Consider the following 57,671-nt stretch of genomic DNA (forward strand, 5'->3'; position numbering starts at 1 on the left):
AATGGCTGAAGCAATAAAAATGCCCAAAATGAGTGACACCATGACTGAAGGTGTTTTAGCAAAGTGGCATAAAAAAGTTGGAGATAAAGTAAAACCAGGAGATGTAATAGCGGAAATAGAAACCGATAAAGCAACTATGGATTTTGAATCTTTCCAAGAAGGTGTTTTGTTATACATTGGTGTAGAAGAAGGTAAAGCAGTGCCAGTTGATGCGCTTATAGCGGTAGTAGGAAATGAAGGGGAAGATTATAAAGCCATAGTAGAAGGTACACAAACCGCAGCAGCTCCAGAAGAAGCCAAAGTAGAAGAAAAAGTAGTAGAAGCCGCTCAACCTGAAGTGAAGGTTGCAGCAGTTGATACTTCAAGTATTCCTGCAATGGTGATTAGAATGCCAGCCCTGAGTGATACCATGACGGAAGGTGTGATCAACAAATGGAATTTTAAAGTTGGCGACAAGATAAAATCAGACGATAGCTTAGCTGATGTAGAAACTGATAAAGCTACCATGGAAGTGGTAGGTTATGAAGAAGGAACGCTACTTTATTTAAGTGTTAACGAAGGCGAAGCGGTTCCTGTAAACGGAATTATAGCCATAGTGGGTAAAGAAGGAACAGATATTACTCCTTTGCTTAACGCAGATAAAGGTGCACCAGCGGCAGCAGCTAAAGCAGAAGAAAAAGCAGTGAGTGTTGCTTCATCAGACGCAGTGGCTACTCCGGTTAAAGAAACAGCAGGTTCTACCGCTGATGATAGCAGAGTAAAGGCATCTCCATTAGCAAGAAAATTAGCGGAAGATAAAGGCATCAATTTAAATGATGTTAAAGGAAGTGCAGAAGGTGGCAGAATCATCAAGAAAGATATTGAAGATTTTAAACCAGCAGCAAAAGAAGCTTCAGCGCCAGCAGCAGCAGCAGCTCCGGTAGAAAAAGCTGCCGCACCAGCAATCCCTCAATTTACAGGCGAAGAGAAATACACAGAGAAACCAGTTTCTCAAATGCGTAAAGTAATTGCTAAAAGATTAGCAGAATCTTTATTTACAGCTCCTCACTTTTACCTTACCATGTCTATAGATATGGATCAGGCTATGCAAGCAAGGGTTAAAATAAATGAATACGCACCAACTAAAGTGTCTTTTAACGATTTAGTATTAAAAGCATGCGCTGTTGCTTTAAAACAACATCCTGTTATTAATTCTTCTTGGTTGGGAGATAAAATAAGATACAATGAGCATGTTAATATTGGAGTTGCAGTAGCCGTAGAAGATGGTTTATTGGTTCCGGTTATTCGTTTTGCTGATGGAAAATCTTTAACTCACATATCTGCAGAAGTAAAAGACTTTGCTGGTAAAGCGAAAGCTAAAAAATTAGTGCCAGCAGATTGGGAAGGTTCTACCTTTACTATTTCTAATTTAGGAATGTTTGGTATTGATGAATTTACTGCAATTATTAACCCACCTGATGCTTGTATTTTAGCAGTTGGCGGTATATCTCAAGTGCCAGTAGTTAAAAACGGACAAGTTGTACCAGGTAACGTAATGAAGGTAACTTTAAGTTGTGACCATAGAGTAGTAGATGGTGCTTCAGGAGCAGCATTTTTACAAACGCTGAAAGCATTGTTAGAAGAGCCAGTTAGATTATTAGCATAATTAAAGCATTACATTTTGTTAAAACCTCACTTTTTAAGTGAGGTTTTTTTGTTTAATGTCATACCTGTATTATATTCTTAAATTGCTTAATAACTACATTTTATAATTGATACTTTTGCATCGAAATTTATTAATGATTATGGAATAATATTTGTTAAGCAAGCTTGCTTAGTAAACTTAAAATCATTATTAGGGATATATCACATTTTGGAAGTAAAAAAATCGCGGTTCTCGCAAAAGTTTAATAATATGTTCCTGGAGCTTTACCGGGTGCATCAATTCATTAAAAAGTTTTTTATAGAAGCTATTGCTCCACCTTATGAGGGAAGAGAGATTTTAAGACAGTGCTATCAGGTAGGGTATAAATCTTTAGCATTAATTTCTCTTACAGGTTTTATCACCGGAATTGTATTTGCAAAACAATCCAGACCTTCATTGGCCGAATTTGGAGCGACTTCTTGGTTGCCCTCTTTAGTGGGCATTGCTTTATTAAGAACCTTAGCGCCTTTACTTACCGCATTAATTTCTGCCGGAAAAGTGGGTTCTAGCATTGGTGCCGAGTTAGGATCTATGAAAGTGAGCGAGCAAATAGATGCCATGGAAGTTTCTGCCACCAACCCTTTTAAATATTTAGTTGTGAGCCGCGTTTTGGCTACCACCATATCTATTCCCATTTTAACTTTTTACACCGCCTTTGTAGGTTTATTAGGTGGATTTTTAAACATCACTTCATCAGAAAGCACAAGTTTTAGCACTTATATTCAAACTTCATTAGAATCTATTACATTTTTAGATATTACTTCATCCACCATAAAAGCCATTGTTTTTGGTTTTACCATTGGTATGGTGGGTTGCTACCAAGGTTATAACTCATCAAAAGGAACAGAAGGAGTAGGAAAAGCCGCAAATTCTGCCGTTGTAATAGGCATGTTTTTAGTATTTATTGAAGAAGTAATTGCAACTCAAATCACATTCTTATTTAGAACATGACAGCAACTGAAAATCATCCTAACAAAGAAACCGTAATTTCTATAAGAGATGTTAAAAAATCTTTTGGAGACTATGATGTTTTGCGTGGCGCAGATTTGGATTTGTACCGAGGCGAAAATTTAGTGGTTTTAGGAAGATCAGGAACTGGAAAATCAGTATTGATAAAAATTATTGCAGGTTTATTAACTCAAGATAGCGGCTCAGTAAAAGTGTTGGGGCAAGCAGTTGATGAGATTAGCGGTAAAGAACTCATTAAACTTCGTTTAAGGGTTGGTTTTTCTTTTCAAAATAGTGCTTTGTATGATAGCATGACGGTGAGAAAAAATTTAGAGTTTCCGCTAGTAAGAAATCAAAAAAACCTCACCAAAGCCGAAATAAACAAGGCAACCGAATCTGTTTTAGATGCAGTTGGGCTTTTACAAACCATCAATCAAATGCCTTCTGAACTTTCTGGAGGTCAAAGAAAAAGAATAGGAATTGCCAGGACGCTTATTTTACAACCCGAAATTATGTTGTATGATGAGCCTACTGCAGGCTTAGACCCTATTACTTGTATCGAGATTAATAATTTGATTAATGAAGTAAAGGAGAGATACAAAACAAGTTCTATCATTATCACTCATGATTTAACTTGTGCAAAGCATGTGGGAGATAGAGTGGCAATGCTTTTAGATGGCTCATTTGAACGGGTTGGAACTTTTGAAGAAGTTTTTGATACCGATGACGAACGAGTGAAACCATTTTACGATTATAATTTTATAGATTAAGACATGAGTCAACCATCAGATAATAAACGGGCAATAACCGTAGGGATTTTTTTATTTTTAGGCTTAGTGATTTTCCTAGTTGGGGTTTTTACTTTAGGAGGCCAAAAAAAGACATTTGTTAAAAGCTTTAGCTTAAACGTTGTTTTTGACGATATTCAAGGCTTAAAAGCCGGCAACAATGTTTGGTTCTCTGGAGTTAAAATTGGTACTATAAAAAAGGTGCAATTTTACGGAACTTCACAAGTTCAGGTATTTTTAAGCATTGAAGAAGAAGCGCATAAATACATCCATAAAGATGCTAAAGCCAGTATCAGTTCTGATGGTTTAATAGGAAATAAAATTGTAGTAATTGATGGTGGCTCTCCCAAATTTCCTTTTGTAGAAGACGGAGATAAATTATTGGTGAATACTACCCTATCTACAGATGATATTATGAAAACCTTACAGGTAAATAATAAAAACCTGGTAGACATCACCACAGATTTTAGAATTCTATCTCGCAATTTGGTTGATGGAAAAGGAGCCGCAGGCGCTTTACTTTCAGACCAAGAAGTGGCAAATAATTTTAAAACTATTGTAGCCAACCTTCAAAGCACCACTTCATCGGCAAATAAAATGGTTGATGAGCTCAATGCTTTTACCAGCAAACTAAATAACAAAGGTGGTTTAGCCGATCAGGTTTTAACAGATACCGTTGTTTTTGCAAGATTACAAGCGTCTGTAAAGGCTTTAGAAAAAACCGCAGCTTCTGCCGCAACCTTAACAGAAAACCTAAACCAGGCGTCTAATAAACTCACCAAGAGCGATAATGCAGCAGGCTTACTTTTAAATGATGCGCAAACTGCCCAACAAGTGAAAGCCATTATGCAAAACCTACAAACCAGCAGTAAAAAGTTAGATGAAAATTTAGAAGCTCTACAACATAATTTCTTGTTAAGAGGATTCTTTAAAAAGAAAGAAAAAGAAGCCGAAGAAGCAAAAACAATAAATTAAGGGCGTTCCCCTGATAGCTATCGGGGCGGGCTCCAATCTACGCCACAGGCATTAATCACATTAGCTGGTATCCACTGCCCGCTACGTTCAAGCTGGCGTTTCTATCCTTAACACAAAAGGCGGTGCTTTCTGAATTCTTTTGTGGGTTAAATAAACTCCGTTATATTTAATAATCCATTAAATACTACCTAAAATTGAATTATATATATGGAAAATATGCGCTATGGGTAGCGAGCCAACCCTTCGGTAAAACTAAAAGAGCCACTTTTTAGCTAACGGACCGTTATGAATGATGTTTCATATCTTAAATATCAGATTTTTCCTGACAATTATACTATAAAGTATAATTTTTCAAAGCAAAAAGCAAAACATTAAATTATCTTTCGTATTATTATAGTCAGGTTTATCCTGACAATATTACTATGAAAAGTAAATACATATCAACGCAATCAAACAAACTTCTATCCTATTTCAATGGACAAAACAAGACTTGCTTTGACTATAGCGAAGCATTCCACGCAATGCCTAATTCAAAGGAAAGCACACTTCGGGAACTTTTAAGCGACATGACAAAGCGTGGACTTTTGATGAGATTGAAAGACGGAGTTTATTACGTCATACCATACGAAGCAAATGCTGAAAACTTTATGCCCGACTGGCATTTAATAGCTGGAAACTTGGTAAATGATGCCAAATATTATATTGGCTACTATTCTGCTTTGCAGATTCATAATCTCATCACACAACCTTCATTGAAGGAACAAATTGTTGTTTCAAAACAAATTCGACCATCGGAAATAAAAATCAAAAATGTTCCTTTTCAATTCATTTATCATAATGACAAGCATTTTTTCGGGGCAAAAAAAATATGGATTGATAGTTTCAATAAAGTGCTTTGTTCTGATTTAGAAAAAACATTTATCGACTGCCTATTCAAACCTGACTATGCTGGTGGTATAGTGGAAATAGCAAGGGCAATTTATGCTTCAAAAGAAAAAATAAACTTCGATATACTGTTTGATTATGCAAAAAAATTTGATTCTCAAGCTGTAATAAAACGTTTAGGGTTTTTGTTGGAAATACTCGACATCAATTCAGAAATCATTGACGATTTACAAAAAATAAAAACAGCTTCTTACGTAGTCCTTGACACCGAATTGCCAAAGGTTGGCAAACGCAACAGTCGTTGGAGCATTCAGCAAAACTTAGAAACCGAAACCATTAAATCGGCTATTTACACATGATTAAGCCCGGAGAAATACAGCAAAAAGCAAGAATTGTTGGCGTTCGTGACCAGCAGATTGAAAAAGATTATATTCTTTCATGGATATTAAAAGGTATTGCACAACATGAACAACTTTCAAAAGTTATCGTGTTTAAAGGAGGAACTGTTTTAAAGAAAATCTATTTTGAAGATTACCGATTTTCGGAAGACTTAGATTTTACCTTAATCAATATTGAAATTTCTAATGAACAAATTTTTGAATTGTTCAGAGAAACCTTTGAATACATTAAGGAAGAAGCCAATATTCCACTTGAAATCATTGATAATAACGAACACGAAGATGGTGGCATTAACTTTTACATAAGCTATATCGGACCTCTTGGCGGACAAGGAAATAACAAACGAGTAAAGATTGACATTTCGAGAAGCGAACAACTGGTTTTTGAGCCAGTAATGAAAGATGTTTTCATTTGCTATTCCGATATGGAAGAACACCAAATTTTGTGTTACCCATTGGAAGAAGTATTAGTGGAAAAAATGCGGTCAGTGATGCAAAGAATGCAAGCCCGTGATTTTTACGACATCTGGTATCTTTTGGAACAACACGGAATGGACGTAGATTTTTATTTGAACGAATTCGAAACAAAGTGTAAAAGCAAAGAATTAACTCATACAGATTTTCCGAAAAAATTAACTGAAAGATTACCACAATACAAAGGTCGTTGGCAAAGTTCAATGAGTGAACAAATAAAAGACTTGCCCGACTTTGACCAAGTAGAACGAGAAGTGCAAAGACATTTAAAGAAACTTAACCTGAAATGAGTATAAGTATTTCCTTACCGTATTACGAGATGAACCTGACTGAACCGTAATAGACATGATTGGCCATACTTCGAAGGGGTCTTAATCCTTCAAAAGTAGGGGCTGATTCTACTGCATTTATCGCTCGCAGAAACCTGGTCAATTTCAAACGGATTCAGGTGGTCTATTTCACAGGAATTTCCACATGCCAACATACGACCAAAGTTTTTAATAGAGCTTACAAAGCCGAACCAAAATAAAAATTGTTTTTAAAAATTTCCACGCTTCAAAAAAAAGCAACGCACAGCCGACACTCTATGACACAGAAACTCAACAACGACAATGGTTAGTAACGCAAGGTTCCTTTGTGAGAGACCCTGCTTGGACGATACAAAGCATCCTGTTCACACAACTTCTTAGTATTATTTGAACCTTAAATTTAAACTGATAATGTTAGAATTTAAGCCATTACTACGGTTATAATGCCCGTATCTTAATTCTAACATGCTTAATCTGCTCACCCCAAAAACTCCGGCTGGTGGCGCAAACCTTATGCCTGCTCCAAAATAATCACTATGGAACTTTGATAAATCGTAATCACTAGAATAAAATTCCTGAGAAAATGAATGTTGCTGATAACCTGCAAAATAATCTGATGCTGTTTGTTGGTAATACCTATAAAACGGACTTATAGAGGCAAAAGGCGTAATTTTTACCGACGTTTCTAACTCTGCTGTTTGTGAGTTGATGCCCCAATTATCAGTATAATACCTAAAGAAGGACCTAAACACTAAATTATCTCCTAAAAAATAATTTAACCTTGCCCCAATGGGCAGTTTTACCCGGTTGCTTGGTAAAAACTCGGCTCTCGAAAATCCATTACTAAAGTAAACTCTTTGGTAACGGGTAGCTAATAAACCTTGCTGATAGCTGGGTTCAACCATTATTAAACCCTGAAAAGCTTTATTAAAAACCTGCGATAAGCTAAAAGCAGCGCTAAATGAATTTCTTGGTGCTCGGTCGTTTTGTAAATACCCTCCCGAACCAAAATTATCTGGCCTTAACTCAATAGGTAAAATCACTTTCCAGGTGTCAAAAAATGCCTGAAGTTTTATAGAAAAATCGGTGTTTTTGTCTTTAGAAGATTTAGAGAAATTAATACCTCCACCAAAAGAAGTGTAATCATACTCTGCAGATGAAGAAACATTAAAGCCAATGCTACTTCCTTTTTGCTCATTAGCAATATTCCAACTTAAGGATGGATAAACCCTAACATCAGAATAGGAAGGAGAAGAAACGGTATTTGGATCTATATTATCAGACGAAGCAGAGGTGTAAGTATCAATGCCTATTTCAAAATCATAGGTGTGTTTTAATCCTGTTTTTCCGTAACGAGATAATTTAAGATCAAAAGTATTAGACAAATCGGTTAATTTTTCGGTACCAATACCACCTGTAACGGCAGAGTTGTTTCCGTCTTGGTTGTAATAACTGTTTACCAAATCGGCTTGTTCAAATTTTAGTTTCCTTTTCTCGTAAGGAACACTATCTTTTTTAACCGCTTGTGCAAAACTGGCAATAATACCTAAGTACAAAGCAACTATGGTGAGTGAAATGTATTTCATAATCTTAATTAATTACAGCCGCAACCACCACCACTTTTTCCTCCGTTTGCACCAGAAGACCCTTCACGATAAAGCTGAAAGTTTTGTTCAAATTTTTCGGCTTTTCTGGCGGCTAATTCCATTTCAGAATCGTTCAATTTAACTTTTTCATAGGCTTTTACAGAGCTGCAAGCCACCAATAAGTTAGAAGCAGCAATAAAAACGAGCAAGAGTTTTAGTGTTTTCATGTTTAGTTGATATTAATATTTTTTGAAGTATATAATTTATGATCATCATCAATAATGATACAGGCCACATTTTTAAGTTGATTAATAAGGTTTAAGCCAACTGCCACCCCCATTACCATTACCGGGGTGGCTAGGGCATCAGCCAATTCTGCCTGTGGGCAAATAATACTTACGCTTTTTATTCCTCCAACAGGAAAACCCGTATGTGGGTCTATTGTGTGCGAGTATTTTTTTCCGTTAATGATAGCGTATTTCTCATAACTACCAGATGTTGCAATAGCCATATTACTAATATTGAGGTAAGAAAATGCTTTAAGCTGATGTTCTGGATCTGCAATTCCTACTGTCCAGGGTTTGCCGTTTGGTTGATTTCCCCAAGTCACTAAATCTCCTGATGCATTCACAATGCCGTTTTTTACTCCGGCATCTTGTAAAATTTTTCGGGCTCTATCAGCAGCGTAACCTTTTCCAATACCACCAAAGCCAATGCGCATTCCTTTTTCTTTTAAAAAAACAGTTTGTGCTGAAGCATCTAGGATCACATTTTTATAGTTGATTAATGCTACTGCTTTTTTTGCGTCTTCTGGGTTTGGTAAACTATCCATGTGGGTATCAAAATTCCAGAAACGTTTATCTAAAGAACCGTAAGTGATATCAAAAGCACCCTGACTAATTTCTGAAATTCTTGTTGCTCTTTGAATGAGCTGAAAAACTTCTAAATCTACCTTTACAGGGATAATACCAGCATTTTCATTAATTTGATTAGTTTGGCTATTTGGTTTAAAAGTAGTGAGCAATTGTTCAATTCTACTAATCTCGGCAACAGCCTCATTAATTTTTTGTTGCGCAAAATCATCCTCTTCAGCAACAATGCTAATCTCAAACTGATTTCCCATCAGCTTCATAGACCGCTTAAAAATTTGCTGTTTTAAGGTTAATTCACTTTTTAGCATCTTCTACTTCTTTAACAAAAGCTTCTGAAGTTTCGTTTGGAAAGCCTTTCCATTCTTTAATTACTTTTCCGTTTTCATCTAACAAAACAGTTAAAGGGAAATCGCCATCGGGATTGTAAAGAATAGCTAAATCGTTATTCTTTTTTAATTGTTCGGCTGGTAATTGGTTCTTTTTTAATCGTGGAAAATCTGCCCTCACCAAAACCAAATTACCTTCGGCATATTTTATAAAAGCTTCTTTTTCAAAAATTTCTTTATGTGTTCTAATGCATGGGCCACACCAATCTGATCCAGAAAAATTAATCAAAATATACTTATGGCTTTCCATCGCTTTTGTTTTAGCGGTAGAAAAGTCGTTTTCCCAACTATTGCCAGTCAATAAAAATGACAGAAAAAATATGCTTAATAACTTCATCATCTGTTTGATATTAAATTTATGAATAAATACGAAGATTTGTACCTGTTAGTTGTGTTTTATATTGAGCTAATGGTTTGCTGGTTTCAATACCACTAGAAACGCCAGTTTCAGAAAAAATTGCTCCGTGATTTGGGCAATAAAATTGTTTGTTATTTGCTCTATAAATCACGTTGTAAGTTTGATGCGTACAAGTTTGTGAAACTGCAATGTATGTGCCGGTTGTAGTTCTTGCAATAATTATTCCACCTGAATAAAGATAGCCTCCGTTTGTGTTTAATGCCGAATTTGTGGAAGCGTTTAAATCTAAAGTGAAATCTACATTAGTTGGAGCCGATGTAGAAGGGCTACCTGTTGAACCTTTAGAGCAACCAATACAGTTAAATACTGCTACTGATGCTGCTCCCATACCTATTGCTGTTAAAAAATCTTTTCTGTCCATACTGCTTTTGTTAATATCCGTTTAAAATGCTTCTTACCCTTAAATGTTTTGTTTTTATTTGATTTTTGCAGTCAAAATTTTTGATCAAAAATCACTTATCTTATCGCTACTGCTATTTTATAATTTTTGAATATTCAGGTATAATACAACACTAAAAAAAAATACCCTACCTCAGGATGTATTTTTTTTTATTTAGTTTTAACCATTCCCAATAGTATTCTTTTAAATGCAGCAAGAATCAACAAACATTTGTAATCCTAAAGTTTTTGAAACCATTTTTAGGACTTATGCTAAAGAGGTGAAGCGCTTTGTTTTTTTTAAAACAAGAGATATGGATGCAGCCGAGGATATTGTTCAAGATGTTTTTGTTAAACTTTGGGGGAATTGTAGTGAGGTGGCTTTTAATTCTGTGAAAGGCTTTTTATTTACCATTGCTAATAATTTGTTTCTTAATACCGTAGTTCATAAAAAAGTAGTTGAAAAACACCAACAAGAATTTTCTAAAGAAGGCACTAGCGAATCGCCTGAATTTATCTTTTTAGAACAGGAGTTTTTAGTAAAACTAGAAACTGCTATTGGTGATTTGCCCGCAAAACAACGAGAAGTATTTTTATTAAGCCGATTAGAGCGTAAAAAGTACAAGGAAATTTCTGAGTTATTAGGGATATCTGTAAAGGCGGTTGAAAAAAGAATGCACCTGGCCTTATTGGTGCTGAGAGAAAAAATTGGAAACGTTTAAAACAATTAGACCATAAAAAATTAATATTAAAGTAGGGTATTAAGGGGTTTGATTGTATAATTGGTGAGACAAAAAAAATGGAAAATAGAATTGATGATATAGATGAGGAAGTTTACCTGGCAAAATGGATGGCCGGAGAAATTTCTGATGCGGAGTTAAAGCAACTTATATCTGAAAATGATTTCGCATCTTTCCAGAAAATAAAAGCTGGAATAACCATTTTTGAACAATTAGAAGCTCCTTTAGATCTTACTTTTCAAAAAATTAAGGAGAAAATCAAATCTAATGCTCAAACAAAACCCAAGGCTAAGATTTTAAACCTTTATTCTAAAATTGCATTGGCTGTTGCCGCTGCAATCATAATATTTTTAAGTATTAACATTTTTTTTGGTGATCATTACATCATTCATCAAACTGGTTTTGGCGCACAAGAGGTAGTTATACTCTTAGATGGATCTGAGGTGATATTAAACGCTAAATCTGAATTGAAATACAATAAAAAAACTTGGAATACCAACAGAGAAGTTTCTCTAAAAGGAGAAGCTTTTTTCAAAGTAAAAAAAGGAAGTAAATTTACAGTGGTCACCAATCATGGAAAAGTTGTTGTATTAGGAACGCAATTTAACGTAAATTCAAGAAGTGATTTTTTTGAAGTAATTTGTTACTCAGGTAAGGTAAAGGTTGTTTCTAAATCAAAAGAGTTGATGTTGCTTCCTAATCAATCTATGAGAAATATTTCTGGTGAAATTACAGAAGCAAAAGCTGTTATTTTAGATGCCGTTCCAACATGGATAGTTGGCGAAAGCAGTTTCAAAAGCGTACCTCTTAAGCAAGTAATTTTAGCATTAGAAAATCAGTTTAATATTCAAATTGATTCTAAAAACGTTGATGATGCTGTAATATTTACAGGCAGTTTTGATCATAAAGATTTAACTATTGCACTTGCTTCGGTTTTTAAAACCGTTCAGCTTAAATATTCTATATCAAACAATAAAGTAACCTTGTCTAAATAGCTTAATGAGATTAATAATTTATTTTATTTTCTTATTGATTCCAACTCTTGCTTTTTCGCAAAAAAAGACGCCTATTTACTTTAATTCAACCCCTGTTTCAGAAGCGTTTTCTATCCTCGAAAAAAAGTATGAAGTCAAAATTTCTTATGCCGATAGCATTCTGAAAAACAAAGTAATCACTTATCCAGAACAAAGCAGCACCCTGGCAGAGGTATTAGACCATATTTCAGAAAAGTTAAATATAGATTTTCAATTGATAAGTGATCGCTACATTGTTGCTACCCAAGGTAATTTATACCAAAATACTTCTAGGCAGTTAGCCGAAGTTGTAATTACAGGTTATTTAACAACAGGTATTGCAAAAAACAAGGATGCAAGTTTTACTTTAAAACCAAAGCAATTAGAAATTTTGCCCGGTTTAACAGAGGCTGATGTTTTAGAAAGTATTCAAGAATTGCCCGGCGTAATTAGTCCAACAGAAACAGCTACCGGTTTAATTGTGCGTGGAGGAAATTCAGATGAAAATCAGGTAATTTGGGATGGCATAAACATTTATCATAATGGGCATTTGTTTGGAATGATCTCAGCTTTTAATCCAAATATCACCCAAAATGTAACTTTTATTAATAAAGGAACCAACCCTCGATATGGTGATAGGGTTTCTAGTGTAATAGATATTGCTACGGATAATGCCTTAGTAGAAAAAACAAAAATGGGTTTTGGGCTAAATGGCGTAAGCGGAGATGCTTATTTGAATACCCCATTAGTAAAAGATAAGTTAAGCTTAATGTTGTCTTATCGAAAATCTTATGAAGGGCTATTTGAAACCAGCACTTTTGAAAAAATTGAACAAAAGATATATCAGAGCACAAAAATTTATGATACCGGAAATTCTGAAGAGTCTATTTATTTCAGAGATTATAATATCAAATTAAATTACGTTGTAAATAAGAATAATTTTCTTTCGGCAAGTTTTATCCATATTGATAATGATTTAGAACACAATAATACTTTAAGCGATGAGGAGTCTTTTCGTGATGTTTTAGACACAGAAAATAATGGCTATAGTTTTAACTGGGAGAAAAAATGGAGTAATAACGTAAAACAATACAGTAAAATTAGTCGCTCTAATTACCTTTTAAACTATAATTTTATTAAAACTGAAGATGAAACCCAGCTATCAGATTTTAAAAAAGAAAACCTAATTAAAGACACCGATTTTTTAACAGAGTTGGCCATACAGTCTAAATCAAACAATAAAATAAGCTTAGGTTACCAGTTAACAAATAAAAATGTAAGTTATTCTTTTACAGAAACAACCAGTTTGCAATATGTTTTAGATAGCAAGAAAGCCACCGTGAATACCCATGCGCTTTATGGCAATTATTCTGTGAGGAGTTTAAAATCTATTGATCTTGATTTGGGCTTAAGAGCTAATTATTACAGTGAATTAGGAAAAATAAAAGTAGAACCCAGGTTTTTAGCGCTAAAAAACATTACTGATTATTTAAAATTGCAAGTAACCGGGGAGATAAAAAATCAAATTATCAGCCAAATTGAAGAGACCGTATTAAGTGATTTACCTATAGAAAATAAGCTTTGGAGATTGGCAGACGGAAGCAACACATCGCCCATAATAAATAGCAAACAGGTATCTATGGGCTTGCTTTTTCATAAAAATGGCTGGAGCTTTGATCTTGATACTTATTATAAGAACGTTAACGGAATTTCAACCCTTTCTTTAGGTTTTTTAAATAGTAATTTGAATAGGTTTCATTACGGTGAGCAAAAAATTATAGGGTCAGATGTATATTTAAAGAAAGATTTTAACACCATAAAAACATGGATTAGCTATTCTTTTAACAATATTGACGAACAGTTTAACGGCATAAACAACAACGTTGCTTTTACATCAGGCAATGAAATTAAACAGGCATTATCTATTTCAACTGCTTACAAAACTCAAAAATTTCAGATAGCGTTGGGTTGGAAATGGCACATTGGTAAACCTTATTCTATTTCAACTATAGACGCATTAAATGGTAACGTAATTTTTAACGGAATAAACACAGGTAATTTACCTAATTATCATCGTTTAGATTTATCGGCAGTGTATAATTTTTCTATTTCAAGTGTATCTAATATCAACGGAAAAATTGGTTTTTCTATCAGAAACTTGTACAATCACAAAAATCATTTGAGCAAAGAATATTTAGGTAATAATATCCCTAATGATCCTATTATAGTGATTGATAAATACTCATTAAGTTTAATCCCAAATTTTCTTCTTAGAATATATTGGTAAGCTTTACCGGAGTTAAAAAAGGTTTAAATTTTTTTAATAACTATCGTGAATATAAGTCAATATTCTTTCTACCTCTCCTCTAATTTCTGATGTTGGGCGGATGTAGTTATTATTCATGTAAGAGAACAAATATTTTTTACCCGATTTACCTACCAAATACCCGCTTAAACTATAATTATTAGATAAACTGCCTGTTTTTGCGAATACAAAAGATGATGTACTGGATTTAAACATGTTTCTTAAAGTTCCGGATTTGCCACCATTGGGTAATAGGTTAAACAATCTTTTTTCATTACCCACTTTATCATAAATATTTTGAAGAAGAACCACCATATCTCGTGGTGTAAAAAGATTTAATCTTGATAATCCTGAGCCATCTACCCACTGAATTTTATCGGGCAAACCGCTCAAATATTTTTCAGCAGCTATTTTAATCAGCTCTTTGGTATTCATGTTTAAGTGATTTGCTGCCGCACAATTCAGTAAAATTTCTTCGGCAATAAAATTATCACTTGGCTGTAGCATGTGTTTGTACAAACTATCAGCCTTTAAACTATATAAAACTTTTGCTTGGGCGGGTATTGGTCGCCACGCCAAATTAACAACAGGTTTAATCACCATTCCTGTAGCCAGTAAAGTATCGGTTAGTAAATTTTCTACCACATTTTTATTCAAATGCAGCGGAATAGTTTGCTCAAAATTAGCCGATAAAATGGTTGGAACAGTAAGGTTGTTATTGTCTAAATTTCTCTTAATATTTTTAGCTTTCGCTGATGCATTTACTTCGCTCAAATACATAGAAGGCAAATCTGGCGAGTAAACTAATTTACCATTCTTAAAAGTCGCCTTTAAGCTATTGCCGTAAATAGGAAACTCGGTAATTTCTGTTTGGTAATAATCATTATAATCATCCCAACTCCAACCGGCTCCAAATTTTTCTCCCTGATACCTTCCATTTACCAGATAAATGCTTTTTCCTGAGTTTTTTAAAAAATCAAATGCTTTTTGATCCTTAAAATCGGGATGTAAAAAAGAGGCATCGGCCATAGGCCAAACAATTAAAGAATCTTTATTAATCACGTATTCAAATGCCGGGATAGAATCGCCCAACATATTTAGTGCGGTATAAAAAGTAAATAATTTGGTGTTAGATGCAGGCGTAAAGTAGCGCTCCGCATTTTGCTCAAACATATTTTGTGTTGCTCCAATTTCTCGCACAACAAAACCTACTTGATGTTGTTGATTAATAGCCGAAGAATTAATTTGATTGGCAATGTTTTGTGAAGCAGATGGTATTTGTTTTTTTACCGCACAAGAGGTGAATGTGAAAAGAACGGTAATAAATAAAATCCAATACTTTATTTTCATAAATGATTATTTAAGCATTGCAAATTAGTAAATTGAATGTTAATACGATAGATATAAAGTCAGATCAATATATTTAACAAACCAAAAATTGCCTAATTGCCAGTATGTTAAGTGTTACCAAGAAAATATTTTTATGTCTCATAATGTGTTTTTATGCATTAATTGGACCATTATTTTCTCAAAACACGTTTAATTTTAAAGGCAAAAGGCAAAAAGAAGTTTTAAATTTTACCAAAGCCAAAGGGCTAATGGTAGTTACCACCTACATTAATGGTAAAGGTCCTTTTAATTTTATTTTAGATACCGGCGTAGGTTTAATGGTGATAACCGATCCTAAACTTAAAGATTCATTAGATCTTAAATACGTTAGAAAAATTCAAATCAAAGGCTTGGGCGAAGGGAAAGATATTGACGCTTTTTTAAGCCCTTTTTTAAAAGTAGAAATAGGTTCAACCATTGCCGAAAGTACTTCGGCAGCTATTTTAGATGAAGATATTTTTGATCTTTCTACCTATGCAGGTATGCCAATACATGGCTTAATTGGATATGATTTTTTCAAAAGCTTTATCATCAGAATTTATTACGAAGCCGGTTTTTTAACCATCTATAAAAAGGAACAATCAAGGTTAATTAGAAAAGGCTATAGAATTCCCATTAGTATTGAACAAAACAAGCCTTACATTCAGGTATTTGCTGATGTTGGCGAACAAAAGAAAATTCCACTTAAAATGATTATAGATACTGGAGCAGGTCACCCAATATCTTTAGAATCTAATAATGGATCGGCTTTCCCTTTGCCAAATAAATTTATAGTGGCCAACTTGGGTATTGGTTTAAGCGGCAATATAGGCGGCTTTATTGGTCGTTTAGATAATTTTAAAATTGGCCGTTTTGATATTGAAAGCCCGGTTTGTTCTTTTCCCTATTATGAAGATGTAGGCGCTAAAGTAACCAGTGTTAAACGAAATGGAAGTATTGGAAATCAACTGTTAAAGAGGTTCGAAATTATTTTTGACTACGAAAGAAGTTGTATTTATCTAAAACCAAATGCTTTTTTTAACACCGCCTTTGAGCATGATATGAGCGGTATGGAGCTTTATGCTTCAGGATCTGATTTTAAAAGATATTTTATCAATAGAATAGAACCGCAATCGCCGGCAGATGAGTTTGGTCTTCAAAAAGATGATGAGATTTTAAGCATCAATTTTAAGCCGGTAAGTATGATGTCTTTTGATGAAATTACCGAAATGTTAAAATCTAAAGAGGGCAGAAACCTTTATTTTGAGATTCAAAGAGGAAAAGAAAATCTAAGAGGAATTATCACACTTAAAAGAAGAATCTAAAATTGTAATGATTACGATACAATTTATTTAGATACATATTTTCCTTAACTTAGAAATTCTAAACTAGATTTTTTTCATGAATAAACTGGCTCTTTCCATCCTAAGCTTTTCTTTAATAAGCTTACAACTTAGTGCTCAAAAAAGTAAAACTAAAATCCCCACTGCCCTTACTGCAACATCAGCCACTCAAAGACTAGAAGGTTATCAATTAAGAAAAACTTTAGAGGATAACTCTTTGGTAAAAAACCTTTCTTTCAGCAATATTGGTCCAACGGTAATGAGCGGTAGAGTAGTAGATGCTGATATTGATGAGAATGATCCTACACGTTTTTTTGTAGCCTATGCCTCCGGCGGATTGTGGTATAGTAATAATAACGGAATATCTTTTGAACCCATGTTTCAGCAAGAAGCAACCATGACTATTGGTGACATTGCTGTTGATTGGAAAAATAAAACCATTTGGGTGGGCACAGGTGAAAACAACAGCAGCCGCTCTTCTTATTCTGGTACAGGAATATACAAATCTACCGATTGGGGTAAAACCTGGCAATGGCTAGGTTTGGCAGAAACCCACCATATTGGCCGAATTAAATTACACCCTAGCAACCCCAATATAGCTTGGGTAGCAGCAACAGGGCATTTATATTCTCCTAATAAAGAAAGAGGAATTTATAAAACCATAGATGGTGGAAAAACTTGGAAAAACACTCTTTTTATTGATGATAAAACCGGAGCAATAGATTTAGTTATTGATCCTAAAAATCCGGATAATCTATACACTGCAACCTGGCATAAAGAACGTACCGCCTGGAATTTTGTAGAAAGTGGCAGCACTTCTGGTATTTATAAATCTATAGATGGTGGCAATACCTGGGGTTTATCTAGCACCGTAACAAGTGGTTTTCCTACCGGCGATGGTGTTGGTAGAATTGGTTTAGCTATTTATCCAGAGAATCCTCAAATTATTTATGCTGTTTTAGACAATCAGTTTCCGAGAGAAAAAATAGCCGAAACAGAGAAAAAAGACAACTTTACTATTGAAACTTTTGCAACGTTAAACAAAGTAGATTTTGCCACATTAGACAATAAAAAACTAGATGCTTTTTTAAGAGAGAACAGATTTCCGGCTAAATACACTGCTAAATCTGTGAAAGAAAAAGTAGCAAATGATGAAATTAAACCTCAGGCCATAGCCGAATTTATTGATGATCCTTATACTTCTGTTTTTGCGGCTCCACCAAAAGAAGCCGAAGTTTATAGATCTGATGATGCAGGTAAAACCTGGAAAAAAGTTAGCGTAATGGATTTAAAAGGCCTCTACAATACTTATGGCTATTATTTTGGGCAAATAACGGTTTCACCAACAAATCCTGATCAAGTTTACATTATGGGTGTTCCTCTTTGGAAATCAGAAGATGGGGGCAAAACTTTTAAATCTATAGATAAAGAAAATGTACATTCAGATCATCACTCTCTTTGGGTTGATCCTAAAAAAGATGGCCACATTATTAATGGAAATGATGGCGGTTTAAACATTTCTTATGATGATGGCAAAACCTGGTTTAAAGCTAATACCCCGGCCGTTAGTCAGTTTTACTCTGTAAATTATGATATGGCTAAGCCTTACCAGGTTTATGGTGGCCTGCAAGATAATGGCGTTTGGATGGGCCCTTCTAATTATAAATTTGATTATGGTTGGTATGATGATGGTGCGTATCCATACAAAAGAATTGGTGGTGGAGACGGAATGCAAGTAGTGATTGATACTCGTGATAACAATTTAATTTACTCAGGTTCTCAATACGGAGTTTACTCCAGATACAACAAAGAAATCGGCGAAAGAATGCCTTTTCAACCTAAGCATGAGTTGGGTGAGCGTCCGTTAAGATGGAATTGGGAATCGCCTATCCATATTTCTAAGCATAATATGGATGTGATTTATTTTGGCGCAAATAGATTATACAGATCTTTAAATAAAGCAACAGATTTTGTGCCCATCTCTCCAGATTTAACCAAAGGAGGCAAAAAAGGCGATGTTACTTTTGGGACTTTAACCACCGTAGAAGAATCTCCTTTAAAATTTGGATTAATTTATACCGGCAGTGATGACGGATTAGTTTATGTGAGTAAAGATGGGGGTGGCAGCTGGACGAAAATTTCAGATCAGCTTCCGCAAGATTTGTGGGTTTCACAAGTTTATCCTTCTAAATTTAATGAAGCCAATGTTTATGTTTCCCTTAACGGATACCGTTTAGATAATTTTAACTCTTATGTTTATCAATCAAAAGATTATGGCGCAACTTGGGTTAAAATAGGCGAAAACTTACCTGCAGAACCCGTAAATGTGGTAAAAGAAGATCCAGAAAATAAAGATATTTTATATGTAGGAACAGATCATGGTCTTTACGTAAGCTTTAACCAAGGTAAAACTTTTGAACGTTTTAACGGAGGATTACCCGCTGTAGCCGTTCATGATGTAGCCATACACCCAAGAGAACATGAATTATTGGTAGGCACACACGGAAGATCTTTATGGAAAGCAAGCGTAAAAGAAGTGCAGCAAATAGACGCCCAAATGATGGCTAAAGCAATCAGTTTATTTGAATTAGAATCTGTAAACTATAGCACCGCTTGGGGTAGAAAAGGTTTTGATGGGGAGTTTTTTGAGCCTACTTTTAAAATACCTTATTACGCCAACCAAACAGGTACAACCATAATTACTGTAGCAACAGAAAGCGGAACGGTATTGAGTAGCTTTATTGATAATGCCGAGAAAGGATTAAATTTTGCAACCTATAATTTCTCTTTTGATAAGGCCAAAGCAGAAATGCTTCAAAAAGATTTAAAAATAGAAGAAACCATAAAAGGAGCTGATAATAGCAACTTTTATTTAAAGCCAGGCAAATACACAGTTTCGGTGGAACTTAATGGCAATAAAGCTTCCAAAACTTTAACACTAGTTGCGGGTAACAGAGGGCAAAGAAGTTTTGAGCCAGAAGCCAAAGGCGAACCCGAAGAAGAACCAGATGGAAGACCCGAAATTAAGTAACAAAGTAGTTATCAATTAGCTCAGTGTCTTTTTATCCTTACATTAGAAATTTAAAAACTAAAAATAAACAAGAATGAACAAAAACTTACAGATGTTTAAACTGGCTGGGGTAATATCCCTTTCGTTGGCTATTTCTGCGTGTTCTACACAAAAGAAAGCAGCGCCAACTGCTGCCAGCGCAACAGCGTCAAAAGCGAACGGTGCAGCGCCTGGTCCTGGTGGCCCTAGCGCCGCTAAAAAAGAAGGCATAAAGCGTTTCTCTGAGGTAATCACAGCAAAAGCGAAAACAGACAAAGGTTTGTTTAATGTTCACTTTTTAGATGGTAAATATTACTACGAAATCCCAGATTCTTTATTTGGAAGAGAAATGTTGGCAGTAACCCGTTATGTAAAAACGCCAACTGCTGATGGAACTTATGGTGGTGAAGAAATTAATGAGCAAGCCTGGGTATGGGAAAAAAGAGATAAGCAAGTAATGATTAGAGTACCTTCTTACGCTAACATTGCAGCGCCAGGTACTGATATGTTTGAGTCGGTTAGAAACTCAAACTTAGCGCCAATCTTAGCTTCATTTGATATCAAAGCTTTTAATAAAGATTCAACAGGTGTAGTAATTGATGTTACTGATTTCTTTTCAAAAGATGTTTCGGCACTTGGTTTAAGCACAGGTGTTAAAACAGCTTATAAAATTTCCAGATTAGATGAAACTCGTTCTTATTTAGATACGGTAAAATCTTTTCCAGTAAATATTGAGGCTAGAACGGTAAAAACTTATATCGCAACCACGCCTCCGGGAGACCCATCATTAGGTTCGGTAACTGTAGAATTAAATACATCTATGTTGTTATTGCCTAAGGTACCCATGAAACCTCGTTTATCTGACGATAGAGTTGGTTTTTTCTCCAGAAGACAAACAGATTATGGTATTGATGCGCAAAGAGCAACCGTTACCAGATATGCTGATAGATGGCGTTTAGAGCCAAAAGACCCCGCTGCTTATGCAAGAGGTGAATTGGTTGAGCCAAAAAAACAAATTGTTTACTACATAGACCCAGCTACTCCTGCAAAATGGAGACCTTATTTAATTGCTGGTGTTAAAGATTGGAACGCAGCTTTTGAAGCGGCTGGTTTTAAAAATGCCATTACTTGTTTAGAGCCACCAACCAATGATCCTGATTGGTCTCCAGAAGATGCTAGATATTCTGTCATCAGATATTTTGCCTCCAACATTGCAAACGCTTACGGTCCTCATATTTCTGACCCACGTTCAGGCGAAATTTTAGAATCTGATATAGGTTGGTACCATAACGTGATGAACTTGGTTAGAAACTGGTTCTTTATCCAAACAGCAGCTATCAATCCTGATGCTCGTTCTCCAAAATTTAGAGATGAAGTAATGGGTAAATTAGTTCAGTTTGTTTCTTCTCACGAAGTTGGACATACTTTAGGTTTGCCACATAACTTTGGTTCAAGCGTTGCTTTCCCGGTAGATTCTTTACGTTCAGCTTCTTTCACCAAAAGAATGGGTGGTACCGCACCATCAATTATGGATTATGCTCGTTTTAACTATATCGCTCAACCAGGTGATGAAGGTGTAATTTTATACCCAGGTGTTGGAGCTTATGATAAATGGGCTGTTAAATGGGGATATTCTTGGTTTGATAACAAAACAGTAGAAGAAGAAGCGGCTATTTTAAATAAATGGACCATTGAAAAAGCTGGTAATCCATTATATTTTTACGGACAGCAAACTGGTAATCCAATAGATCCAAGAGCACAATCTGAAGATTTAGGTGACGATGCTATTAAAGCTTCCACTTATGGTATCGCTAACTTAAAGCGTATTTTACCAAATATCGAAAAATGGACTTACGAAGAAGGTAAGCCTTATGATAACTTATCTGAATTATTTGGCGAAGTTTTAGGTCAGTGGAACCGTTATATGGGCCATGTAAGATCTAGCATTGGCGGTATTTATGAGAATGATAAAACTTACGAGCAAAAAGGGGCTGTTTATACTCACGTAGCAAAAGCAAAGCAAGAAGCTTCTCTTAAATTTATTGTTGATCAAGCTTTCAAAACTCCAACTTGGATGTTTGACCAAGCTCAGTTAGCTAAGTTTGACCAAGCTGGTATCATCAATACTTTAAGAAGAACACAAGCTGGTGTTTTAAACGGAATTTTAGATGTAAGCAGAATGTCTAGAATGATTGACAACTCTGCTAAGAATGGAGCAAATGCTTACTCAGTTGAAGAGTTATTTGGTGATTTACACCAAGGAATTTTTACCGAATTAAGTACTGGTGCTAACATTGATGTTTACCGTAGAAACTTACAAAGAGCCTACTTAGATAGATTAGAAACTTTAGTTATTGATGCGCCTGCAGCTCCAACAGCTATTGCGCCTGGTGGTCGTGGAGGTAACTTTGGACCAACAATTAACGCTGGCGATACAGACATTAGACCTTTAGCTCGTTTGGAGTTAATGAATTTAAAAACTGATATTACTAGAGCTTTACCTAGATACAGTAATGCAACAGTAAAAGCACACTTAGTAGATGCTTTAGCAAGAATAGACGCTATCTTAAATCCAAAAGGGTAAAAAAAAGCGTAATTTGATACAAAAAAAGGCATCCATAATATTCTGGATGCCTTTTTTTATAAAAATGATTTAGGCATTTTGATTCGAGAATAAGAAAATCTTACCTTAAAAAGTACCCATTAAAATCTATTCTGATGTTAAAGGGAGCAAGGTAAGCATCTAATAAAACAGCTAATTCTACTTTATTAATCAATTGATTTTCTTTAAAATCTGAATTAAACGTGTACTTGTTTTTCCAATCGGCGGCAAGCTCTTGCTGAATAGAGATTGGGTCTCTGCCACTCACAAAACTCAATAAAGAAATTGCGTTGGCAACAGTTAAATCATCCACCTTGTTTTCTATAAACCAAATTCTAGAACGAGGAAATAACTCGGCCATTACAGCTTTAATAGCTATCGCTTTTACGGTTTCATTTGGGTTAAAAAGCCCTGTTTTAAAATCCAATCTCAAAATACCACTTGCAATTACTTTCTGTACTGGGTACCAAGCATAATCGTCTGTTTTAATATCTAAAGCCGGATATAAAAAACTTTTGTAAGTAAACATTTCTCCTTGTGTTAAACGAATATTTGCTTTAGAAGGCGTGGTGTCAAAAAATGGTCCGTAAGCCGCTAAAGCGCCAACAGCTTGTCCCATGTTCATCCATAAAGCAATATTTCTAAAATCGTCTATTGCAAAATCTCTGAAGGCTGCCATAGAAACTATCAACAAATTTTCTTTCTCTTGTGGGATAAATACGCCCAATGGGATGTAATAAATGCTTAAACTATCTTTACCAAAACCGGCTGCGCCACTAGTACGATACAACTTTTGCAATTGCTCATAAGGTTGAGTTTGCTGGTTTTGATTGTAGTTTACCAGATTAGTAAACTTGCCATCTTTATCATAATTGATAATATTATTTTGTGCCAAAGGCGATACTTTTAGGTTGGTGGTGGCATCTACCAAAACTTTACATTTAATTTCCTCAGCTTTTCCGTTAATTATAACTTTTACTTCCCAGCCATCTTTTCTTTCGGTAATACTACTCACCTCTGTAGCACTTAGGTATTGTAAATCTTTGGTGTTTTTTACCATTTCTGCCAATACATTTCTAGGATCTGTTAGGGTAGAATCCGAAGCTTTTTTGTATTTATCTTTCCACTCTTTCCATAAACCGGTATCAAAGGCGGCAATGTTCATTTCGGGGGTGGTCTCTCCAATTAATGAAGTACTTGGGTTAATCAATAAGGTTTTTACGCCACTTCTAGCGGCTTGTATAGCTGCGGCTGTACCTGCTGCTGTACCACCTAAAATAATTACATCTGGTTTGTATTGTGCTTGTGCACCAATAGAAAGAATCAGGAAAATGATCCAAATAAATTTTTTTATCATAAGCCTAAATTAACGATATATAACACAAATAAATTTTATTGGATTTTGTTTTTAACATATTTTAACCGTAGTAAATAGCTTTTGTCTTTTAATTTATGTAGTTAAAAGATCGAAAATGGATATCAATAAAATGATAACAGCTGTATTTTTGAAAATTTAATGTATTTTTAATCTTCTATAAAGCTAAATTCTATAAATGGAAAGACGCAATTTATATTCCCTATGATTGATGTATTAACTATATTTCCAGCATTAAATAGCGAATTAATTATACTTCTTAAAAGTTTAAAACCCGCAGATTGGGAGAGGAAAACTGTATGCTCAAGTTGGACAATAAGGGATATTGCTATTCATTTATTGGATACTAATTTGAGAAGATTATCTATTGGAAGAGATGGTCACTCGGCTTCCAATAATCAAGAATTTAATAATTACGATGAACTTGTGAATTACCTCAACCAGCAAAATGCCGATTGGGTGAAAGCGTTGCAAAGGGTAAGTCCTGTTATTTTAATTGAAATGATAGCACAATATCAGAATCAATTATTAGAATATTTTAATGAGCTTGATCCTTTTGATACGGCTTTATTCTCTGTAAGATGGGCAGGGAAAGAGCATTCTGAAAACTGGTTTGATATTGCCCGTGAATACACCGAAAGATGGTTACACCAACAACAAATAAGATTTGCCCTTAATGATCAAAAATTGCTAAGCCCCCAATTTTATCATCCTTTTTTAACAACCGCTATGCAAGCCTTACCTTATACTTATGTAAATGTGAAAGCACCAATTGGTACGGTGGTAAAAGTAGAAATTGTAGGCGAGGCAGGTGGATCATGGTCGATTATTAAAGACAAAAACTTTTGGAGCTTTGTAGATGATGAGGTAGGAAATGCCAGTGCCTTAATATTCATTGACCAACAAATAGCTTGGTTATTATTTTCTAAAGGGATAAACCCAATGGATGCAGCACAATATTACCAATTACATGGAGATACAGAATTAGCAAGCCATGCTTTAAAAATGCTTGCTGTAATGGCTTAAAAATATGAATAACGACCTTGAAAAATTGAAGTACCCCATTGGGAAGTGCCTTCCTCTAAATCATTATACTGATGAAGAAAATAAGCGCTTTATCAGCACCATCAAGCTTTTTCCAAGCTTATTAAAAGAAGAAGTGCTCGCTTTAAGCCCGGCAGATTTAGAGAAACCGTATCGCCCTGGGGGGTGGACGGTAAAGCAGGTTATTCATCATTTGGCAGATAGCCACATGAATGCAATTTTAAGATTTAAGCTGACTTTAACCGAAGAGAACCCTACTATAAAACCCTATAATGAAGCTGCTTTTGCCAAGCTAAAAGATTATGAATTGCCAGTAGAAGCTAGTCTGAGAATTTTAGATGGAATCCATCTGCATTGGGTATTTATCTTAGAAGCCTTGCAGCCAAAAGATTTTGAACGCACCTATTTTCATCCACAACATCAATTAAGTTTTAACCTTTACCAGGCTTTAGCAACTTATGATTGGCATTGTAAACATCATTTTGCGCACATTCAATTAGTAAGCAAAAATAAATTCCTGTAGGTGTTTTTTGGCAAGGTATTGGCTTTTATATCTCTAAATATAAAACTCATCAATATGGAAAATACAAAAAATTCAAAAGTGGCTATGGCCATTATAGCTGGCTTAGCTGTTGGTGCAGCAACTTGGTATTTTATGAATAGTAAAAATGGGAGGCAACATTGGGAAACCTTATTAGATGCTGCTAATGATATTACCGATAAATTTAAAAAAGCTTCTTTAGAATCATCAAAAAGTATATCAAATCATGTTTCTAATGTATCATCTCTTTTAAAAGATGGCATTAAAATAAGTTAATATTCCAAAAATACGGGAGCAGTTCATTGTAAAATTTTATGATGAACTTTTTTATTTCATCTATTAATCGTAATATTGCAATATAATTATGGGATTAACTAAAACAGAAATATTTACTGATGAGCAAAATCAATTAGCTACACTAATGAAAGCGTTGGCTCATCCTGCTCGTGTGGCTATTTTACAAAGAATAATGGTAGCCAATACCTGTATTTGTGGCGATTTAGTTGGCGAATTAGGTTTGGCACAAGCCACCATTTCGCAACATTTAAAAGAGTTGAAAACGGCCGGTTTAATTCAAGGAACCATTGAAGGCGTAAGTGTTTGCTATTGCATTCATCCACAAAACTGGAAATTATTAGAACAACATATTGGCACTTTTTTAAAAGCTTATAAAGGACCGGCAACTTGTTGTTAAACCAAGTAGAAATTTAAATTTTAATAAGATGAATAACGTAAACAGTATGAATTGGGCAGCATTTAAGGATGCTTTATTAGCAAATCCAGATTTAGATTTACAGTTTCAATACGCAAATAACCAATGGGTTGATGCTTCATATCACATTACCGAGATTAAGCAAGCGCCTATTGTTTCGGTTGATTGTGGTGGAGTAATGAACAGCTGGACAGAAGTAATCCTTCAGCTTTGGGAACCTACAAACCAAAAGCAAATGCGTTCTATGAAAGTGAAAAAAGCATTGGATATTATTAATCTGGTAGAAAAATCATTGCCTTTAAATCCTTTGGCCATTGTTAAAATTGAGTTTGGAAATTCTGAATTTGATACCCGCCAAATGTTTCCAAACGAGTTGATTTCAGATGGAGAAAATTTTGTGGTTGACCTTCGTCCTGATGCTACACAATGTAAAGAAATCAATCGTGGAGGAAGTTGTGGCACTACCGCTTCTGGCGAAGAATGTTGTGCGCCTGCATCGGCTGAAAAGCCAAAAATAGAAATGAAAAACTTGGCGACAGCTAACAGTTGTACACCAGGTTCTGGATGTTGTTAATCAATCAAATAAAAATAGAATGAACATTTTAGTGCTTTGTACAGGCAATAGTTGCCGCAGTCAATTAGCCGAAGGTTATTTAAAGTATTTTGCTGGCGATAAAGCAAATATTTACAGTGCCGGAATAGAAACTCATGGGGTAAACCCAAGAGCAATTGCCACCATGTTAGAAGATGGAATTGACATTTCAAACCATACTTCTAACAATGTAGATGAATACGCTGATATAGACTTTGATTATGTAATCACAGTTTGTGATAACGCTAAAGAAGCTTGTCCGGTTTTCCCTAGTAAAGCCAAAACATTCCATTACAACTTCCCCGATCCTGCTAAAGCACAAGGAACAGAAGAAGAAATTATGGCTCAGTTTAGGGCCGTAAGAGAAATGATTAAAACTTACACCAAAGATTTTGTAGAAAAAAACTTGTAATGTCAGCAAACCATTGCGCACCAGTTGCCGAAAGAAAAAAATTAGGTTTTTTAGATCGTTACCTTACCTTATGGATATTTTTAGCCATGGCTATTGGTGTGGCTGTGGGTTATTTTATTCCATCATCATCCACTTTTATCAACTCGTTTTCTAGCGGCACTACCAATATTCCTTTAGCTGTGGGTTTAATTTTAATGATGTATCCGCCATTGGCAAAAGTGAAATATGAAAACATGGGCGAAGTATTTAAAAACACAAAAGTGTTAAGCGCTTCGCTCATTTTAAACTGGATTATCGGTCCAATTTTAATGTTCATTTTAGCCATTACCTTTTTAAGAGATTATCCAGAATACATGGTTGGCCTTATTTTAATTGGTTTAGCCAGATGCATTGCTATGGTAGTAGTTTGGAATGATTTAGCCGAAGGAAACCGAGAATATGCCGCTGGCTTAATAGCTTTAAACAGCATTTTTCAAGTGTTATTGTACAGCGTTTATGCTTATGTATTTATCACCGTTTTACCTCCAATTTTTGGTTTAGAAGGGTTAACAGTAAATATTGGTATTGGGCAAATTGCCGAAAGTGTTTTTATCTATTTAGGCATCCCATTTTTAATGGGAATCATTAGTCGTTATAGCTTAATAAAGTTAAAAGGAGAAGAATGGTTTCAAACCAAATTTGTCCCAATTATTTCGCCAATTACCTTAGTAGCTCTATTGTTCACCATCTTAATTATGTTTAGCCTTAAAGGCGAATTAATTGTTCAAATCCCTATGGATGTGATCAGAATTGCCATTCCATTAGTTATTTACTTTGCCATTATGTTTGTGGCCAGTTTCTTTATTGGTAAATCTTTTGGTGCCGATTATTCCAAATCAACCGCTATTGCTTTTACCGCAACGGGCAATAATTTTGAGTTAGCCATTGCCGTAGCCATTGGTGTTTTTGGCATTAATTCTGGCGAAGCTTTTGCGGGTGTAATAGGTCCTTTGGTAGAAGTTCCGGCTTTAATTGCTTTAGTAAATTTGGCGTTTTGGTTTAGAAAAAAATATTATACCTCAGTTTCCGAAGCTTAAATTCTTCGCTTTTTGTGTAAGCTCAAATCTTTAGAGGAAGAGAAACCATAATTTTATTTTTAGAAAAGCAATTACAGTATTTCATTTGTTTCGATTGTAATAACGCAGGATCCTCTGCGAGAGATCCTGCTTGGACAGAAACAATTTATTTACCCTACAATAGAATTTAAAAAGCACTGCCTTTTGCGTTAAGGATTGAAGCGGCATCTTTTTTATTTGTGAGCTGGGGCTGGGGAGTTGCGAAACAAATAAAAAAATACAGCGGAAAGCCTGTTCAAACGCCCAAAAACTTTTCAAAATCTTCTATATTTAATAGAAACCTATTTATTCCGTTAAAACATCCTATTTTTGCCGATTGATTATCCAATCATTATTATTTATTGAATATGCTGCAAAATGAAATTGCCAAAAGAAGAACTTTTGGTATTATCAGTCACCCCGATGCCGGAAAAACAACTTTAACAGAAAAATTGCTGCTCTTTGGTGGGGCCATTCAAAAAGCGGGAACTGTTAAAAGAAACAAGGCAGAGAAAACTGCCACTTCGGATTTTATGGAGATTGAGAAGCAGAGGGGGATTTCTGTGGCGACTTCTGTAATGGGTTTTACTTATAAAGAGCATAAAGTAAATATATTAGATACACCTGGCCACAAAGATTTTGCTGAAGATACTTACCGTACTTTAACCGCTGTAGATTCGGTAATATTGGTGGTTGATTGTGTGAAAGGGGTAGAAGAGCAAACCAAAAAGCTGATGCAGGTTTGTAGAATGCGCCATACTCCGGTGATTATTTTTATCAATAAAATGGACCGTGAGGGGAAAGATCCTTTTGATTTATTAGAGGAATTAGAAAAAGAACTGAACATTTACACTCGCCCTTTAACCTGGCCAATTGGCATTGGAACTACTTTTAGAGGTGTTTACCATTTAAGTAACCATACCCTAAATTTATTTAGTGCAAATAAGCAAAACATTGCTGATGATTACTTAGAAATTGACTCTATTAATAGTGAGGTTTTAGACCAAACGGTGGGCAAATTACAGGCTGCAAAATTGAGAGATGATGTGGAGTTAATTGAAACCGTAAGTGAACCTTTTGATGTTTCGTTATATAAAGCAGGCTATTTAGCGCCAGTGTTTTTTGGAAGTGCCATTAACAATTTTGGTGTGCAAGAATTGCTAGATACTTTTGTTGAAATTGCCCCTGAACCACAACCTAGGGAAACTAGCGAACGTATAATTGAGCCTGCAGAAAATAAATTTTCGGGCTTTATATTTAAAATTCACGCCAATTTAGACCCTAATCACAGAGATAGAATTGCTTTTTGCAGAATTTGCTCGGGTAAGTTTCAAAGAAATACTTTTTACTACCATACTAGAATTAATAAAAAACTAAAATTTGCATCGCCAACCAGTTTTATGGCTGATACCAAAAGTTTGGTGGAAGAGGCTTATCCTGGGGATGTAATTGGTTTATATGATGCCGGAAACTTTAAAATTGGAGATACTTTAACTGAAGGGGAAGAGTTGCATTTTATTGGCATCCCAAGTTTTTCGCCAGAAATTTTTAAGGAATTAGAGAATCGAGATCCGTTAAAAACGAAGCAATTAGAAAAAGGAATTAGTCAGTTAAGTGATGAAGGTGTTGCGCAATTATTCACTCAAAACCCTGGTAACCGTAAAATTATTGGTACCGTGGGTGAGCTGCAATTTGAAGTGATTCAGTTTAGGTTACTGAATGAATATGGCGCTTCAGCAGCTTTTAGACCTATTAATGTAACCAGAGCAAAATGGATTTCTTGTGAGGATGAAGAGATTTACAACAGATTTATTAGAACTCAAGCGAGTAAAATTGCTTATGATAAAGACCAAAAGCCGGTGTTTTTAGCGGCTTCTGAATGGGATTTAAATTATTATGCTAAACAGTTTCCTGAAGTTGAATTTCATGATACTTCTGAATGGGATTTGCTAACTAAAAAGAGTTAAATTTTTTTAGTTAATTTTTTCAAAGTTTAAAGCAGTATTTCTGATGAAATGCTGCTTTTTTGGTCTCACAAGGCTTTCCTACCCTAGCCGGGTAATGGCTTGTCACTTTTTCCTTGATAAAAAAGTAACCAAAAAATCAAGACTTCAGAATCTTTGTTCGAAAAACCTCATTTGGCTTTGAAACACAATTTTGAGCCGTGGGAATGGTTCTGCATCAACAAAGTTCCTACAACACTCTTTAAAATTGTTTCCCATCAGTGGGTCATCAAAGTTTCTGCAAAAGCCAAATGGATTTTTCTTCCAAATCTTCAGAGGTCATCCCTAAAATGAGGCTCTGCGTAATCGATTTGTATAATGGATTTGTGTGCCGATACTTCAAAGCGAAAATTTAATTTGAAAACCGAGTCTCAATATAGTTTCAGAGGTAGTGAGAAGAGCCATTCATAACCGTCATATTCCGCCTTGGCGATTGCGGGTAGAACGGAAGAAATATTTGCAGAAACTTTCATAGCAATCGGCGTAGCGGTGGCTTTTTGGTTACTTTTCAGCTAAAGGAAAAGTAACTTGCCTCCGAGGCTAGGAGCGGATGAAGTACAAATGAAGAACTAAATTTCATTTGAAAACCAAATGAAAAACCCAACCCTTACTTCTTCCCAATTAAATTCAACACTACTAAAGTACTATGTGTAAAATCTAAAGTATTCCCGGGTTTTATAGTGGTTAATTTGGAAACGTAAACATCTAAAATTCCCTGTAAAACTTTTTTTCGGTTTTCTTTATAATCTTCATCGGCATTAAATTTATAAACAAAAAGGTTTCCATTTTGGTCTACAACTGCCGAAATAGTGTAAGCGAAATCTTTGTAAGCAGGCGAAATAATAACTTTATATTGAGGGTATAAATAATTGTAAGAAGCAGTTCTATTTAATAATTTATCTACTGTTGATATTTTTTCAACAGTAATCATTTTACTATTTGAGGTGAAAACTACAGGGTTTCTGGCTGCAAAAAAGTAAGCGCTATCTAGAGGATTTTTATTTGCTATTTCTGCATGGTTTTTCACAAACAAGCTATCCTGTTTTCTTGGTTTTTGTAAGTCCTCAGCGGTAGTTTTTAATTTATTTGTGATATAGTCTTCAGCATAAAATGTCATGTAAACATTAGACCTAATATCTGTGGCAACTTCTTTTCCGTTTACTTGCAAACGTTGAAAAACCAAACTGTCTTTACTCAAATGTTTAACTCTAAACCATTCTTTTGCAAAATTATAAACGGCATCATGGCTGTGAGTCACCACAAAATCAATCATTTTTTTACGGGTTGGGCTATAAGTTTTTACAGTAGTGTCCGACTGAAATTCTACAATCCATTCGGGTTCTTGCTGAAAACCTTGTTCATCAAAAGCAATTCCGTTATTAAATGCTCTGCGTATTTCTATAAATCTAATTCCTTTTATACTTTCAAAAGAGAACTCAGTTTTAGCCGCATTTTGTTTAGAGCTGTTGCTATTACAACCGCAAAACACAAATAAAAGAAGTATGGAAAGTGTTCTAATCAACATCATGGTTATTAATGCGAAAATAACAGAAATGTTGTTAGCATGATGTAAAAATATGAAGTCACATTTGTAGCATAGATTTGCTCGTCGGCATGAACGGAGTGCTGAGGACATTACTTTTAGAAAAGTTTCTACAAAAGATTTATTGGCCTTCCTTTCCAAATCTTCAAAGGACGACCTTAGATTGTGGATCTGCATATCCGATCTGTATGGTGGCTTTGCAAAGCGAGAATCTCAATAGAAAATTTAAATTTCAAATAAGTTTCAGAAGCGGCCAAACGAACCGTTCATAACCGTCTTATTCCGCATTGGCATTTGCGGTTGTGATGAAGAAATATTTGCAGAAACTTTATAGCAAATGGCGTAGCGGTTGCATTTTGTTACTTTTTTGCTAAAGAAAAAGTAATAGGCTTCCGCGGCTATGAGCAGACAGAGCATGAATTGAAAGCTAAATTTCAATTGAAAAACAATCATCAATAAAAAAACCAAAACTGTCATCTTGGCACATCAACACCCTTTGGAACAACCCTTGTGTAATGGCTTTTGTAAATTAAAAAATAACAGATAAACATATCATGAAGGAAAAAGGAACGATTTCAATACACACGGAGAATATTTTCCCGATCATTAAAAAGTTTTTATACTCTGATAACGAGATATTTTTGAGAGAATTGGTGTCTAACGCTGCCGATGCTACTCAAAAAATTAAACGCTTAGCTTCTTTAGGTCAGTACAATGGCGAACTAGGCGAATTAAAAGTGGAAGTTGCTTTTGATGAAGAAGCAAAAACCATTACCATTTCTGACAACGGTTTAGGAATGACCGACGAAGAAATAAAAAAATACATTAACCAAATTGCTTTCTCGGGTGCTACAGAATTTGTCGAAAAATTTAAAGATGCCAAAGACGCAAACGAAATCATCGGAAAGTTTGGTTTAGGTTTCTACTCGGCATTTATGGTGTCTGATTTGGTAGAAATTAATACGCTTTCTTACCAAGATGGCGCAAAATCTGCAGCTTGGGTTTGTGATGGTAGTACCGAATATGAGATTAAAGAAGGCACTCGCACCACTCGTGGTACCGATATTATTTTACACGTTAATAAAGAATCTGAAGAGTTCTTAAACAAACAAAAACTACAAACCATTCTTGATAAATACTTCAAGTTTTTACCGGTGACTTTGGTTTTTGGAACCGAAACAGATAGCATAGAAGACGGTGAAGATGCAGAAGGAAAAAAACAGTATAAATCTGTTGAAGTTCCTAATGTGATCAACTCTGCAAAGCCAATTTGGACTCAGGCTCCAGCCGATTTAAAAGACGAAGATTACTTACAATTCTATAAAGAGTTATACCCTTTCTCTGAAGATCCTTTGTTTTGGATTCACCTAAACGTAGATTATCCTTTCAACTTAACCGGAGTTTTATACTTCCCTAAGCTGAAAAAAGATGTAGAAATTCAACGTAATAAAATCAAGTTATTTAGCCGTCAGGTTTTTATTACTGATGAGGTTAAAGACATTGTTCCAGAATTTTTGATGCTATTGCATGGTGTGATAGATTCTCCAGATATTCCGCTTAACGTATCTAGAAGTTTTTTACAGGCAGATAGTAACGTAAAGAAAATCAATAGTTACATCACTAAAAAAGTAGCCGAAAAACTAAGCGAACTTTTCAAAAAAGACCGTGAAGCTTATGAAGCAAAATGGAGTGACATTGGCATTTTTGTGAAATACGGAATGATTAGCGAAGAGAAATTTTATGATAAAGCCAAAGACTTTACGCTATTAACCAACACAGATAATAAGCATTATACTTTAGATGAATATCACAATAAAGTGAAAGACATCCAAACTGATAAAGACGGAAATGTGGTTTATTTATACACTGTAGATCCTGCTAAACAAGATGCTTTTATCCAGTCGGCAATTAAAAAAAGTTACGATGTTTTATTGATGGACACTCCAATTGACGCACATTTTGTGAGCCACATGGAACATAAATTAGACAAAACTCAACTAAAGCGTGTAGATGCTAACACCATTGATAAGCTGATTGATAAAGATGAAAAATTAGAGCATGTTTTAAGCGAAGACGAAACTAAAAAAGTAACAGAAATCTTTGAAAAAGCAATTAACAAAGCGGTTTACAAAGTAGAAATTGAGGCTTTAAGTCCTGATGAAATGCCAGTTACTGTAACTATGGACGAGTTTATGCGCCGTATGAAAGATATGGCAGCAATGGGCGGTGGAATGAGTTTCTACGGCAGCATGCCAGATAGTTATAAAGTTGCCATCAACGGGAACCACAAATTGGTAAACAAAATTTTAGCTACTACAGATGCTGAAGAGCAATCTCAATTGGCTAAACAAGCTTTTGATTTAGCTTTACTATCTCAAGGTTTATTAACCGGAGCAGATTTAACCGCTTTTGTAAATAGAAGTGTGGCGTTGATTTAATTTTTGTAGGGATAACCCTCGGGTTATCTTCTAATATTTTTGTCGGATAATCCTAGGATTATCCCTACATAAAATCCCTTTCGAATTTATTTTCGGGAGGGATTTTATGTTTTGTGAATAATTTAAAATATTTTGGAGCTTCATTTTTTTAAATACCTAATGAAAAAATATATAGCGCTATTAATCATCACTTTGATATTTTATTCTTGTTCGAATAAAGAAAGTGTAGATCCCAAAAAGGAGATTCAAATAGGTTTTTTTCTTGCTGATAAACCTTTGGTGAGCAAATCTGATACATTAAAATTAGGTCTTCGATACACTAAAAATTATTCTAGCAATGATGAAGTTTTTCTAACTGTAAACGGATTAAAAATTTCACCGTCCTCAAATCGTTACGATTCTCCAAACCAGTATGATTATTTATTTAAAGTGTCTCCAAAAAATCAGGTTGGCGTTTTAAACATCAAATTAACAATAAAAAACAATCAAGATTCTTTTGATACAGACGCCGCCTTAAGAGTTGTTGAGAATAGGAGTTTAGAAACTTTATGGGATAAATTAGATTTTTCTTACATCTCAAATACTTATCCTTATGTAGTTGTTGATTATAACACAAATTATCTCAATCTTATTTTATATAATGCTACAAACCCTAATAATGTGATAATAGGTTCATTTTTGGATGGGAAATTAAAGAATACAATTCCATATACAAAAAACATTTTGATAGATGGAATTTATGGAAGATATGAACTGAAATATGATGATTCAAAAAATCTTAAAGAAATTTATGTTTTAAATGGGGAGCCTCAGCTTTTTCAAAACCTAACTTATGAAAGCGTAGTGAATGATGTAAACCAATTTTATGGACCTTCTAAAAGTGCTGGTTTTGACCAAACAGGAAAAAGAGTTACTCAATTTCAAACCCAGAGATTTATCATTGTCGTAGGTGAAACAGGATCCCAAGGCTCTCCTTTATTTACTAGAATTACATTGAAATAAATTTATTTCAATGTAATCTTCGTGTGTCAGCAGGATCTCTAAAAGGAAACCTTCAGTATCTTGATCTTTGTGTTATTCCCTTTTTTGTAAAGTTATTTTTCTGTCCAAGCAGGGTCTCTCACAGAGGACTCTGCGTTTTTTTTGTCAATTAATTTTATCTCTTAATTATCTAAATCCCCATCCTTCATTTCACCCATTATCCCATCCGCACTAGCGAAATTACTTTTCACAAAACCACACCAATGGCAATCGGCTTTACCGCAACCTTGGGTAAATTCCATATTTTTAATTTTGGCATACGTTTCTTTAATCTGAGTTTTTACAATGCTGTAAGCTTCGGGAGTGATGATAATTGGATGTTTTTTATATTCGTTTTTAACGGGTTCAATAAAATCAAATTCAGTACTAATTACTTCCCAATCTTTACGGGCATCGCTATCTACTAAAATTTTGTAGAAAACGGCTTGTCGCCAATAATCTCCACCTAAAGGGTTTCTATCATCTGGGGCACCAAACTTAGATTTAGCGTTATCATAACTCCCTGTTTTGTAATCCACTACATTGGTTTGTCGGCCTTTAAATTCTAGCTTATCAATTATCCCTTTTATAGGCACTCCATCCATTTCTACGTTTTTAATGGCATATTCTGTAGCGGTGATCTTCTCCCAGGAATTAATGTATTTGTTATAATATTCTGGGAGTATCTTATCGCCATAGTCAGATCTTCTTTTAAACTGCTCATCAGTAAAAGCTTCGCGGTTACGCTGCATGTACCATTTAAAATCTGATAAAAACTGAGGTAAGCCATGAAACTGTTGATTATTATCTGCCAAAGAGCGAAACAATTTATTTAAAGCCCAATGCACCGCCGAACCAAAAGTTAAAGTATCGCTTTTACCGCTCGGCACCTGAATTAAATTTTGGAAATAAAACTTTAATGGGCAATCTAAATAATTATTTAAGTGTGTTACGCTAAGGGCATAACTCTCCAATAAATGCTTTACATAATCATAATCTATTAAGCCTAAATTTGGCTTCTCATCAGAAGTAAATTGCAAGATAAAGAAATCCGTTAATTGTTCTTCAGCAACAGCTGTTTTAGCAATTTGTAAATCGGTGGCCGCTAAAATCTCGCCTATAAAAACGGTAGGTTCTAATAGCTTGCCTTTGGTATCCATCTCTGGAAAAGAAATACGAAGATGTTTTTTTGCTCTGGTTAAAGCCACATAAAACAAGCGACGAAGTTCTTCTATATCACTTGAGCCACTTTGCGCTGAGAAAACGGTATCGGGTAATTTAAACTGACCGCTGGTATTTTTGCGTTTCTTTTCCCAAACATTGGTAGTAGCCCCAATAAAAAATACGTATTCAAATTCTAAACCCTTTGAACCATGGCAGGTTAAGAAATTTACGCCTTTCTCGTTAAAAATATTTTGATGCAGGTCTAAAGAAAGATCATTGCTTTCTAATAAATCTATAAGGGTGACAAACTCTTTAAGGTGAATATCTGGCTGTTTCCGACTCTCGTCTTTTAGAAAATTAAATACAGAAGAAAGCACCTGCATTAACCAAGTTTTTTCGGGCGATTTTAATACGTAAGCTAAAATCCCACCTCGTACCATAATTTTTTCAAACAGGCCCTGTAAGGTAAGATTGCGAACTTCTTTTATCCAAAATTCCAAATCGTCACTTAAACGTTTAATTTGTTGGGTACTTTCCGAATCAAATAAAGATTGTTGAGGCTTGGCCGCAATTTCATGTATTTTTCTTCTTAGCGATGTTTTTTCGTTTCTGCTGCTTCGGTTAAAAGCATTAACTTCTACACTTATTTTAGCCACGTCCATAGGCGCAATCTGATAAAAATCATAATGCATAATTTGGAAAAGCAACTCATCTCCGCTATAAGAAAATTCACTTTCAAAAGCCAAATAGCGTAAAATATTGATGATTTTTTTACCAAAAGGTTCTTTTAAAATATTGACTCTTCTTTTGGTATTTACCGGAATTCCTTTGACTTTAAAATACCTTGCTAACTCTTCGCCGGCTTTGTGTTCTTTATAAATAATGGCAATTTCTTCGGCAGGTACGCCATCTTTTACCAAATTTTCTATTTCATTGGTGATGGCTGCAAACTCATGAAACTGGGTCTCGTAAGCGTTTATTTCGGGAGCTATTTTTAACTCGGCTAAAGCCAAATTCTTAGCCAACAAATGTTTATTTAAACCAGGAAGTTGAATGCGTTCGGTATTATTCTCTATTAAAACTCTTGAAATATCTAAAATAGGTTGCGTAGAACGATAATTATCAGTCAGCATAATGCGATATAAATCTTCAGCATAACGTAGGTTATAGGCTTCTATATTTTGAATATTTGCGCCTTGAAACCTAAAAATAGATTGATCATCATCTCCTACTACAAAAATATTGGGTTGGTCCCAATAGCTGATCAAAAAGTTAATTAATTGGTTTTGCGAACCACTGGTATCTTGATATTCATCAACCAAAATGTATTGAAAACGCTCTTGGTAGTTGAGCAAAAACTGATCGTCTTTTTTAAAGGCTTCTAACACCCAAATAATCATATCATCAAAATCATAACGACTGGCATCCCGCATCATTTGCTGATATTTTGGAAATTCGGCTACAGCGGCTTTTAGCTTTTGCATGTTTTCTTGCAAATCAGCAAAGCCTGTTTTAAAATCTCCGGGGTTTTTGTCTTTATATTTTTTAGCGTATTTGTAGGTTGCGTAATAAGGAGAATCGGGCTCAGAAAACTCTATCAATTGCAAAAATTCATCAATTTTTGTAGTGATAAAATCTGCCGACCAATCTTCTTTTTTCATCACCGAAAAAAGATTTTGCAAACGACCAACTTCATAATAAACATCACCTCTAAAACGCTTTAGCGGATGATCTTTATCAAAACTATCCACCAGTTTTCTGAAGAGTTCCATGCGCTCTAAATCAGAAATGGCATCTAACTCTAGCTTACCAAAATAATCCAGATTTTCTTGAATGATATCATTACAAAAAGCATGAAAAGTATAAATATTTACACGGTAAGCTTCGGGCCCAATAAAGTCAAACAAACGCTTACGCATGGCTACAGCGCCAGCATCAGTATAAGTTAAGCAAAGAATATTATGGGGTAGGGTATCTGTTTTTAACAAGATATTTCCTATTCTAGCGGCTAAAATTTGCGTTTTTCCTGTTCCCGGTCCGGCAATTACTAAAACTGGTCCTTCGGTTTGGTTAACTGCTTTAAGTTGGTTAGGATTTAATCTTTCTAAGGCGGCTAAAAAGTTTTGATTGTACTTGGCTAGATGATTTTGCATAGCCATAAATATAGGGAATGCGGGTTGTAATTATAGCAATGTCTTTGTAGAATAAAAGGATGGTAGTAATTATAAGCCTTGGTATTAAGGCCAAAAGCAGTATAAACATATAAGCTAGGCTGCCCCAATTGAAGGGCAAAACGGCACCTTTTCAAAAATAATTTCTATAAGTCTGTCACAAAATACTGTCAATTTAAATAGGCTTCTTATCCTAAATGATTGGTATATCGTATCTTTGCAAACAGGAGAGAATTTAGATGCCGAAAAAGAAATTTTACGATACCGAGTTAAAGCCAGAAAGAGCTGTTTTAGTGGGTTTAATTACCGCTAACCAAACCGAGGAGCAAGAAAAGGAATACTTAGATGAATTGGCTTTTTTGGTAGATACTGCGGGTGGAATTACCGAAAAAACTTTTACTCAAAAAATGCAAAAGCCAGAAAGAGCCACCTTTGTTGGTACTGGAAAGCTGGAAGAAATTAGAGATTATGTAAAAGCCGAGGAAATAGATTTAGTGGTTTTTGATGATGAGCTTTCGCCGATGCAATTACGTAACATTGAGAAAGAATTAGAGGTTAAAGTGCTAGACAGAAGCAATTTAATTTTAGATATTTTTGCCAGAAGAGCACAATCTGCACAAGCTAAAACTCAGGTTGAATTAGCCCAATTACAATATTTATTACCTCGTTTAACTCGTTTATGGACTCACTTAGAGCGTCAAAAAGGAGGAATTGGTATGCGTGGACCCGGTGAAACGCAAATTGAGAGTGATAGAAGAATGATTAAAGACAAAATAATTATTCTGAAAGAAAAGCTCAAACTAATTGATAAGCAAAACGAAACACAGCGTAAAAACAGAAAAGACTTAGTACGTGTTGCTTTGGTAGGTTATACCAACGTGGGTAAATCTACCATTATGAATATGCTGTCTAAATCTGAAGTTTTTGCAGAAAATAAGCTGTTTGCAACTTTAGATACTACAGTAAGAAAAGTAGTTTTTGACAATGTGCCCTTTTTACTATCAGATACGGTTGGGTTTATTAGAAAGCTGCCTCACCACTTGGTAGAATGCTTTAAATCTACTTTGGATGAAGTGCGTGAAGCCGATATTTTAATTCATGTAGTAGATATTTCTCATCCTAATTTTGAAGATCATATTCATACCGTAAACGAGACTTTAAAAGATTTAGGCGCTATTGATAAAGAGATGATCACTGTTTTTAATAAAATAGATAATTATCATCCCGTAGAAATAGAACAAGATTGGGAAGTTGACCATGAGGAAATTCCTCAAATGACTTTAGCTGATTTTAAACGTAGTTGGATGGCGAAACACAATAGTCCGGCGGTATTTATATCGGCAACAGAAAAAGAAAATATAGATGAATTTAGAGATGCTATTTATGAGCGAGTGAAAGCCGTAAATCAAAAAATTTATCCTTTTAACAATTTTTTATACTAGTGAATAGTAGCAAGATGTAAGTAACAAGTAGCAAGACCTAAACATTGTTTAAATTATCTTGATACTTGATACTTGATACTTGATACTGAAATCTTAATACTTATAAACATGGAATCAAAGAGACAACAAAAATTTGCCCGAGTAATACAAAAAGATTTAGGAGAACTGTTTCAAAGAGAAGGTAATAATTTGTTGCCAAACACGATGATTACAGTAACCAAAGTGCGTACCACTCCTGATTTGGGAATTGTAAGGGTATTTTTGAGTTTTTTTAACTCGCCAAATAATGAAGTGGCAATAAATACCATTAAAGCGCATACTGCTGAAATAAGATATAACCTAGGCAAAAGGATAAAAGACCAAGTAAGAGGTGTGCCACAATTGGAGTTTTTTGTAGATGACACCAACGAATATGTGGATAGAATGGATAAAATTTTTACCCGCATACATAAAGACGATGAGCCAGAATAATAATGTATGAAGAAATACATTAGAGAACCCATCAATTTTTTGACACATGGCATACCGGCTCTGTTGGCTATTCCGGCTACTTTCATTTTAATTAATGAAGCAAATGGTGCTATTCAGGTGGCTTCGGCCATTACTTTTGGTTTAGCCATGATTACCCTTTTCGCTATTAGTGCCATTTATCATGGATTTCCTAAAACCGAATATGGAATTAGATTTTGGCAAAAATTTGATCATTGCTGCATTTATTTAATGATTGCCGGTTCTTATACGCCTACCACATTAATTGTATTTGAAGGTTGGCTAAAATGGACCATGTTTGGGCTGGTTTGGACCATTGCTTTAATTGGTTGTTTACTCAAGATTTTCGATAGGTTAAAAAATACCGCCATTTCTTTAACACTGTACATTGGAATGGGTTGTATTGTGTTGCCCCTAATTCACATTATGCTAGAAAAATTACCTATTGCTGCTTTGTATTGGCTGCTTTTAGGTGGCGCTTTTTATTTAGTCGGCACCATTTTTTATAAGAAAGACCGGGCCATGTTTAAGTATTTTCATACCCATGAGCTTTGGCATATTTTTGTGGTTTTAGGTGCGGCTTCTCATTATGTGTACAATTATAAATACCTAATAATTGCTTAATGGCCGCAGAGAACATTAATAAGCTATTACAAAAACATCAGCAAGAATTTGCAGTAGTTGTAGATTTTAATCCTTCCACAGGAAAAATTATTCGCTTAAATTTTACAGCTTCAAATACCGCATTAACAGCAGAAATTGTAAACGATACCCAGCTTTTTTCTGAATATATAGAAAGCCTGTTGGCAAAAAATTCTGCGAAATATGGCGTTGGTGGATATATGGAGGAACGTACGGTTTATGCCAGAAGCGAACATTTTAACACCGAAGAAGGCGAACCTCGGAGGTTACATTTAGGTGTTGATATTTGGGGAACTGCAAACACCAAAGTTTATGCTTTTATGGATGCTAAAGTGCATAGTTTTGCCTTTAATGATAATTTTGGAGATTACGGCGCCACTATAATTTTAGAACATTGTTTAGACGAAAACACTTTTTATAGCTTATATGGGCATCTTTCTTTAAAGAGTTTGGAAGGATTAAACTCTGGAAAAATTATTAAAAAAGGAACAGCTTTTTGTGAGTTTGGGATAGCGAAAGAGAACGGACAGTGGCCGCCACATTTACACTTTCAGCTGATGAATGATATGGAAGGCAAAGAAGGCGATTATCCGGGTGTAGCAAAAATCTCTGAAAAAGAGCTTTGGATGCAAAAAATACCCGATGCCAATTTAGTGTTGAACTGGAAATATTAAAACACCTTTTTAAGCACTTCATCGTTATAAGACTATGATTATCATTTATATAAAAATTTGGATTATTGCTTTTGCTAATCTCCTGCAAACAGACGACCCTACTTATAAAGGCGGCACAACAGCGTTAAATAATTTCATCTCGTCTAATTTAATTTACCCAAGTTTTTCTAAAAACAATTGCATTCAGGGAACTATTTATGTGGCTTTCCAGGTAGATAAAAACGGGGTAGTTTTTAATAGCAAAGTGCAAAAAGGTTTAGGTGTAGATTTAGATGATGAAGCTTTAAGATTGGTAAGAATCACAAGTAATAAATGGATTATTCCTACCAACCATAACATAAATACCCGCTTGGTAATTCCCGTAAATTTTTCTTTAAAAAACTACAATTGTAATGAGCGCTCATCTGATCAAATTAATAAAGCTATTGCTTTATATCAAAGTCGCTTAGCTTTAGAGAAAGCGGTGATTAATTACTATAAAAACAAAGCCGAAGGAAAAGCAAATGAACAGAATGAGGCAGAGATTATTGTTTTAAAAAGTGAATTAGGTTTTGATGATAAATTTATTAGTCAGAAATTAAAAGAAGCCAAACAAAAAATAAAACAAGGTGATAAAGAAGGCGCTTGCGAGAGTTTATATTTTGTAAAATACATAGGCTCTACCGCCGCTGATTTATTAATTGCAGAAAATTGTAAATAACTTATCTTCGCCGTTATGAAATGGGCTCTACGTTTTTTTGCTTTGTTAGATTTGGGCTGCTTTGCTTTTATGTATGATCAGGCATCTACTCAGTTTCAAACTTTTTTAGTAAACGAACCTTTAACCAGCATTGAATTTTTCTCTCGTACCTTATTTCTTTTATTATGGTTAAGTTTACTAGTGAGTGCTGTTTTTTTAAGCATTCCTAAAAAAACAGGTCTTATTATTTACTACGTTCAGTTGCTTCCCCGCTTGGTATTTTTTGCCTTTTCTTTAGGCTTTATTTCCTTATTAACTTATGTTTTATCTTGGTCTTGGCTGCAAAGTGTTTTAATGCCGATGATTATTTTTGCCGAAATGTTGAGGGTGTATTTTAGCGTGAGGATACAAAAAGAGATGGATTAAATACATTCTTAATTTTATCTATAGCCCAAAAACCGAGCTATAAAGACTAAGAACAAAATAGAATATATATATATTGGCTAAAGCCCAAACTCGTTCTATCAATTGCCGAGGGTTTAAACCCCCGGCAATTAATGGGAGAAAAACATTGGCTTTAGCCAAATGTATAGCATAATGTCATTTTGGGCCAAAGACAAATTAAAGCTCATATAAATGCAATTTGAAGCTCAATTAGAATATTATTTAAGGTTTAGTCCTAAGCTATTAAAAGTATAACTAGGAACAGAATATCTATATTTTGGCTAAAGCCCAAACTCATTCTATCAATTGCCGGCGGTTTAAACCCCCGGCTAGTAAAAAAAAGCAAAACGGCTTTAGCCAAATTTATCGTACAATGTATCTTTTGAGCAAAAAACAAATTAAAGCTCACATAAATGAAATTCAATTAGAATATTATTTAAGGTTTAGTCCTAAGCTATTAAAAGTATAACTAGGAACAGAATAACAATATTTTGGCTAAAGCCCAAACTCATTCTATCAATAGCCGGGGGTTTAAACCCCCGGCTAGTAAAGGAAAGCAAAACGGCTTTAGCCAAAATATAACGTCAATACGGGGAGAAATTAAATACCACAAACCCATTTTAAATTAAACAGGATTGAAATGGCAGCCCGTAATGTGTGGTGGATAGTGGCATGGGAAAATGAGGACTATAATGTAAAGCCTGACTAGCGGAACTAATAAATTACAGCATTTTATTTTCCAAAAAAATTAATTTCTTTTCTGAAATCTTTTATCTCTGTGATATAAATAGTATTATTGGTACTCAAACCTAAATTTATTTTTTCATGACAGTACAAGAATACTCTTTGCAAGACAAAAGTGCAAACCCTGCCCCGTTAGGACTACTCGGTTTTGGAATGACCACCGTGTTATTAAACATTCACAATGCTGGTTTTTTTGAAATGAATTCCATGATTTTTGGAATGGGAATTTTCTACGGTGGACTTGCTCAAATTATTGCCGGAATTATGGAATCTAAAAAGAATAACACTTTTGGTTTCACGGCATTTATCTCTTATGGTTTCTTTTGGTTAACCTTGGTTGGTTTATTGGTGATGCCAAAATTAGGTTGGATAGATAAAGCTTCAGAAATTTCTATGGCTTATTATTTAGGCATGTGGGGTATTTTTACTTTGTTTTTATTTTTTGGAACGTTTAAAATAAGCAGAGCTTTACAAGTTGTTTTTGGAACGCTAGTAATTTTATTTTTCCTTTTAGCCTACGGCGATGCTACCGGCAATGCAGGAATTAAAATTATTGCAGGTTATGAAGGCATTTTTTGTGGCGCTAGTGCAATTTATACGGGAATGGCTTCTTTATTAAACGAAGTTTATGGCAGAGAAGTAATGCCAGTTGGCGCTATAAAATCTTAAAACATAATTTTATATTTAAAGCTCATTTGCCTTGCTAAAAGGTGAATGAGCTTTTTGTTTTTATAGCATTTTCCAATGGTAAATATTTTGCGACAGCTTGGTCTTTTCTTGCCTTTTTACCACTTTCTTATTTTGCTTTTGATATTTTTGCGCCATGTTGAAGGCAAAAACCAGTATTTATAGTTTACAATTTATATTGGTTTGTTTAAGCTCGTTCCTATTCTCGTCTAGCTTTAATATGTTAATTCCAGAATTACCGGCTTACTTAAGCGGCTTAGGTGGTGGAGAGTACAAAGGATTAATTATTGCATTATTTACTTTAACAGCCGGAATATCCAGGCCTTTTAGCGGAAAATTAACTGATAAAATTGGCCGAGTGCCGGTAATGGCTGTTGGCTCTATTGTATGTCTTATTTGTGGGTTTCTATATCCAGTTTTAACCACCGTATCGGGATTTCTATTTCTAAGACTACTGCATGGTTTTTCTACCGGGTTTAAACCTACCGCAACGGCGGCTTATGTGGCAGATATTGTTCCATCTGACCGTTGGGGCGAAGCAATGGGCATACATGGTTTATTTTTTAGTACCGGAATGGCCATTGGTCCAGCCATTGGCAGTGCAATTACGCAGTATTATTCTATCAACGTTTTATTTTATTGCTCTTCCTTATTTGCTTTTCTTTCTATCGCTATTATTATAAATGTGAAGGAAACTTTAAAGGCGAAACAAAAATTTAAGGTTCAATTATTAAAAATAAGTCGGCATGAATTGATTAATAAACAAGCTTTACCTGTTTTTTGGATCACGCTTTTTAGCTACGTGAGTTATGGAGCTTTGATTACGCTTATTCCAGATTGGACAACTCACATTGGCTTAAAAAATAAAGGAATCTTTTTTATGGTGTTTACCATTGCTTCTTTGGTGATGCGGTTTTTAGCCGGAAAAGCCTCTGATAATTATGGAAGAAAACCGGTATTGAAAATTTCTTTAATTGTTTTATGTATTGCCTTAGTTTGGATTGGTGCGGCACAAACCATTACTGGTTTTATTATTGGGGCTGTTCTTTATGGCGTAGCAACAGGAATGCTTTCTCCAGCTATTTCTGCATGGACAGTAGATTTAAGCGATGCGGATAAAAGAGGCTTATCTGTAGCTACCATGTATATTGCTTTAGAAGCCGGGATTGGCTTAGGTGCTTTTTTTGCCGGTTGGTTTTTTCAAGATACTATTCAAAGAATTCCTTACATATTTTACGGTGCAGCAATAGCCAATGGTTTAGCGGTTATTTATTTATTCCTTCATAAAAACAAACCCAAACCAATGCTTTTTAGCGCATAAAAAAACCTCTACCAGTAATTATGCTGATAGAGGTTAATCTAATTTTGTAAGAAATAGTTGATGCTTAGAACTTTAATCCTAAGCCAACTTGCCAAACTTGGTTTTTAAATTCGGGAGTTGATGTAGTACCATTCTCGTTATTTTTTTGGAAATCTAAAGCATAACGTCCGTTTAAACTCACTTTAGGAGTGATATCAAACCCAGCGCCTAAAACACCTCCCAAAATGCTTTTCTTAAATTGATCTGCATCATCTTCAATAGTTGTTTGTTCTGCCGTTCCAAAAGTACCTTCGTATTTATTGGTAGTTTTGGCTAAGAAAGACACTTGCGGACCAACATAAAGATTAAAGCCTTTTGCAGCTTCAATTCTAGCTAAAATTGGCACTTCTATCCAATTAGTGGTTTGTGTTAAAGTACCATTACTTAACACTCCGCTTCTATCAGATTTGTATCCTTTTTGAGAAAACATCAGCTCTGGCTGAAAAGACAAACGATCTACGATTGGAATGCTTATAAAAATACCAGCATTAAATCCGGTAACGTAATCGGTCTTAAAATCAGAATCGTCTGTTTTAATAATGTTGCTAAAACTAGCACCACCTTTAATACCAAAACTTGGCGTGTTTTTAACATCGTTACTTTGGGCGTTTGCTCTTCCTGCAACCAGTAGGATAAAAGCAGCCATAAATATTCTTTTCATTTGTTTCTTATTTATTTAGAAGGATAAAAGAAAGAACTGTGCCAAACTTCAAGAAATTTAAAATTTCAAACTGCTAAATTTTGTCATTTAACTGATAATGAAAACATTTTATTACGCTAAAAAGGCGATTACCATCTATTTTTGATGTTTCTTTGCAAGTATAAACGTTAAAGCAAATCTGTAGTTTTAAAGCTACAGTAAAGCAAAACTGCTCATTTATGGATTTCAATTACATCATATTCCCTTTAATTTATAGCCTCATAAATGTGTTTTTTATTTTTATTATCCATTCTTTTATCAAAAAACGAATAGACGATAAAGTGATGGCTTGGTCTTACAGCATATCTATTAGTTTAGGAATCACCTTTATACTTACCATCTTATTTTTAATGTTTTTTGCTAAAGATCTGTTTAAATATTAAGTTAAATTCATGAAGAAATTCCTATTTATTATTGCCTTTTTATCAACCATTTGCGTGGTAACTACCCAAGCCCAAACGGTTACTCCTTATATAGAAACGATACAAAATCCTAACCGATGGGTAGATTCTGTTTATAAACACATGACCCGAAACGCCAAAATTGCACAACTGTTTATGGTGAGGGCACATTCTAACTTGGGTAAAAAATACGCCGATTCTGTTGGAAATGTAATTCGTAAAGAACATTTAGGCGGGGTGGTTTTCTTTCAAGGCGGCCCTATTAGACAAGCGATTATATCTAATCAATATCAATCTTTTTCTAAAATACCATTAATGGTGGCCATGGATGCCGAGTGGGGTTTAGGGATGCGTTTAGATAGCACCATTTCTTATCCCTATCAAATGACATTAGGCGCCATTCAAGATAATTCTTTGCTCTATAAAATGGGCGTAGAAGTGGCTAAAGATTTTAAAAGATTAGGCATGCAAATTAATTTTGCTCCCGTAATGGATGTGAATAATAACCCCAAAAATCCGGTTATAAACTTCCGTTCTTTTGGCGAAAACAAATATAATGTAGCTCAAAAAGGCATTTCCTATATGAAAGGGATGCAAGATGCAGGGATATTCACCACCGCAAAACATTTTCCCGGCCATGGCGATACCGATGTAGATTCTCATTATGATTTACCTCAATTAAACTTTAGCCCAGCAAGGTTAGATTCTTTAGAAATGTATCCTTTTAAAGAAGCTTTTAAAGAAGGTTTAAGCGGAATTATGGTGGCCCACATGAATATACCTGCTTTAGATAATACGCCAAATATTCCATCTACTCTCTCTAAACCTATTGTGACTGATATTCTTAAAAAGGATTTAGGCTTTAAAGGCTTGGTGTTTTCAGATGCCATGGGAATGAAAGGTGTGGTGAAATTTTTTCCTAAAGGCGAAGCCGATGTAATGGGCATTATTGCGGGGAATGATGTGTTAGAACTTTCTGAAAATAGCGGCAGAGCTATTAAATTGATTAGAAAAGCAATTCATCAAAAACGTATCAAATGGACTGATATTAACCAACGAGTAAAAAGAATTTTAGAAGCCAAATATTGGATGGGCTTGCATCAAATTATACCTGTAGATACTACCAATCTTATTCAAGATTTAAACCAACCAGTTGCCCAACAACTTAAGCAAGAATTAACAGATGCGGCAGTTACCGTTTTAAAAGGCACCGAACTTTTCCCTTTACGTAATGATTTTGTGCGTAAAACCGCCATATTAAGTATAGGTCCAAAAAGCGTGACCAATTTTAGCAGCGCCATCAAAAAAGCACATCCAGAAGCCACTATTTTTATTGTTTCAAAAGATATTAGCTCAAATGATTTAAACGCTGTACAAACCGAATTACAAAAGTATGATCAGGTGGTGATGGCTATTCATGACACCCGCTTGCGCCCCGCTGGCACCTTAGATTACAACAATGCTTTAAAGCTTTTTATCTCTCAAACGGCTAAATTAAACACCATATCTGTAGTATTTGCCAACCCCTACACAGTTGCCGGCTTATCCGGAATAGAACAAAGTAAAAGCTTAATTATGGGCTATCAAAACTCTCCAGAAATGGAAAATTCAGCCTCAAAAGTAGTTTTAGGGACCTTAAAAGCTAATGGAAAATTACCAGTAACCATCAATGGCTTTTTCAAATATGGCGATGGTGTGCAAATGAAATAGATTTTAGAAAAGCAAATACTGTAGCATTAAAGGTCCGATAGTCCCGCTTTCCATTACAAATCCTCGCCCATTTTGAAAAAAAATGGGCTGTGGGTTTTTCATTTCAATCGGGTTTATTTAACTTGGGTTTGGGCTAAATCATTCCCGCAAATACAAAAATTGGCACAGTAATTTATTGAATTGTTTACCAACTTAATTTAAGCAATAATGGTTCTCAAATAATTTGATAATTTTAACCTTCATAATTTAACGTATTGAGAAGAACAAAATCATATTTCGCTTCTGATTTTCATTTAGGTGCGCCATCATACCAAAGTAGTAGAGATAGAGAGCTTAAAATTGTGGCTTGGTTAGATTTTATTAAAGCCGATGCTGCAGAGGTTTTCTTGATGGGTGATGTTTTTGATTTTTGGTTTGAATATGCTACCGTAATTCCAAAAGGATTTATACGCTTACAAGGTAAATTGGCCGAATTAAGTGATGCCGGAATTAAAATTTACTTTTTTAAAGGAAACCATGATATGTGGGTTTTTGATTATTTTAAGAAAGAATTAGGCGCCATTATAGTGAGCGATGAGTTAATTTTAGAGCGTGATGGAAAAAGAATATTTATGCATCATGGGGATGGTTTAGGAAGTGGCGATACAGGCTATAAGCTATTAAAGAATTTTTTTAGAAGTAATTTTTGCCAATGGTTATTTGCCAGATTGCACCCAAATTTTGGAATTGGAATTGCCAATTATTGGAGCAGTAAAAGCAGGTTGGCTAACAGTAAAAAAGAAGGTAACCAACAAGTTGAGTATGAGAAAAACTGGATTAATGCATTTTATTTAGAATTTACAAAAAAATACGGTACTGTTGATTATCTAATTTTAGGGCATAGGCACTTTCCAATTACAGTAAATTTAGAAGGGAATGCAGTTTATATTAATTTAGGCGAATGGGTAAATTTTGCCACTTATGCAGTTTTTGATAGCCAAAGCGTTAAGCTCTTAAACTTTGATACCAATGAAAAAATTGGTTAAGCATCGTCCTTATCAAAGCGTTTTAAACTTATGGGTAAAAGCATTTTGTATTGGCTTGGTTTATTTGTTTTTCTTTTCTCAAAAAATTAGCGCTCAAGAGTATCAATTGATTGCTAAAATAGATACGGTTGCTAAAATTGCGACGGTAGATAATTTTGGAAATTTATTTGTGGTTACACCGCAAAATGAAGTTTTAAAATTTAATGCAAAAGGAAAATTTTTGTGGAATTATACCAACAAAACTTTCGGAGAAATTAGCCAGTTAGACGTTACCGATCCTTTGCGAGTAATTTTATATTATGCTAATTTTCAGCAAATTATTGTGCTTAACAATAATTTAAGTGAGATTAGTAAATACTCGTTCAATCAAAATCCCGATCAGCAAATTACTTTAACCGCATCAGCCAATAATAACGGCTTTTGGGTGTATGATCAAATTAACAGGGAGTTGAAAAAATTGAGCAATTCTTTTATTGATGATTTAAAAAGCGGTAATATTTACCAAAGAAATGGGTTTGACATGAAAGCCACTTTTATGTTAAGTGATGAACAATATGTTTATATCAATGATGAGCAATTTGGAATACGAATTTTTGATAGTTACGGTAATTTTATAAAAACCGCTGTAATTAATGTAAAAAAGGAATTTGAGGTAAATGGAGCCGAAATTTATTTTTTTGATGATCAAAAATTGATGAGTTACAATTATTTAACTTTTCAAATGAAAGAAGTCCCGCTTCCGGTGAAAAGTGGTTTCACTAATGCTTTGTTACGTTTTAACCGTCTGGTGGTTTTAAACGAAAAAGGTTTAACTTTGTGGGCTGTAAAAAATAATTGAGTTTATAGTACAGGTTGAGGTAAAATAAACCCGATAGCAGTGAAAACCCCACAGCCTTGTTTTTCACAAGGCGAGGAGTTGTAACGAATAGCGGGACTGTTGTAGCCAAAAGTACAGAACCTGCCAGCTTTTTTTGCTGGCTCATTTTCAAAAATTAATATGTTAGATAAATTAGAAGCGATAAAGCAACGTAGAGATGATGTAGAATTGGAGCTCACCAACCCTGAGGTTTTGCAGGATATGAAGCGTTATGCCCAATTAAACAAAGAATATAAAGATTTAGGCTTAATTGTTACCGAGTATTTGCATTATAAAAATGTGGTAAGCAATATAGAAAGCAATAAAGATATTTTGGCTAACGAGAAGGATCAGGAGTTGCGTGAGATGGCAAAAGAGGAAGTAGATCTTTTGTTGCCTGAGAAAGAAGAATTGGAAGCAAAAATTAGATTAATGCTGATTCCGAAAGAGGAAGGTGACGAGAAGGATGCCATTATGGAGATTAGAGGTGGTACGGGAGGAGATGAGGCTGCAATTTTTGCTGGTGATTTATACAGAATGTACGTTCGTTATTGCGAGGGTAGAGGTTGGAAAACTGAAACTATTGATGTTACGGAAGGAACCAATGGCGGATACAAGGAAGTAATTTTTAAAGTGATAGGTGAGGATGTTTACGGAGTTTTAAAATACGAATCGGGCGTACACCGAGTGCAACGTGTGCCAGATACAGAAACGCAGGGAAGAGTTCATACTTCGGCGGCATCTGTGGCGGTTTTGCCTGAGGCTGAAGAAGTGGATGTTTGGATTAACCCTGCTGATGTGGATTTACAAACTTCGAGATCTGGTGGTGCTGGTGGGCAGAATGTAAATAAGGTAGAAACTAAGGTGCAATTAACCCACAGACCGTCTGGAATTGTGGTGGTTTGCCAAATTGAACGTTCACAATTGGGAAATAGAGAGCGAGCAATGGAGATGTTAAGAAGTAAATTGTATGATAGGGAGTTGGCAAAACATAATGAAGCTATTGCCAGCAAAAGAAAAACAATGGTATCTACCGGTGATAGATCTGCAAAGATTAGAACTTATAATTATCCACAAGGGCGTGTGACTGAGCACCGTATAGGTTTAACCACTTATAATTTGCCAGCTGTAATGAATGGCGATATCACAGAAATTTTAGAAGCATTACAGTTTGCAGAAAACGCAGAAAAATTAAAAGAAGGCTCAAACGCATAATATTTCAAAATATATTTTGTTGTTAAAAGCTTTTGTCTATATTTGCACTCCCGACGCAAGGAAGGGAAAACGGAGTGGTAGTTCAGTTGGTTAGAATGCCTGCCTGTCACGCAGGAGGTCGCGGGTTCGAGTCCCGTCCATTCCGCAAAAACCTCTCAGATTAAGTTCTGAAAGGTTTTTTGTTTTATAAGGATTTTTCCAAAAGTCTAAAAAAACGGGGATCAAGCGTAAAGAATCCTATTTAAAATTTGAGGGTGATGATTTGATAGACAAATCACATGAATATATTAAAAGACAGATAGCTCCCTGTAATAGAAAGTTAAAAAACTAATTTCCTATATTAACAGTAACTTGTCCAATACAATCCGGTAAGACAACATTAGGCATCTTTACTATTACTATTGATGTGGTTTTCAAAAGCGTTCAGTTTTTTTGGCCCAACTAGATAAATTGAGGTCTCCAAAAAATGCAATTATTTTTTTCTATTGATTTTGCTGGTATTCCTTCTCACTAACTGGTGATAACCAAACCACAACACCTTTATTTGTATTTGTACCAATTGCAATGTGCGTCATTGTGTCTTTTGCTGTTGCACCATGCCAATGAGGGATGTTAGGTGGGCATTTCACAACATCGCCTTTTTGGATGACTTGAATTGCTTTTCCTTTTTCTTGATATAAACCTTTTCCTTGGGTAACCAGTAAAATCTGCCCACCTTGATGGTAATGCCACTTAGTCCTAGCTCTTGGTTCAAAAGTTACCAAACCAATATTACTGTTGTAAACAGTATCACTTGGCAATAACATATTCAGCCAGACAGTTCCAGTAAAATTGCTATTGCTCACTTTGCTTCCTTTTGGAAAAATTGGTTCTGATGATTTGGCAAGACTATTTCTTCTGGAACTACAAGAGGTAATGATAACTACCGCAAATATTGCAATTGATATATTGAATTTACTCATCTATTGTTAATGTTTTATTAAAGAATGAGGTAAGTTTTTTCACCGCGTGATTTACATACTCGGGTTTCCAATAAGTTTGAATATGCGTAGCTCCATCAAGTAGATAAAGCTCCTTGCTTTTTGCATTTACAGCTTTGTTAAATGCTTCATCTGTCATATATTTCGAATCGGCTTTACTTCCTGCAATCATCAAAAGAGGCTGATTAATTAGTTCGATTTGAGAAGTAGCATCCCAAGTCATTAAATCAAGAAGACTGCTCATGGTGTATAAAAAAGTTGAGTTAGGGTGTTTGTGAGTTCGGTAGTAATATTCATATCCTTCTCGATATAAATCTGTTTGGGTTTTAGCAATTTCCTCATCTGTTACACTCGCTACTCCAGCATAAACTATTTTGCCATTTATTGATTCTTGATTTCGGGCATCTGAAGCTTTTTTTAAGCGTTCTTGAATGCTGTTTAACTGTGAATGCTGAAAGCCATTACGTCTTACTTGGCCTGAATTAAACATGCTTAGGGTTGCAATACTTTTAAATCGTTTATCAGATTGAGCTGCTTTTAAAGTATAACCGCCTCCACCACAAATACCCAGAACACCTATATTATTTGAATCAACCCCTGCGTATTTTATGATAAAGTCTGCCATTCCGTGGATGTCTTCAGTTCTAGATGCTGGCTTATCGGTATGCCGTGGTTCGCCTCCGCTAGCACCTTGATAAGCAGCGTCGGCAACAATGGTGATAAACCCGGCTTCTGCTAATCGCTGCGCATAAAGTCCAGATGTTTGTTCTTTTACACCACCATTAGGGTGTGCTATCACTATTGCTGGATATTTCTTTGATGAATCATATTTGGCTGGAGTGTAAACATTGGCGGCTATTTGGATAGTATTGATTTTGTAACTCACTAAATGGATATTTACTTTCCCATTTAAATTTTCTTTAATTGCTCCATCATACACCAATCCATATAAATTTTGATTGGTTGATTTATTTAATGTTTGTGCAGTTGTAATATCTATCATAGCTATGATTGAAGCTGATGCTGCTAATAAAAGTTTAATCTTTCTCATCTATCTTTATTTCTTAACTTCTCTTTCTTTGATAATACCTAGTATAACGTTCTCTGCTACTAAAGCTTCCTTGGGTGCTATGGTAGATTTAAGTATAGCTCCAAACTCTTTTAATTGCCCTTCTGTAAAACCTAAGTTTAACGAAATAACTAAATGGCTCCTAAGCATTGGCTCGGCATTACCAATTGATGCGATTACTGAAATGGTAACTAACTCTCGCTGGGCATAGGTCAATAAATCTCTTTCAAAAATATCAGCAAACAGGTGTTCTTTTAAGAAAGTGTCAATAACAGGCGCAAATGCAGCATAACCATTGAGTTGGTTTGGTTGTGGAGTTTTGGTGAGTTCTTCCAAAATCATTTTCCCATGCTCGTATTTAGTTTCAATATCTTTTATTGGTGATGCTTCTCTACCAATACTATCAGTAATACCTAATTTTTTTCGTTCATTTAAAACTTCCATAAAGGTTTGTAATCCTCTTATACTTCTTGGAAAACCACAGTAAGCATATAAATGCACTAATATTTCTTTGATTTCATTAACAGTTAAGCCCGCTTCAAGGCCCTTAATTAATGCAATTTTTAGTTCTCTTAATTTTCCCTGTGCCGTAAAAGACGAAATAGAAATAATGCTTTTTTCTGATAAACTCAACTGTTTATTGGGAGCTGCTATCTGCTGTGAATATGCATGGTTGCTAAAAAGTATAACACTAATCATTATTGTTATAGCGCTTAATAATTTTATTTGCTTTATCATTTTACTTTAAGATTATTTCAATCGTTTGTTCCGTTATGGTATCCAATTTTATTCAGCCATTCTTTCACTTTCCGCTCTGCTTCAACCCTCTTTTCGCCTTCCATTACAAATAAAATTCCGTCACGTTCAATACCTCCTTTTATAGTAAACCCTTCTAACACCTTGCTTTCAGGGCTTAGTTCTTTTACTTTATCAAAGCTGTTTCCTATGCCATAACCTGCATTGGTGTTAAACGGTATGATTGTTTTTCCTTTTAAGTTATATTGACTTAAAAAACTTTTCATTGGTGGGGGTAATTGCATTCCCCATGTTGGAAAACCAACAAATACAATATCATACTGCTCAATACTATCAATCTTTGTTTTTAATGGGGGTAAAAAACCTAGCTCATTTTCTTTTGAAACCTGCGCCACAGTTTCCTGATAGTTTTTGGGATAAGGATTTTGAATTTCTAATGCTATCAACTTACCGCCAACATTCTGATGGATGATTTCGGCTACTGCTTTTGTGTTTTTTGTTCTTGATAAATAAACGATTAATACTTTTTTATCTTTTGAGTGTTTACTATCCAATAAAGTGGTCTCTTGAGCTTGTGAGCAGGAGATAAACAGCATTGATACAACATAAAGACATAGCCTAGTTATTTTCATGGTTTTTGTTCTTTTTAACCCTACAAATTTTTAAATAAAATATATGGTAACAGGTAGATAGACTACTGCTTTTACTACCAATGTTACCTGTCTAGCCCTTTTTCTTTTAACCATTTTGATAGCACATCAGCTACTTCTTTGCTGTTCAAGTCAGACATCGGGAAATGAGTATTTCCTTTTATACCTATTTCTGGTAAATGAACAACTGTTGCATCGCCGCCATGGGCATTAACTACTTTAACCCATTGCCTAGCAGTTGCCAAAACATTACGCCAAAAATTTAAAGAGGCTGCGGTACTTTCCTCCATAGGGATAAAATCTCCAAAGTAAATTACAATAGGTATTTTGGTTAATTTTTTAAAGTCTTCAAGAGGTATACCTCTTCCTCCTCGATTGCCAGATGGCACTTCTCCTTCGGGGAAAGCAAATCCACCTGGTTCATAAGCTACAATAGCTTTTACATGCTCATTTTTTATGGCAGTTTTCCATCCTGGGGCACCTCCTGCAGAATGCGTAAATAAAATACCATCGCCAGACTGATCAAAAACAGCAGACATAGCGTTAACTATTGTTGCTTCATCTACACTACCTGTATTTGGTGTCATCATCCTGAAAAACTTGCTCAGCGTTAAACTGTCTTTCGGAAACTGTACTCCATCATAAAAATTAGGATATTGACCAATACGAAACTGCGTAAACCAAGTCTGATCATCAGGTGTTGCAGTAATTTGCCCGGGTTTGGTGGTTTGGCCTGCTGCGCCTCTGCCAGGTTGGTCTACTAAATAAATGCCATATCCATTTCGTAAAAACAGATTAGAAAATCCTTCTCTACCATCGGCGGTTGTTTGCCAGCTTCTACGAGATTGTCCGTAACCATGCAGAAATACCATTGCGTTTTTCTTTGCTTTTACAGGGATTTGGTAAAACACATCAGCATGGTCGCCATGCCTAGTCTGCCCGCCCTGCGGCACATTCCAAGGTTTAAGCGGGTCAAAAGAGCCTTCACTTTTAACCATTATTCCTCCTGCTGAAAACGCACCTTGCTCTGCTATCTTCAAGGGTTTTTGTTTAATAACTTTTTGAGCATAAAGTGATGTGCTAATTAATAAAAGTGCACACACTGTAGTCAAGTAGAGCTTTATTCTGGTTTTCATATTTCTTTCTAATAATTGTATTAAAACTTAATTAGGTTGATAATTTGGTAAAGGATAAAGAAGCGAGCTTCCAACTCCCATTTTCGTTTACATAAACTTCAGTTACCATAAAAGGGTTGGTGACATCATTTCCTCCTACAACAGCTAAGAGTGTTATTCTATTCAATAGGATGGCTGTATTGCCTATAATCTGTACAGATGCCTCATGAACATCGGCTTTTTTATACCAAATGCCCCCGCTTTTAATTACACTAAGCTCTCGCGATTTACCCCATGAGCCTCCCATGTGTACAAAAACTGATTTTTCATGAAAGAAACTGGTTAATGAATCTACATTCTTATCGGCCATCCAAAGCCATTTTTGTTTTGATAGGTCGAGCAATTGTTGTTCTTGTTTTGTGATAACTTTAGAAGCCGCAGCATTTCCCTGCGCAAAAGACAGTTGTACACTAATCATTAAAAAAAATGTGAATAATAGATTTTTCATGTTTTTATTTAAAATTTGAATAACGTACATTTACTATTTACCAACTCGTTTTTGCAAATGTTCAGGATATCTTGCTCCTAATATCTCGATTTCTTGTAATGAGGCTTCAATATGAACAAGCTCCATTTCACTCAAATGAATTAATGTACTATCTACATTTTCTTCTAAACGATGCAACTTGGTAGTGCCAGGAATTGGAATAATCCAAGGCTTTTGTGCCAATAGCCAAGCTAGTGCTATTTGTGCAGGAGTACAGTTATTGTTTTTTGCAATTTCTTGTATTAAGGTTACCAGTTTTTGATTTACTTTTCTGTTTTCTTCCGAAAAACGAGGAACAACATTCCTGAAATCTGTAAGGTCAAAAGTGGTGTTTTCATTAATTTTACCTGTTAAAAAACCTTTACCTAACGGACTAAAAGGAACAAAGCCAATACCTAATTCTTCTAATACAGGAAATATTTCTTTTTCTGGTTCTCGCCACCATATTGAGTATTCACTTTGTAATGCAGCTACGGGTTGCACTTTATGCGCCTTTCTAATGCTATCAACACCTGCCTCACTTAGTCCAAAATATTTTACCTTTCCTTCTTTAATTAAATCTTTTACTGTTCCCGCTACTTCTTCAATAGGCACATTAGGGTCAACCCGGTGCTGATAAAATAAATCAATAACATCAGTTTTCAATTGTAATAAAGAAGCCTCTGCAACTGTTCTGATTCTTTTAGGGTGACTATCTAAACCTTTGGAAGCGTCTCCATCTTGAAAGCCAAATTTTGTTGCAATAACAACTTTGTCTCTAAAAGTTTTGACCGCTTTACCCAATAATGCCTCATTTGCACCTTGGCTATAAGCTTCTGCGGTATCAAAAAATGTAATCCCTAAATCATAAGCTTTTT

General features: G+C 35.0%; 52 protein-coding genes and 1 tRNA gene (1 of these 53 only partly in view). 36 read left to right on the forward strand and 17 right to left on the reverse strand.

Translation table 11 applies throughout. The annotated features are described in order from the left end of the window. Position 1 precedes the first annotated feature (1 nt). The 6 genes from FA046_RS04390 (at position 2) to FA046_RS04415 (ending at position 6,442) form a co-directional block, all read left to right on the forward strand. A complete protein-coding gene (locus FA046_RS04390) occupies positions 2–1,645 on the forward strand; it encodes a pyruvate dehydrogenase complex dihydrolipoamide acetyltransferase (RefSeq protein WP_136825129.1) in 1,644 nt (547 codons plus the stop codon). A gap of 249 nt (positions 1,646–1,894) precedes the next feature. Further along, complete coding sequence (locus FA046_RS04395) at positions 1,895–2,635, forward strand: MlaE family ABC transporter permease (protein WP_136825130.1); 741 nt, start codon at positions 1,895–1,897, stop codon at positions 2,633–2,635. Beyond that, entirely contained in the window at positions 2,632–3,402 is a 771-nt protein-coding gene (locus tag FA046_RS04400) for an ABC transporter ATP-binding protein (RefSeq protein WP_136825131.1), read from the forward strand. The genes FA046_RS04395 and FA046_RS04400 overlap by 4 nt, the downstream gene beginning before the upstream one ends. 3 nt (positions 3,403–3,405) lie before the next feature. Continuing rightward, the gene (locus FA046_RS04405) at positions 3,406–4,395 is read left to right on the forward strand and encodes an MlaD family protein (RefSeq protein ID WP_136825132.1); all 990 of its coding nucleotides are present in this window, start codon (positions 3,406–3,408) and stop codon (positions 4,393–4,395) included. A 422-nt stretch (positions 4,396–4,817) separates the two neighbouring features. Continuing rightward, positions 4,818–5,639, forward strand: a complete 822-nt coding sequence (locus FA046_RS04410) for a type IV toxin-antitoxin system AbiEi family antitoxin domain-containing protein (RefSeq protein WP_136825133.1) — start codon at positions 4,818–4,820, stop codon at positions 5,637–5,639. Next, entirely contained in the window at positions 5,636–6,442 is an 807-nt protein-coding gene (locus tag FA046_RS04415) for a nucleotidyl transferase AbiEii/AbiGii toxin family protein (RefSeq protein WP_136825134.1), read from the forward strand. The genes FA046_RS04410 and FA046_RS04415 overlap by 4 nt, the downstream gene beginning before the upstream one ends. Before the next feature lie 401 nt (positions 6,443–6,843). Here the strand turns inward: FA046_RS04415 and FA046_RS04420 are convergent, their stop codons facing one another. Genes FA046_RS04420 through FA046_RS04440 form a run of 5 tightly spaced genes read right to left on the reverse strand, consistent with a single transcriptional unit; the run spans position 6,844 to position 10,083 of the window. Then, on the reverse strand, positions 6,844–8,046 hold the full coding sequence (locus FA046_RS04420) for a DUF3570 domain-containing protein (protein ID WP_136825135.1): 1,203 nt from the start codon (positions 8,044–8,046) through the stop codon (positions 6,844–6,846). 8 nt (positions 8,047–8,054) lie between these two features. Beyond that, positions 8,055–8,273 (reverse strand): DUF4266 domain-containing protein, encoded by a 219-nt coding sequence (locus FA046_RS04425; protein WP_136825136.1) that lies wholly within the window; start codon positions 8,271–8,273, stop codon positions 8,055–8,057. Positions 8,274–8,275: 2 nt separating this feature from the next. Beyond that, entirely contained in the window at positions 8,276–9,169 is an 894-nt protein-coding gene (locus FA046_RS04430; RefSeq protein ID WP_225870875.1) for an FAD:protein FMN transferase, read from the reverse strand. 43 nt (positions 9,170–9,212) lie between these two features. Then, positions 9,213–9,644: a thioredoxin family protein gene (locus FA046_RS04435; RefSeq protein WP_225870876.1), complete on the reverse strand. Its 432-nt coding sequence runs from the start codon at positions 9,642–9,644 to the stop codon at positions 9,213–9,215. A 16-nt stretch (positions 9,645–9,660) separates the two neighbouring features. After that, the gene (locus FA046_RS04440; RefSeq protein WP_136825138.1) at positions 9,661–10,083 is read right to left on the reverse strand and encodes a QcrA and Rieske domain-containing protein; all 423 of its coding nucleotides are present in this window, start codon (positions 10,081–10,083) and stop codon (positions 9,661–9,663) included. 226 nt (positions 10,084–10,309) lie between these two features. On the opposite strand from FA046_RS04440, the gene FA046_RS04445 reads away from it, so the two are divergent. From FA046_RS04445 to FA046_RS04455, 3 genes are all read left to right on the forward strand, one after another. Further along, positions 10,310–10,822 (forward strand): RNA polymerase sigma factor, encoded by a 513-nt coding sequence (locus tag FA046_RS04445; RefSeq protein ID WP_136825139.1) that lies wholly within the window; start codon positions 10,310–10,312, stop codon positions 10,820–10,822. A gap of 77 nt (positions 10,823–10,899) precedes the next feature. Beyond that, positions 10,900–11,835: a FecR family protein gene (locus FA046_RS04450; RefSeq protein ID WP_136825140.1), complete on the forward strand. Its 936-nt coding sequence runs from the start codon at positions 10,900–10,902 to the stop codon at positions 11,833–11,835. A 4-nt stretch (positions 11,836–11,839) separates the two neighbouring features. After that, the gene (locus FA046_RS04455) at positions 11,840–14,140 is read left to right on the forward strand and encodes a FecR domain-containing protein (protein ID WP_136825141.1); all 2,301 of its coding nucleotides are present in this window, start codon (positions 11,840–11,842) and stop codon (positions 14,138–14,140) included. A gap of 33 nt (positions 14,141–14,173) precedes the next feature. On the opposite strand, the gene dacB is transcribed toward FA046_RS04455, so the two are convergent. Continuing rightward, positions 14,174–15,508: a D-alanyl-D-alanine carboxypeptidase/D-alanyl-D-alanine endopeptidase gene (gene dacB, locus FA046_RS04460; RefSeq protein ID WP_136825142.1), complete on the reverse strand. Its 1,335-nt coding sequence runs from the start codon at positions 15,506–15,508 to the stop codon at positions 14,174–14,176. A 143-nt stretch (positions 15,509–15,651) separates the two neighbouring features. Here dacB and FA046_RS04465 point away from each other — a divergent pair, with 143 nt between their 5' ends. The 3 genes from FA046_RS04465 to FA046_RS04475 all read left to right on the forward strand — a co-directional run bounded on the left by FA046_RS04465 (position 15,652) and on the right by FA046_RS04475 (position 22,502). Continuing rightward, on the forward strand, positions 15,652–16,851 hold the full coding sequence (locus FA046_RS04465) for an aspartyl protease family protein (protein WP_169303299.1): 1,200 nt from the start codon (positions 15,652–15,654) through the stop codon (positions 16,849–16,851). 76 nt (positions 16,852–16,927) lie between these two features. Further along, complete coding sequence (locus FA046_RS04470; protein WP_136825144.1) at positions 16,928–19,900, forward strand: WD40/YVTN/BNR-like repeat-containing protein; 2,973 nt, start codon at positions 16,928–16,930, stop codon at positions 19,898–19,900. Positions 19,901–19,973: 73 nt separating this feature from the next. After that, positions 19,974–22,502, forward strand: coding sequence for a zinc-dependent metalloprotease (locus tag FA046_RS04475; RefSeq protein WP_136825145.1), 2,529 nt, complete (start codon positions 19,974–19,976; stop codon positions 22,500–22,502). Positions 22,503–22,602: 100 nt separating this feature from the next. Here the strand turns inward: FA046_RS04475 and FA046_RS04480 are convergent, their stop codons facing one another. Next, a complete protein-coding gene (locus FA046_RS04480) occupies positions 22,603–23,877 on the reverse strand; it encodes an FAD-dependent oxidoreductase (RefSeq protein ID WP_136825146.1) in 1,275 nt (424 codons plus the stop codon). Positions 23,878–24,099: 222 nt separating this feature from the next. On the opposite strand from FA046_RS04480, the gene FA046_RS04485 reads away from it, so the two are divergent. The 8 genes from FA046_RS04485 (at position 24,100) to FA046_RS04520 (ending at position 30,257) form a co-directional block, all read left to right on the forward strand. Then, a complete protein-coding gene (locus FA046_RS04485) occupies positions 24,100–24,921 on the forward strand; it encodes a maleylpyruvate isomerase N-terminal domain-containing protein (RefSeq protein ID WP_136825147.1) in 822 nt (273 codons plus the stop codon). 4 nt (positions 24,922–24,925) lie between these two features. After that, on the forward strand, positions 24,926–25,462 hold the full coding sequence (locus FA046_RS04490) for a YfiT family bacillithiol transferase (protein ID WP_136825148.1): 537 nt from the start codon (positions 24,926–24,928) through the stop codon (positions 25,460–25,462). A 54-nt stretch (positions 25,463–25,516) separates the two neighbouring features. Then, a complete protein-coding gene (locus FA046_RS04495) occupies positions 25,517–25,756 on the forward strand; it encodes a hypothetical protein (protein WP_136825149.1) in 240 nt (79 codons plus the stop codon). A gap of 88 nt (positions 25,757–25,844) precedes the next feature. Next, complete coding sequence (locus FA046_RS04500; RefSeq protein WP_136825150.1) at positions 25,845–26,174, forward strand: ArsR/SmtB family transcription factor; 330 nt, start codon at positions 25,845–25,847, stop codon at positions 26,172–26,174. Between the two features lie 28 nt (positions 26,175–26,202). Further along, positions 26,203–26,766 (forward strand): DUF6428 family protein, encoded by a 564-nt coding sequence (locus tag FA046_RS04505; RefSeq protein WP_136825151.1) that lies wholly within the window; start codon positions 26,203–26,205, stop codon positions 26,764–26,766. Between the two features lie 19 nt (positions 26,767–26,785). Beyond that, positions 26,786–27,196 (forward strand): arsenate reductase ArsC, encoded by a 411-nt coding sequence (locus FA046_RS04510; RefSeq protein ID WP_136825152.1) that lies wholly within the window; start codon positions 26,786–26,788, stop codon positions 27,194–27,196. Continuing rightward, positions 27,196–28,272, forward strand: a complete 1,077-nt coding sequence (arsB, locus tag FA046_RS04515; RefSeq protein ID WP_136825153.1) for an ACR3 family arsenite efflux transporter — start codon at positions 27,196–27,198, stop codon at positions 28,270–28,272. Before FA046_RS04510 ends, arsB begins: the two co-directional genes overlap by 1 nt. 386 nt (positions 28,273–28,658) lie before the next feature. Further along, on the forward strand, positions 28,659–30,257 hold the full coding sequence (locus FA046_RS04520; RefSeq protein WP_136825154.1) for a peptide chain release factor 3: 1,599 nt from the start codon (positions 28,659–28,661) through the stop codon (positions 30,255–30,257). A gap of 643 nt (positions 30,258–30,900) precedes the next feature. Here the strand turns inward: FA046_RS04520 and FA046_RS04525 are convergent. Continuing rightward, positions 30,901–31,821, reverse strand: a complete 921-nt coding sequence (locus FA046_RS04525) for a hypothetical protein (RefSeq protein WP_136825155.1) — start codon at positions 31,819–31,821, stop codon at positions 30,901–30,903. A gap of 569 nt (positions 31,822–32,390) precedes the next feature. Between FA046_RS04525 and htpG the strand changes: the two genes are divergently transcribed. Then, the gene (gene htpG, locus FA046_RS04530; RefSeq protein WP_136825156.1) at positions 32,391–34,274 is read left to right on the forward strand and encodes a molecular chaperone HtpG; all 1,884 of its coding nucleotides are present in this window, start codon (positions 32,391–32,393) and stop codon (positions 34,272–34,274) included. Positions 34,275–34,433: 159 nt separating this feature from the next. Further along, complete coding sequence (locus FA046_RS04535; RefSeq protein ID WP_136825157.1) at positions 34,434–35,276, forward strand: hypothetical protein; 843 nt, start codon at positions 34,434–34,436, stop codon at positions 35,274–35,276. Between the two features lie 161 nt (positions 35,277–35,437). Here FA046_RS04535 and FA046_RS04540 read toward each other — a convergent pair whose 3' ends face one another. Further along, positions 35,438–38,611, reverse strand: coding sequence for an ATP-dependent DNA helicase (locus FA046_RS04540; protein WP_136825158.1), 3,174 nt, complete (start codon positions 38,609–38,611; stop codon positions 35,438–35,440). A 257-nt stretch (positions 38,612–38,868) separates the two neighbouring features. Here FA046_RS04540 and hflX point away from each other — a divergent pair, with 257 nt between their 5' ends. The 8 genes from hflX to FA046_RS04580 all read left to right on the forward strand — a co-directional run bounded on the left by hflX (position 38,869) and on the right by FA046_RS04580 (position 45,751). Next, positions 38,869–40,071, forward strand: coding sequence for a GTPase HflX (hflX, locus tag FA046_RS04545; protein ID WP_136825159.1), 1,203 nt, complete (start codon positions 38,869–38,871; stop codon positions 40,069–40,071). A 108-nt stretch (positions 40,072–40,179) separates the two neighbouring features. Beyond that, positions 40,180–40,542, forward strand: a complete 363-nt coding sequence (gene rbfA / locus FA046_RS04550; RefSeq protein WP_205943598.1) for a 30S ribosome-binding factor RbfA — start codon at positions 40,180–40,182, stop codon at positions 40,540–40,542. A 6-nt stretch (positions 40,543–40,548) separates the two neighbouring features. Further along, positions 40,549–41,184, forward strand: a complete 636-nt coding sequence (gene trhA / locus FA046_RS04555) for a PAQR family membrane homeostasis protein TrhA (RefSeq protein WP_136825160.1) — start codon at positions 40,549–40,551, stop codon at positions 41,182–41,184. Next, a complete protein-coding gene (locus tag FA046_RS04560; RefSeq protein ID WP_136825161.1) occupies positions 41,184–41,876 on the forward strand; it encodes a peptidoglycan DD-metalloendopeptidase family protein in 693 nt (230 codons plus the stop codon). Before trhA ends, FA046_RS04560 begins: the two co-directional genes overlap by 1 nt. A 34-nt stretch (positions 41,877–41,910) precedes the next feature. After that, entirely contained in the window at positions 41,911–42,576 is a 666-nt protein-coding gene (locus FA046_RS04565; RefSeq protein WP_136825162.1) for an energy transducer TonB family protein, read from the forward strand. 15 nt (positions 42,577–42,591) lie between these two features. After that, positions 42,592–42,981, forward strand: a complete 390-nt coding sequence (locus tag FA046_RS04570; RefSeq protein ID WP_136825163.1) for a hypothetical protein — start codon at positions 42,592–42,594, stop codon at positions 42,979–42,981. An 843-nt stretch (positions 42,982–43,824) separates the two neighbouring features. After that, on the forward strand, positions 43,825–44,412 hold the full coding sequence (locus tag FA046_RS04575) for an acetate uptake transporter (protein WP_136825164.1): 588 nt from the start codon (positions 43,825–43,827) through the stop codon (positions 44,410–44,412). A gap of 154 nt (positions 44,413–44,566) precedes the next feature. Further along, a complete protein-coding gene (locus FA046_RS04580; protein WP_136825165.1) occupies positions 44,567–45,751 on the forward strand; it encodes an MFS transporter in 1,185 nt (394 codons plus the stop codon). Positions 45,752–45,815: 64 nt separating this feature from the next. Here FA046_RS04580 and FA046_RS04585 read toward each other — a convergent pair whose 3' ends face one another. Beyond that, positions 45,816–46,451 carry a porin family protein gene (locus FA046_RS04585; RefSeq protein ID WP_136825166.1) on the reverse strand — a complete coding sequence of 212 codons (636 nt, stop codon included), beginning with the start codon at positions 46,449–46,451 and terminating at the stop codon, positions 45,816–45,818. A 218-nt stretch (positions 46,452–46,669) separates the two neighbouring features. On the opposite strand from FA046_RS04585, the gene FA046_RS04590 reads away from it, so the two are divergent. From FA046_RS04590 to FA046_RS04615, 6 genes are all read left to right on the forward strand, one after another. After that, complete coding sequence (locus tag FA046_RS04590; RefSeq protein WP_136825167.1) at positions 46,670–46,873, forward strand: hypothetical protein; 204 nt, start codon at positions 46,670–46,672, stop codon at positions 46,871–46,873. 9 nt (positions 46,874–46,882) lie between these two features. Further along, positions 46,883–48,601, forward strand: a complete 1,719-nt coding sequence (locus FA046_RS04595; protein WP_136825168.1) for a glycoside hydrolase family 3 protein — start codon at positions 46,883–46,885, stop codon at positions 48,599–48,601. Between the two features lie 254 nt (positions 48,602–48,855). Continuing rightward, the gene (locus FA046_RS04600) at positions 48,856–49,626 is read left to right on the forward strand and encodes a UDP-2,3-diacylglucosamine diphosphatase (RefSeq protein ID WP_136825169.1); all 771 of its coding nucleotides are present in this window, start codon (positions 48,856–48,858) and stop codon (positions 49,624–49,626) included. Beyond that, complete coding sequence (locus FA046_RS04605) at positions 49,610–50,464, forward strand: hypothetical protein (RefSeq protein ID WP_225870877.1); 855 nt, start codon at positions 49,610–49,612, stop codon at positions 50,462–50,464. The genes FA046_RS04600 and FA046_RS04605 overlap by 17 nt, the downstream gene beginning before the upstream one ends. A 159-nt stretch (positions 50,465–50,623) precedes the next feature. After that, a complete protein-coding gene (prfA, locus tag FA046_RS04610) occupies positions 50,624–51,697 on the forward strand; it encodes a peptide chain release factor 1 (protein ID WP_136825170.1) in 1,074 nt (357 codons plus the stop codon). A 71-nt stretch (positions 51,698–51,768) separates the two neighbouring features. Next, positions 51,769–51,842, forward strand: a tRNA-Asp gene (locus FA046_RS04615). Between the two features lie 337 nt (positions 51,843–52,179). Here FA046_RS04615 and FA046_RS04620 read toward each other — a convergent pair. The 7 genes from FA046_RS04620 to FA046_RS04650 form a co-directional block, all read right to left on the reverse strand. Continuing rightward, a complete protein-coding gene (locus FA046_RS04620) occupies positions 52,180–52,659 on the reverse strand; it encodes a cupin domain-containing protein (protein ID WP_136825171.1) in 480 nt (159 codons plus the stop codon). After that, on the reverse strand, positions 52,652–53,728 hold the full coding sequence (locus tag FA046_RS04625; protein WP_136825172.1) for an alpha/beta hydrolase: 1,077 nt from the start codon (positions 53,726–53,728) through the stop codon (positions 52,652–52,654). The genes FA046_RS04620 and FA046_RS04625 overlap by 8 nt, the downstream gene beginning before the upstream one ends. A gap of 6 nt (positions 53,729–53,734) precedes the next feature. Further along, the gene (locus FA046_RS04630; RefSeq protein ID WP_205943599.1) at positions 53,735–54,484 is read right to left on the reverse strand and encodes a carboxymuconolactone decarboxylase family protein; all 750 of its coding nucleotides are present in this window, start codon (positions 54,482–54,484) and stop codon (positions 53,735–53,737) included. Between the two features lie 17 nt (positions 54,485–54,501). Next, on the reverse strand, positions 54,502–55,134 hold the full coding sequence (locus tag FA046_RS04635) for a flavodoxin (RefSeq protein ID WP_205943600.1): 633 nt from the start codon (positions 55,132–55,134) through the stop codon (positions 54,502–54,504). An 83-nt stretch (positions 55,135–55,217) separates the two neighbouring features. Continuing rightward, the gene (locus tag FA046_RS04640; protein ID WP_225870878.1) at positions 55,218–56,192 is read right to left on the reverse strand and encodes an alpha/beta hydrolase; all 975 of its coding nucleotides are present in this window, start codon (positions 56,190–56,192) and stop codon (positions 55,218–55,220) included. A 127-nt stretch (positions 56,193–56,319) separates the two neighbouring features. Continuing rightward, positions 56,320–56,775, reverse strand: a complete 456-nt coding sequence (locus FA046_RS04645; protein WP_136825174.1) for a nuclear transport factor 2 family protein — start codon at positions 56,773–56,775, stop codon at positions 56,320–56,322. Positions 56,776–56,808: 33 nt separating this feature from the next. Continuing rightward, on the reverse strand, positions 56,809–57,671 hold the 3' portion of the coding sequence (locus FA046_RS04650; protein ID WP_136825175.1) for an aldo/keto reductase. 121 nt of this gene lie beyond the right edge of the window; 863 of the gene's 984 nt are visible here — the last part of the coding sequence; its start codon lies off the right edge, out of view; it ends in the stop codon at positions 56,809–56,811.

Origin of the sequence: Pedobacter cryophilus (assembly GCF_005116455.1) — a bacterium.
In the GTDB taxonomy this organism is placed as follows: domain Bacteria; phylum Bacteroidota; class Bacteroidia; order Sphingobacteriales; family Sphingobacteriaceae; genus Pseudopedobacter; species Pseudopedobacter cryophilum.

Coding starts and splice junctions, on each gene's coding strand:
- trhA (WP_136825160.1), top strand. CDS start 40,549: ATGAAGAAATACATTAGAGAACCCATCAATTTTTTGACACATGGCATA.
- FA046_RS04400 (WP_136825131.1), top strand. CDS start 2,632: ATGACAGCAACTGAAAATCATCCTAACAAAGAAACCGTAATTTCTATA.
- FA046_RS04635 (WP_205943600.1), bottom strand. CDS start 55,134: ATGAAAATAACTAGGCTATGTCTTTATGTTGTATCAATGCTGTTTATC.
- FA046_RS04390 (WP_136825129.1), top strand. CDS start 2: ATGGCTGAAGCAATAAAAATGCCCAAAATGAGTGACACCATGACTGAA.
- FA046_RS04405 (WP_136825132.1), top strand. CDS start 3,406: ATGAGTCAACCATCAGATAATAAACGGGCAATAACCGTAGGGATTTTT.
- FA046_RS04595 (WP_136825168.1), top strand. CDS start 46,883: ATGAAGAAATTCCTATTTATTATTGCCTTTTTATCAACCATTTGCGTG.
- FA046_RS04570 (WP_136825163.1), top strand. CDS start 42,592: ATGAAATGGGCTCTACGTTTTTTTGCTTTGTTAGATTTGGGCTGCTTT.
- FA046_RS04565 (WP_136825162.1), top strand. CDS start 41,911: ATGATTATCATTTATATAAAAATTTGGATTATTGCTTTTGCTAATCTC.
- FA046_RS04520 (WP_136825154.1), top strand. CDS start 28,659: ATGCTGCAAAATGAAATTGCCAAAAGAAGAACTTTTGGTATTATCAGT.
- FA046_RS04535 (WP_136825157.1), top strand. CDS start 34,434: ATGAAAAAATATATAGCGCTATTAATCATCACTTTGATATTTTATTCT.
- rbfA (WP_205943598.1), top strand. CDS start 40,180: ATGGAATCAAAGAGACAACAAAAATTTGCCCGAGTAATACAAAAAGAT.
- FA046_RS04420 (WP_136825135.1), bottom strand. CDS start 8,046: ATGAAATACATTTCACTCACCATAGTTGCTTTGTACTTAGGTATTATT.
- FA046_RS04560 (WP_136825161.1), top strand. CDS start 41,184: ATGGCCGCAGAGAACATTAATAAGCTATTACAAAAACATCAGCAAGAA.
- FA046_RS04495 (WP_136825149.1), top strand. CDS start 25,517: ATGGAAAATACAAAAAATTCAAAAGTGGCTATGGCCATTATAGCTGGC.
- FA046_RS04625 (WP_136825172.1), bottom strand. CDS start 53,728: ATGAGAAAGATTAAACTTTTATTAGCAGCATCAGCTTCAATCATAGCT.
- FA046_RS04435 (WP_225870876.1), bottom strand. CDS start 9,644: ATGATGAAGTTATTAAGCATATTTTTTCTGTCATTTTTATTGACTGGC.
- arsB (WP_136825153.1), top strand. CDS start 27,196: ATGTCAGCAAACCATTGCGCACCAGTTGCCGAAAGAAAAAAATTAGGT.
- FA046_RS04410 (WP_136825133.1), top strand. CDS start 4,818: ATGAAAAGTAAATACATATCAACGCAATCAAACAAACTTCTATCCTAT.
- FA046_RS04440 (WP_136825138.1), bottom strand. CDS start 10,083: ATGGACAGAAAAGATTTTTTAACAGCAATAGGTATGGGAGCAGCATCA.
- FA046_RS04485 (WP_136825147.1), top strand. CDS start 24,100: ATGATTGATGTATTAACTATATTTCCAGCATTAAATAGCGAATTAATT.
- FA046_RS04415 (WP_136825134.1), top strand. CDS start 5,636: ATGATTAAGCCCGGAGAAATACAGCAAAAAGCAAGAATTGTTGGCGTT.
- FA046_RS04425 (WP_136825136.1), bottom strand. CDS start 8,273: ATGAAAACACTAAAACTCTTGCTCGTTTTTATTGCTGCTTCTAACTTA.
- FA046_RS04465 (WP_169303299.1), top strand. CDS start 15,652: ATGTGTTTTTATGCATTAATTGGACCATTATTTTCTCAAAACACGTTT.
- FA046_RS04525 (WP_136825155.1), bottom strand. CDS start 31,821: ATGATGTTGATTAGAACACTTTCCATACTTCTTTTATTTGTGTTTTGC.
- FA046_RS04540 (WP_136825158.1), bottom strand. CDS start 38,611: ATGCAAAATCATCTAGCCAAGTACAATCAAAACTTTTTAGCCGCCTTA.
- FA046_RS04450 (WP_136825140.1), top strand. CDS start 10,900: ATGGAAAATAGAATTGATGATATAGATGAGGAAGTTTACCTGGCAAAA.
- FA046_RS04395 (WP_136825130.1), top strand. CDS start 1,895: ATGTTCCTGGAGCTTTACCGGGTGCATCAATTCATTAAAAAGTTTTTT.
- FA046_RS04500 (WP_136825150.1), top strand. CDS start 25,845: ATGGGATTAACTAAAACAGAAATATTTACTGATGAGCAAAATCAATTA.
- FA046_RS04475 (WP_136825145.1), top strand. CDS start 19,974: ATGAACAAAAACTTACAGATGTTTAAACTGGCTGGGGTAATATCCCTT.
- FA046_RS04605 (WP_225870877.1), top strand. CDS start 49,610: ATGAAAAAATTGGTTAAGCATCGTCCTTATCAAAGCGTTTTAAACTTA.
- FA046_RS04630 (WP_205943599.1), bottom strand. CDS start 54,484: ATGATAAAGCAAATAAAATTATTAAGCGCTATAACAATAATGATTAGT.
- FA046_RS04645 (WP_136825174.1), bottom strand. CDS start 56,775: ATGAAAAATCTATTATTCACATTTTTTTTAATGATTAGTGTACAACTG.
- FA046_RS04575 (WP_136825164.1), top strand. CDS start 43,825: ATGACAGTACAAGAATACTCTTTGCAAGACAAAAGTGCAAACCCTGCC.
- FA046_RS04445 (WP_136825139.1), top strand. CDS start 10,310: ATGCAGCAAGAATCAACAAACATTTGTAATCCTAAAGTTTTTGAAACC.
- FA046_RS04510 (WP_136825152.1), top strand. CDS start 26,786: ATGAACATTTTAGTGCTTTGTACAGGCAATAGTTGCCGCAGTCAATTA.
- FA046_RS04430 (WP_225870875.1), bottom strand. CDS start 9,169: ATGGGAAATCAGTTTGAGATTAGCATTGTTGCTGAAGAGGATGATTTT.
- dacB (WP_136825142.1), bottom strand. CDS start 15,508: ATGAAAATAAAGTATTGGATTTTATTTATTACCGTTCTTTTCACATTC.
- FA046_RS04585 (WP_136825166.1), bottom strand. CDS start 46,451: ATGAAAAGAATATTTATGGCTGCTTTTATCCTACTGGTTGCAGGAAGA.
- FA046_RS04470 (WP_136825144.1), top strand. CDS start 16,928: ATGAATAAACTGGCTCTTTCCATCCTAAGCTTTTCTTTAATAAGCTTA.
- FA046_RS04490 (WP_136825148.1), top strand. CDS start 24,926: ATGAATAACGACCTTGAAAAATTGAAGTACCCCATTGGGAAGTGCCTT.
- hflX (WP_136825159.1), top strand. CDS start 38,869: ATGCCGAAAAAGAAATTTTACGATACCGAGTTAAAGCCAGAAAGAGCT.
- FA046_RS04620 (WP_136825171.1), bottom strand. CDS start 52,659: ATGAGTAAATTCAATATATCAATTGCAATATTTGCGGTAGTTATCATT.
- FA046_RS04580 (WP_136825165.1), top strand. CDS start 44,567: ATGTTGAAGGCAAAAACCAGTATTTATAGTTTACAATTTATATTGGTT.
- FA046_RS04455 (WP_136825141.1), top strand. CDS start 11,840: ATGAGATTAATAATTTATTTTATTTTCTTATTGATTCCAACTCTTGCT.
- FA046_RS04480 (WP_136825146.1), bottom strand. CDS start 23,877: ATGATAAAAAAATTTATTTGGATCATTTTCCTGATTCTTTCTATTGGT.
- FA046_RS04590 (WP_136825167.1), top strand. CDS start 46,670: ATGGATTTCAATTACATCATATTCCCTTTAATTTATAGCCTCATAAAT.
- htpG (WP_136825156.1), top strand. CDS start 32,391: ATGAAGGAAAAAGGAACGATTTCAATACACACGGAGAATATTTTCCCG.
- prfA (WP_136825170.1), top strand. CDS start 50,624: ATGTTAGATAAATTAGAAGCGATAAAGCAACGTAGAGATGATGTAGAA.
- FA046_RS04505 (WP_136825151.1), top strand. CDS start 26,203: ATGAATAACGTAAACAGTATGAATTGGGCAGCATTTAAGGATGCTTTA.